Here is a 57,671-nt window from a genome sequence, read left to right on the forward strand (position 1 = left end):
CGCGCACGCCTTCGCCCAGCTTGGCCGAAGGATCAATGGCTGCGGTCGGGTGGATCAGAGGGGCGCTATCGCTCATCAGTGCTGCTCCGGCCAGATTATTCGCGGGTGCCGGCGCACAGCACTTCGGCGTGTGCGACTACTTCACCATCCACCTTAGCTTCGCCGTAGTAGACGGCCATGTTGCGGATCACACGCTTGACCTGCACATGCAGTTCCAGCACATCACCCGGCACGACCTGCTTCATGAAGCGCACGTTGTCCACTTTGACCAGGTAGAACAGCTTGGACTGCGCATCGCGGCCCAGGCTCAGTTGGGTCAGCACGCCGCCTGCCTGTGCCAGCGCTTCGATGATCAGCACGCCCGGCATGATCGGCTGGCCCGGGAAGTGGCCCTGGAAGAACGGCTCGTTGATGGTGACGTTCTTGTGCGCAATGATGCGCTTGCCTTCCACATCAAGCTCGACGACCTTGTCGACCAGCAGGAATGGATAGCGGTGCGGGATCAACGTCTGGATGGTGTTGACGTCGATGGGCATCTGCAGTGGTGCGTTCATTCCTTCTCCTTGCTCACAGCCAGGATGCGCCTTGCCAGCGAATCGAGCTGCTTGAAACGCGCGGCGTTTTTGCGCCACGTGCGGTTGTCTGTCAGTGGGGTGCCCGACGAATATTCGCCAGGCTCGGTAATCGAATTGCGCACCACCGATTTGCCGGTGATGACGACGTGGTCGCAGATTTCCAGGTGGCCAACCACGCCAACCGCACCGCCCAGAAGGCAGTAACGGCCAATCTTGGCGCTGCCGGCAATGCCGGTGGAGCCAGCGATGGCGCTGTGCGCGCCAATCTGCACGTTGTGGGCGATCTGCACCAGGTTGTCCACCCGCACGTCTTCGTCGAGCACGGTGTCTTCCAGTGCGCCGCGATCCACGCAGCTGTTGCAGCCGATCTCGCAATCGTCGCCGACGCGTACGCCGCCGAGCTGCGGCACCTTGACCCAGCGTCCGCCATCCATTGCCAGGCCGAAGCCTTCGCCGCCGAGTACGGCGCCGGGGTGGATGCGCACACGCTTGCCCAGCTTCACGCGGGCAACCAGGGTGACGCGCGCGAGGAGTTCGCAGGCCGAATCCAACGTGCAGTCATCACCGATGACGCTACCAGGGCCGACGATGCAGCTTTCGCCGATCACGCTGCGTGCGCCGATGCTGACGAAGGCGCCGATATGTGCCGTCGGTGCCACCTCCGCGCTGGGGTCGATGACCGCGCTGGGATGGATGCCGGGCTCGCGTACCGGAATGGTTTCGAACAGTGCGCCGATCCGGGCGAAGGCGGTGTACGGATCCTTGGCAACCAGTGCCGTGCCCGGTGCGGATTCGGCATCATCGGCACGCAGCACCACGATGGATGCCTGGCTGTCGGCCAGCTGCGCGCGATAACGCGGATTGGCCAGAAACGTCAGCTGGCCGGGGCCGGCATGGGCGAGCGTGGCCACGCCATGGATGACAGCAGCCGGGTCGCCGTGTACCTGCAGACCGAAGCGGTCGGCAAGTTCCTGTGCGGTATGGGTAGGAGTATTCACGCGGCGAGTTTAGCGTGTGAGCAGGTCACGGTCATGCGGATGGGCCTCATCAGGTTTCATCTGGGGCAGCAGCCAAGGGCTGCGACCAAAGGCCGTAATGGCGGAATTATGACGAGCTTCGTTGCAGGTCGCGGCCACCTGCTCTCACTTCAGCCCCCGCTTCCATGAGTGGCAGGGCTGTGAATGCTTGCTTCGGAGTGACGTCCGGAGCGCTCCGTGGGGCGCTCCCTCCGACGGACAAAGGGCGCATCGGCAAGCGCGGGAAAGCAGAAAGCCAGGCCACGACCCGATGTTCCCTCACGCCGGAACATCGGGCCGCCGGGGCCTGGGCCCCGGCTAAATGGATCAACGGGTCAGAACTGGCCGCCGAAGGTGAACTGCAGGCGCTCGATTTCGTCGCCGTCTTCCTTTTTCAGCGGAATCGCGTAGCTGATCGAGATCGGGCCCACCGGGGCGCGCCACAGCAGGGCAACACCGGCGGAAGCGCGCAGCTCGTTGGCCTTGAAGTCGTCAATGCCGCTGTAAACGTTGCCGAAGTCGATGAACGCCGAGACGCGTGCCGACGGGCTGTCGAACAGCCTCGGGAAGTAGGCTTCGATCGAGCCGACCGTCTTCAGCGAACCACCCAGCGGTTGGCCGTTGTAATAGCCACCCATGATTTCCGAGCGCGGGCCCAGGGTGTTGTCCTCGAAGCCACGCACCGAGTTGGTGCCGCCGGCGTAGAAGTTCTCGAAGAACGGCAGCCCGGTCGCCTTCAACTGACGGTGGTTGGCGGTGGGGTTTGTGGCGCAATCCACGACCTCGGTGTAGCCAGGCGTACCCGGGACAGCAGGTGTGGTTCCATTGGCCGGTGTGCCAGGTTTACCGGCGATCTCGTTCCAGCAGATATCGCGGATCTTGTCGCTGCCGTACGAATCGCCATAGCCCAGTTCCAGTCGGGTGTTGATGACCAGCGACGGGATGATTGGCCAGTACTTGGAGAACTGGTAGCTGAGCTTGTAGTACTCGACAGTTGAACCCGGCAACGTGGCTTCCAGGCCCAGACGCTGGTAAGTACCGCGCGTTGGCATGAAGTAGTCGTTACGGGTATCGCGCGCCCAGCCCAGCTCGGTGCGCCAGGAGTGGAAGGTGTTCTGGCCGACCGCATCGATGTAATCGATGATCGCCTTCGGCGTGTAACCGGGGTAGGCCTTGATCTGGTTGCTGTCGATGCCGACCATGAACGAGAACGCATCGTTCTCGGTGATCGGGATGCCGAATACCATCTGCGCCGCAGCGTTGGTGCTGTTGTACTGCGCAGTGTTGAAGTCGGAGTAATCCAGCTCACGCAGGGACAGGTTGTAACCCAGCGAGACGCCGTCATCGGTGAAGTAGGGGTTGGTGTACGAGAAGGCATAACGCTGCAGGTAGCTGCTGCGCGATGCTTCCACCGACACGCGGTTGCCGCCGCCCAGGAAGTTGTTCTGCGACAACTGCACCGAGGTGGTCATGCCGTAGGACTGCGAGTAGCCCAGGCCGAACACGAAGCTGCCGGAGGTGGTTTCCTTGACGTTGTAAACCACGTCCACCTGGTCGTTGCTGCCGGTGACCGGAGTGGTCTCCACATCAACCGACTCGAAATAGCCCAGGCGCTGCAGACGGATCTTGGAGCGGTCGATGGCAGCCTGTGAGTACCAGCTGTTCTCGAACTGGCGCATTTCACGACGCAACACCTCATCGGCGGTACGCGAGTTGCCCTGGAACACGATGCGGCGCACCGATACGCGCGGGCCCGGCACGACCTGCATGTTCACCGCGACCGTACGTTCGGCACGGTTGCTGGTCGGGATCGGGTTCACCTTGGCGAACGCGTAGCCGATGTTGGACAGGCTGTTGGTGATGCCGTCGGCGCTGAACTCCAGCAGGGCGCGCGAGAACGTATCACCCGATTTCTGGATGACCATCTTCTCGACATCTTCCTGCGGCAGGATCGTGTCGCCAGTGACCTTGATTTCGGAAATCTTGAACTGTTCACCCTCGGTCACACCGGCGGTGATGAACATGTCGCGCTTGTCGGGGCTGATCGAAACCTGGGTGGAATCGATGCTGAAATCGACGTAGCCGCGATCCAGGTACCAGGAGTTGAGTTTTTCCAGGTCGCCCGACAGCTTTTCCTTGGAGTACTGGTCATCGCGGCGGTACCACGAGGCCCAGTTGTGCTCCTTGGATTCCCACAGCTCCAGGATGTCTTCGGCCGGGAACTTCTCGGTACCCACCAGATTGACGTGGCGGATCTTGGCGGCCTTGCCTTCCTTCACGGCAATGGCCACATCCACGCGGTTGCGGTCCAGCGGGCTCACCGTCGGGGTGATTTCCACGTTGTACTTGCCGCGATCGTTGTACTGGCGACGCAGTTCCTGGGTCACGCGGTCCAGGCTCAGGCGATCGAACGTGCCACCTTCACTCAGGCCGATGTCGCTCAGGCCCTTGAGCAGTTGCTCGCTCTTGATGTCCTTGTTGCCGGTGACGGTCAGTTTGTTGATCGCCGGGCGTTCCTTGACCGTGACCACGAGGATGTCGCCCTGGCGGTCCAGCTGCACGTCTTCAAAGAAGCCAGTCTTGTACAGCGCACGAATGGTGTCGCCGACCTTGGCATCGTCGACCGTATCGCCGCGTTCCACCGGCAGGTAGGTGAACACGGTGCCGGAGGAGATGCGCTGCAGGCCGTCCACGCGGATATCGCTGGCGGTGAAGGGCTCGGCCGCCTGCGCGAACGCAGGCAGGGCCAGACCGGCAGCAAGGGCGAGGGCTAGCAGGCGGCGATTGGGAAGTCGCGTCATGTCACGTCCGGTTGGAGTCGATTTCATTGTTGCGTGGGTGCCGGCGTAAGACGACGACAGCAGAAAAAAGTTCATCACAGGACCAAGCCAAGGATGTCGTTGTAGAACGCCAATCCCATCAGCCCGGCCAACAGCGCCAGGCCGATAAATTGACCCGTCGCCATGGCGCGCTCGCTGAGCGGGCTGCCCTTGACCAACTCAATAAGGTAATACAGCAGGTGCCCGCCGTCCAAGACAGGAATGGGCAGCAGGTTGATGATGCACAGGCTCAGCGACAGCAAAGCCAGGAAATACAGGAACCAATCCACCCCGCGTTCAGCTGAGGCATTGGCCACGCGGGCGATGGTGATCGGCCCGGAAACGTTCTTCAGCGAGGCGTGGCCGGTCAGCATCCGGCGCATCATGCCCAGCGAATCGGAGGCCAATTTGCCGGTTTCGCGCACCGCAGCGGGCAGCGCAGCGAAGAAGCCGTACTGCTGGCGGGCGTCATAGGCAGCGGCCTGGCCGGTGGGGAATTCCACGCCGATCAACCAGCGCGGCTTGCCATCGGCGCCCTTGGCCGGCTGCGGGGTGATTTCCAGTGCAAGGCGTTCACCTGCGCGCTCAACCTCGATCATGCCCGGGCCGCCGCGCTGGCCCAGCGTCTGAATCAGTGGGTAAACCCGGTCTGCGCTGTCTACGCGCTGGCCGTCGATGGCAAGGATCAGATCGCCCTGCTGTAGCAGGTGACCGGCCGGGGAATCCTTGGACACCTTCTCGATCACGGCAGGCTGGAGCCAGAACTGCCACATGAAGCCGGCCTGCACGGGTACCTGGCGTTCATCGAAGCCCGCTGGCAGCTGCGACAGCGGCAGCACCCGGGTGCGCTCGTTGTCCAGTGCGTCGCGGACCAGAACACGGGCATCCTGACGGTCCATGGCGGCGGTGGTCAGGGCCATGCTGGCTTCGGCCCAGGTGCCTACGGTGCGGCCGTCAACGGCCAGCAGCCGGTCTCCTGCAGCAAAGCCGGCGCTGGCGGCCATACCGCTGGCCCGGCCGACGCTGGGGGAATAGTCCTGCCGGCCGATGACAAACATTGCCCACAGCAGCGCAATGCACAGCACCAGATTGGCGATAGGCCCTGCCGCGACGATGGCAATGCGCTGCCATACGGTCTTGTTATTGAAAGCACGCCCGCGCTCGCCGACCGGCACTTCGGCCTCGCGTTCGTCGAGCATCTTCACGTAGCCGCCAAGCGGGATGGCGGCGATGGCGAATTCGGTGCCGTGGCGGTCGCGACGGCTCCACAGTGGCTTGCCGAAGCCTACGGAGAAGCGCAGTACCTTCACCCCACAACGGCGAGCGACCCAGTAATGGCCGAACTCATGGAACGTCACCAGCACGCCAAGGCTGACGATCATCCACCACACGGAGCCCAGGAAATCACCCATGGGCAGGATTCGATTGAAAGGCAGCTTCAGGCATGTGGCAGGCGGGCGATGGCAGTCTGGGTGATGTGGCGGGCCTGGTCATCGGCCGCCAGCAAGGCGTCCAGTGTATCGGCCGCTACGTTGGGTAGGGTGGACAGGGTGTGCTCCACCAGTGCCGGGATCGACAGGAAGCCTATGCGGCCCTGAAGAAACGCTGAAACGGCCACTTCATTGGCGGCGTTTAGGATGGCCGGGGCGCTGCCGCCGGCCTCCATTGCCTGCCAGGCCAGGCGCAGGCAGGGGAAGGCTTCAAGGTCTGGGGCTTCAAAATCGAGCCGGCCGTGATTGAGTAGATCCAGCCCGGAAACCCCCGATTCGATGCGCTGCGGCCAGCCCAGGCCAACGGCCAGGGTGGTGCGCATGTCCGGCAAACCCATCTGTGCAAGCGTTGAGCCGTCGATGAACTCGACCAGCGAATGCACCAGACTTTGCGGGTGAACCAACACGTCAATGCGCGAACCCTGCACGTTGAACAGATGATGGGCCTCGATGACCTCCAGGCCTTTGTTCATCAACGTCGCCGAATCCACCGAGATCTTCGGCCCCATCGACCACTTCGGGTGGGCAACGGCCTGTGCCGGTGTTACGGCTTCCAGGTCGCTGCGGCAGCGCCCTCGGAACGGACCGCCGGAGGCTGTGAGGATGATCCGGCGGACACCGGCTTCCAGGCTGGCATCGCGCGAACGCAGGCACTGGAAGATGGCGTTGTGTTCGCTGTCGATCGGGATGATCTCGGCCCCGGCTGCAGCGGCTTCGCGGGTGAGCAGCTCACCGGCCAGTACCAGCGCCTCTTTGTTGGCCAGCAGCAAGCGCTTGCCGGCGCGGGCGGCGGCAAGCGTGGAAGACAGCCCGGCGGCGCCGACGATGGCAGCCACCACGGTGTCGCAGTGTTCGCTGGCCGCCAGCGCGTCGATGGCAGCGTGGCCGGCGTGAGGCTGGGTACTTAGTCCGGCGTCGGCCAAGCCATCGCGCAGGCGCGCGAACAGGCTGGGGTCGGCAATGACGGCGTGATCGGGGCGGTGCGTATGGCATAGCGCGATCAGCGCATCCACATTGCTGCCGGCTGCCAGCACGCTGGCGCGCATCAACCCGGGGTGACGGGCAATGACATCCAGCGTGGAGGTGCCGATGGAGCCGGTGGCCCCCAGGATGGCGACCTGGCGTAAGCGAGAAAAGGTGGCCATGTCAGAAACCGAAGATTTCCTTGCCCAATGCGAACACCGGGAGCGCAGCCAGCACGCCGTCGATGCGGTCCAGCACGCCGCCATGGCCCGGGATCACATTGCCCGAATCCTTGGCGCCGGCGTGGCGCTTGAGCAGGCTTTCAAAGAGATCGCCCAGTACCGAAGCCAGCACCGCGACCGCTGCGACCAGCATCAGCGAGCCGAAATCGGAGGCTTGCACGCCGGCCAACCAGCCGAGTCCACCAGCAACGATCAAGCCGGCAACCAGCCCGCCAAGCACGCCTTCAATGGTCTTGTTGGGGCTGATGCGCGGCGCCAGTTTGTGTTTGCCAAAGGCGCGGCCAGCAAAGTACGCGCCGGAATCGGCGGCCCAGACCAGCATCAAAGCGGTCAGCAGCCACAGGTGGCCATTGGGCTCGGCGGCATGCAATAGCACCAATGCCGCCCAAGCGGGAACGATCGCCAAGGTGCCGGCGGCAAGTTTAAGCATGCGCGCGCTGCTTTCATCGTGGGCGCCGAAGTTGAAATAGCGTAGCCACAGCAATGCCAGCAACCAGAACGCGACGCCGACCAGGGCGGCCAACTGGAACAACACCAGGCTGCCCATCGACGTCCACACCATCAGCACCATCAGCAGCAGGTTCAGCGCGAGCAATACGGTGCGCGGCAGGCCGTCCACCCCGGTGAGCTTGAGCCACTCCCACAGGCCGGTCAGGAACACCAGCGCGGCGGCGGCGGCCAGCCATTGGGTGGGCAGGAACAGGATCGCGCAGATGGCCACCGGGGCCATGATGAGTGCTGCAATCACGCGAGTTTTGGTCATGGATGTGCGCTCTGGGTCGCGTTGGCAGCGATCTGGGCACTGGTCAGGCCGAAGCGGCGTTCGCGCCCGGCGTAGTCATCCAATGCCTGTTGAAGGATGGCCGCATCGAGGTCCGGCCACAGCACCTCGGTGAACCACAGTTCGGTGTACGCCAGTTGCCACAGCAGGAAGTTGCTGATGCGGGTGTCGCCGCCAGTGCGGATGAACAGATCCGGCGGCGGTATATCCGCCAGTGCGACATGACTGCCAAGCAGTTCTTCGTCGATCTGCTCTGGCTTGAGAGTGCCGGCGGCGACCCTCTCGGCCAGCGTCCGTGCCGCCAGGGCAATGTCCTGACGACCACCATAACTGGCGGCAATGGCCAAGGTCATGGCGCTGTTGTTCTGGGTGCGTTGCTCGGCCTTGTGCATGCGCTGAACGATGCCGGCAGCAAAACGCGAGCGGTCTCCGATGAAGCGCACACGCACACCGCGGCGGTGGAGTTCCTCCACCTCGCGGTCCAGTGCGCCGAGGAACAGCTTCATCAGCGAATCCACTTCTTCCTGTGGCCTTCCCCAGTTTTCACTGGAGAACGCGAACAGGGTCAGTGCGCCGATGCCGTGGTCAAGGCAGAAGTCGATCGTGCGGTTGACCGCGCGCGCACCGGCCCGGTGGCCGATCATGCGCGGCCTCCGGCGTTGCTGCGCCCAACGGCCATTGCCATCCATGATGATGGCAATGTGCTCCGGCAGGCGCGGTGCGGGTGTGTCGGTGGACATGACAGGCAGCACCCGTCAGACCGCCATCAGTTCCTGTTCTTTCAGCTTGACCACATCGTCGACGTCCTTGATCGCCTTATCGGTCAGCTTCTGGATGTCGTCCTGCGTGCGGCGGTCGTCGTCCTCGGTGATGGCCTTGTCCTTGAGCAGCTTGGCTACTTCCTGATTGGCATCACGACGGATGTTGCGAATGCTGACCTTGGTCTCTTCGCCTTCCTTGCCCACTGACTTGGCCAGCTCTTTACGACGCTCTTCAGTGAGCGGCGGCAGGTTCAGGCGGATCACGGTGCCCACAGTGGTAGGGGTGATGCCGATGTCGGAAGCATAGATGGCCTTCTCAACTTCCTTGATCATGCCCTTGTCGAACAGCGTGATGACCAGCGAGCGGCCCTCAGAGACGCTGATGCTGGCAACCTGGTTCAGGGGCGTGTCAGTGCCGTAGGCCTTGACCTTGATGCCGTCCAGCAGCGCCGGAGAGGCGCGGCCGGTACGGATGGTGGTGAGGGTGTGACGCAGAGCGTCGAGGCTTTTTGTCATGCGCGTTTGCGCATTGGTTTTGATGTCGTTGATCATCGCCGGAATCCTTGATGGTGCTGGAACCGGCCGATTATAGGCGAAGAGCCCTCTCCACCGGGCCGGAACCTGAGAAGGTCAGTGGTTGTCGCGGCCGTGGACCAGGGTGCCGATGTTTTCGCCGTGCAGGATTTTCAGCAATTCGCCCGGCTGGCCCATGTCGAACACGCGCATCGGCAGGTCGCTGTCACGGGCCAGCGCAAAGGCAGCTGTGTCCATCACTTCCAGGCCCTGCTTGATGACCTGGTCGTAAGTGAGGCTGTCATAGCGGACTGCGTCGTCGTACTTGTTCGGGTCCTTGTCGTAGACGCCGTCAACCTTGGTGGCCTTCAACAGCAGGTCGGCGCCGATTTCAATGGCGCGCAGTGCTGCGCCGGAATCGGTGGTGAAGAAGGGGCTGCCGACGCCGGCAGCGAAAATCACCAGGCGGCCTTTTTCCAGATGGCGGATGGCGCGGCGGCGGATGTAGTCCTCGCACACGTCGTTGATCTTGATGGCGCTCATCACGCGGGCCTTGGCACCGAGTTTTTCCAGTGCATCCTGCATGGCCAGTGCATTGATCACGGTGGCCAACATGCCCATCTGGTCGCCGGTGACGCGGTCCATGCCGCCTGCGGCCAAGCCAGCGCCGCGGAAGATATTGCCGCCGCCGATCACCAGCGCCACTTCGGCGCCTGCCTGCTGGGCCTCGATGACTTCACGGGCCAGGCGGTTGATGATCTTGGGGTCGATGCCGTAGTCCTCATCTCCCATCAGCGCCTCCCCGGAAACTTTCAGAAGGATGCGTTGGTAGGCGAGTTTGGACATGACGATCTCTATGGCTGGAAAACGCGGGAAGTCTAACGGAAGCAGCGGTTCCCGGTCAGAGCTTTTGTTGCAATGCCGCAACAAAAGACCATGTTTCCGGCACTTGGTTCAGCAATTGGTGGGTTGCGACTCGGGCGCGCGGGCAATAACGCGGTTGCGGCCCAGGCTTTTGGAGCGGTAGAGCACGTCATCGGCGGCCTTGAGCAGATCGCGCATGTCGGCGAACCGTTCGTAGATGCCATGGGTGGCAACGCCTGCGGAGAACGTAATGTGCAGTGGTGCATTGGCGACGGTGACCATCGGGGTGTGGGCGATGGCGCCCAGTACCCGGCGGATGACGTCCACGGCCGTCTGCTGATTGGTGCTGGGGAACAGCACCACAAACTCTTCGCCCCCAAAGCGGGCAACAGTGTCCGAGCCGCGCAGGTGGGACTGTAGGCGGCTGGCGAAGGCCTGCAGTACCTGATCGCCCACCAGATGGCCGTGCTGGTCGTTGATCTTTTTGAAGTCGTCCAGGTCGATGAACGCGACCGATAAAGGGCGGTCAGGGTGGCTGGCGTGGGTGAATTCCTGCTCCAGCACGACTTCTAGCTGCCGACGGTTGAGTACGCCGGTCAGTGCGTCCAAATGCGCTTGTTCGGCCAGCCGGCGGGCTTGCTGTTCATAGTGGTCGGCGCGGCGCTCCCACGCCGAGGCGTCCTGCAACTGGCGCAGGTTGCGCAGCGCGATCAGTTCGCTGGCGTGATCCAGTAGATAAGTGACGCGCGCGGGCGAGGGCACCGGGACATCAAACAATGCACTGATTTCAGGCAGCATCTGGCTCATTTGCTGCAGGACCTGGTCAAAGCGCGCGCTGTCCATGCCCAGGTCTTCGTACACCATGCGCAGCGCATCTTCACGCGCAGCATCGGCGTCTTCGGCCAGCCAGATGTTGGCCACATAGCCGGAAAGGACGACACAGCGTTCAAAAAGATCGGCCGCTTCGGCCGGTGCCTCGCTGTGGCTGATGGCATCGACAAGGAAGCGGGGCAGGCCCCATTGCTCGCACAGATTTGCACCCACGTCGGCGTGGCTGCAGCCCAGTGTGCTGCGTTCGCGCGCCAGAAGTTCGTCATTGCTGGCGCTGCCGGCAAGCAGTTCCGGATAGTCGTTGGGGTGGATCTGCAGCAGGGTAAGGATGCCGATGTCCTGCAGTAGGCCGGCCAACATCAGCTCCTCAACGCGGCGCACACCGCAGGACAAGCCCAGGTAGCGTGCCGCCAGCGCGCTGAGGATGCTGCGGCGCCAAACCGCATTGTGCAGCTGTGCATGGCGCTCGTCGTCGTGCAGGGCACGGGCCAGGCTGAAGCCCAGCGACAGTTGCAGCGTTGCGTTGAGGCCCAGCATCGTCAGTGCCTGGCCGAGGTTTTCGATGCGGCGGCGGCTGGCATAAAGCGGCGAGTTGGCGATGCGCATCATGCGTGCGCTCAGGCTCATGTCCAGGGCGATGACGTCGGCGGCACTGGCGATGTCTGTTTCCGGATCCTGTGCCAGCTCAATCAGGCGCACCGCAACGGCGGGCGGTGAGGGCAGGTTTCGACAGAGGGACAGTGCTGCGGTGAGCTCGGGGGACATGTCTGTAATGCGGGCGGCAGTGGCCCAAGAATACATGCACGACCCGAATATAAAAGGGGCGTCACAGTTTGCTTTCAATTGATGCGGTGTACGGTGCTGCTCCGGGCGTGAGCTGCAAAAAAGAAGCCGCGGATATCCGCGGCTTCTTTTGGGTGTTGCTGGACGCTGGCAGGATTAGACCTGCATCGCCTTGGCAACTTCGGCGGCGTAGTCTTCCACCACCTTTTCGATGCCTTCGCCAACAGCCAGGCGCTGGAAGCTGGCGACGTCGCCGCCGGCGGCCTTGAGGGCCTGCTCAACGGTCTTGTCGCTGTCCAGCACGTAGTTCTGGCCGTACAGGGTCACTTCGCTGACGATCTTGTTGATCTTGCCGCTGATGATCTTTTCCAGGATTTCAGCCGGCTTGGCCTTGTCCTTTTCGCTCATCTTGGCCAGCTCGATTTCCTTTTCCTTTGCAACAAACTCGGCCGGCACATCGGCAGCCTTGTTGTGCGGCGGGTTCATTGCAGCCACGTGCATGGCCAGGCCGTTGGCCAGTTCAGCGTTGCCGCCGACCAGGTCAACCAGTACGCCGATCTTGCCGTTGGAATGCACGTAGGCGCCGACGGTGTTGTTGCCGTCGATCTGCACCAGGCGACGAATCTGGATGTTTTCACCCAGTTTCTGGATCGCGGTGGCACGGGTTTCTTCGATGGTCGCGCCGTTTTCCAGCTTGGCCGACTTCAGAGCTTCGGCATCGGCAGCGCCCGAGGCCAGGGCGGCAGCGGCGACGCTGTCCACGAATGCCTTGAAGTTGACGTCGTTGGCAACGAAGTCGGTTTCCGAGTTCACTTCGACCAGCACGGCCTTGCCGCCGTTTACGGCGACGCCGATACGGCCTTCAGCGGTGACGCGGTCGGACTTCTTGTCGGCCTTGGCAGCGCCAGACTTGCGCAGGGCTTCTGCCGCTGCGTCGATGTCGCCGTTGGTTTCCGACAGAGCCTTCTTGCACTCCATCATGCCGGCGCCGGTGCGCTCACGCAGTTCTTTGACCAGGGAAGCAGTGATTTCCATGGAATTTCCTCACGAATAGAAAGGGGTAGGCCGGCAATGATTGCCGGCCCTTGTTACGTGGCCCTGTCAGTAGCCGGCGCCAGATGGGGCCGGGGCAGGGGTGGCGGGCGCAGAGGCTGCGCCCGCCCGGTGCATCAGGCCGAAGCCTCGTCGCCAGTCTTGGCAGCAGCAGCTTCGTCGCCGGTCTTGGCGGCAGCCTCGTCACCGGTCTTGGCGGCGGCGGTCTTCTTGATCGGTGCGCGGCGAGCCGGCTTGGCTTCGTCGGCAGCAACAGCGCCAGCGAACTCGTCTTCGCGCACGGTGGCAGCGTTCGGAGCGGCAGCCTTACCTTCCAGCACGGCGTCAGCAGCAGCGCGGGCGTACAGCTGCACAGCGCGGATGGCGTCGTCGTTGCCCGGGATGGCGTAATCGACCAGTTCCGGGTTGTAGTTGGTGTCAACCACGGCAATCACCGGGATGCCAAGCTTCTTGGCTTCCTTGATGGCGATGTCTTCGTGGCCGATGTCGACGACGAAGATGGCGTCGGGCAGGCGGTTCATTTCCTTGATGCCGCCCAGCGAGGCTTCCAGCTTGTCGCGCTCGCGACGCAGGCCCAGCACTTCGTGCTTGACCAGCTTCTCGAAGGAGCCGTCGGTTTCACCGGCTTCCAGTTCCTTCAGGCGGGCCACCGACTTCTTCACCGTGGCGAAGTTGGTCAGCGTGCCGCCCAGCCAACGCTGGTTCATGAACGGCATGTTGCAACGCTCGGCTTCTTCTTTGATGGATTCGCGTGCGCTGCGCTTGGTGCCCAGGAACAGGATGGTGCCGCGCTTCTGGGCAACGGACGAGATGAAGTTCATCGCATCGTTGAACAGCGGGACGGTCTTTTCCAGGTTGATGATGTGGATCTTGCCGCGGGCGCCGAAGATGTACGGAGCCATCTTGGGGTTCCAATAACGGGTCTGGTGACCGAAATGGACGCCGGCTTCCAACATCTGACGCATGGTGATCTGGGGCATTGCAAAACTCCTGACAGGGAACCGGTCGCCATGAAATAGGGGCGAACCCGCACTGAAGCGGTAGGTTCCGGGGTTGGGCTTCCCCTGCGCCTCCGTGGCCGAACCCTGGTGAACAGGGCACCCCGGCACGGATGGGGGCGAAGGGTGTGAATTCACCGGTGGCGCCCGGTGTGGGCGGAATTGGCAGGCCATTGGCCCAGCAAAGCCGGCGAAGTATAGCGGGGAGAGGGCGTTGGCTGCAAACTGCGGGCGACGGAGCAGCGAGGCGGGGTGGTCCGGCGGATTTATTGGCCGTTCTGGGGCGATCTGACGACGGCCGGTTTGGCGCGGACCCCGTAAGCCTTCTCCTGGCGCCCGGCTGGCTGTTGGGATGCAGGGGCGCTTCAATGGGTTCAATAAAGTGAAAGGTTCAGCGATTCACCCAAATGGGCGATAATCGGCAGATGGCAATCCAACTGAAAACCCCCGAAGAAATCGAAAAGATGCGCATCGCTGGCCGCCTGGCGGCTGAGGTGCTCGACATCGTCGCCCCTCACGTCAAGCCCGGTGTCACCACCGAAGAGCTGGATCGCATCTGCCATGACCACATTATCAATGTGCAAGGTGCGATTCCGGCCAACGTGGGCTACCGCGGGTTCCCCAAGACCGTATGTGCCTCGGTCAACAACGTCATCTGCCACGGCATTCCCAGCGAAGCCAAGGTGTTGAAGGATGGGGACATCGTCAATATCGATGTAACCGTCATCAAGGACGGTTGGCATGGTGATACCAGTCGCATGTATTACGTCGGCACGCCCTCGGTGATGGCAAAGCGCTTGGTGGAAACCACCAAGGAAGCCATGTGGCGCGGCATCCGTGCGGTCAAGCCGGGTGCAACGCTGGGTGACGTGGGCCACGCAATCCAGGAATACGCCGAGTCCGAGCGCTTCAGCGTGGTGCGCGAGTACTGCGGCCATGGCATCGGCAAGGTCTACCACGACGAACCACAGGTGCTGCATTACGGCCGTCCGGGCCAGGGCCTGGTGCTCAAGGCTGGCATGACCTTCACCATCGAGCCGATGATCAATGAAGGCACCCGATACACCAAGGTGCTACCCGATGGTTGGACCGTGGTGACCAAGGACCGCAAGCTCTCGGCGCAGTGGGAACACATGATCGCGGTGACCGAAGACGGCGTGGAAGTGCTGACGCTGTCGCCTGCCGAATCCGCGCAGGCATGAGTCAACTGCCGGCGGGCCTGGTCGATAACGTACCGGACACGCCGGCAGGTTCTGCCGGTGATGCACAGTGGGCCGCGCAGGCGCGGCAATCGCTGGCGCACACCGATGCACGTTTGTGCAAACGCTTCGAGCAGGGTGACAACGTCGAGCGCCTGCTCGGCGTGCGCGCACGTGCCGCTGACCAGCTGATCCGCGAAGCATGGCAGCGCTGCGTTCCCGCTGATGTTGGCTTGGCGCTGTTTGCGGTGGGTGGTTATGGGCGCGGTGAGTTGTTCCCGCGTTCGGACATCGACCTGCTGGTGCTTGGTGAAACTGAAATCCAACATGCACATGAAGCGGCGTTGGCACGATTGTTTGCGTCGCTGTGGGATGCCGGCCTGCCGGCGAGCCATGCCGTGCGCTCTGCGGCGCAATGCGCGCAGGCTGCCGCTGATCAGACCGTATTGACTGCGCTGATTGAAGCGCGCCCGCTGTGCGCCGACGCTACCGCACAACATGGGTTGGCGCGCGCTGTTTCGCCCAGCCTGATCTGGCCGCCACGCGAATTCTTTCTGGCCAAGCGTGATGAGCTGTTGCAGCGGCACCAACGCTTTGGCGACACCGCCGACAACCTGGAGCCGGACATCAAGGATGGCCCGGGCGGGTTGCGTGATCTCAACACCCTGGGCTGGATGGCGCTGCGCGCCTTTGGCGTGAGCAATATCGACGCGCTGGTGGGCCTGGGGCACCTCGGGTTGGACGAAGCCGCTGCGCTCAAACGCGAGCGGTTGGTGTTGGCGCGGCTGCGCTTTGGCCTGCACCTGGTGGCACAGCGGGCCGAAGAACGGCTGCGCTTCGACTACCAGAAGACGCTGGCCGCGCGCATGGGTTTCGGCGACGACGTCGAAAGCCTGGGCGTGGAAAAAATGATGCAGGGCTTCTATCGCAGCGCGGCGGTGATCCGCCGTATCAGTGACCGCCTGTTGCAGCGTTTTGAAGAACAGTTCGATGGTGAAGCAACACCCGAACCGGTAGGGGATGGTTTCTCGCTGCGGCGTGGTTATCTGTCTGCCAATGATCCGTTGTGGCCGCATGGTGATGTGCGCAGCATCTTTGCCTTGTTTGCCTGCTGGGCACGCACTTCGGACGTGCGCGGACTGCACTCGATGACTGCGCGTGGTCTGGCCGAAATGCTGGATGAGATTCCAGCCTACACGCAGGTGGACGAGGCAGTGCGCGACCAGTTCATGGCGCTGCTGCGTGGTCCGCGCGCGGTAGATACCTTGGCGCGCATGGCCCGTCTCGGTGTGCTTGGGCAGTGGATTCCGGCGTTCGCGCAGGTGTCTGGGCGCATGCAGTTCGATCTGTTCCATGTTTACACCGTCGACCAGCACACGTTGATGGTGCTGCGGAATATCGGCCTGTTCGCTTCCGGGCGCGCGGACGAGCGTTTCTCCATCGCCCATGAAGTGTGGCCACGGCTGCGCAAGCCGGAGCTGTTGTTGCTGGCGGGCCTGTTTCACGACATCGCAAAGGGGCGCGGTGGCGATCATTCGGAGCTGGGTGCGGTGGATGCGCGCGAGTTCTGTGGCGCCAATGGCCTGAGCAGCTCGGATACCGAACTGGTGGCCTGGTTGGTGGAGCAGCACCTGCGCATGTCGGTAACGGCCCAGAAGCAGGACATCACCGATCCGGACGTTATCCATCGTTTTGCCGCGCTGGTGGGCGACCGTGATCGCCTGGACTACCTGTATCTGTTGACCTGTGCCGACATCGCTGGCACCAGCCCAAAACTTTGGAATGCATGGAAGGACCGGCTACTGGCCGACCTGTATTTCGCCACCCGCCGCGCGCTGCGCGAAGGTGTCGAATTCGCGTTGCCCGAGGCCGAGCGTGTACTTGAAGCGCGCGACAACGTGCGTGAGCAGATGAATCTACTCGGCTATACCGATCCGGTCATCGACCGCCAGTTCACAGCGATGCCCGATGAAAGCTTCGTGCGTTTCCGCCCCGAACAGTTGGTATGGCAGGCGGCCTCATTGGTGGAAGTACGCAAGGGCGGCACGCTGGTGAAGGTGCGCCGTATCACCCCCGAGAGCGATGCGCTGGAAGTGTTTGTGCATTCACCGGACCGTGATGGCCTGTTCGCTGCCATCGTGATGACACTGGACCGTGCCGGATACGGCATCCACCGCGCCCGTGTGCTGGATGGCCCGGACGACACCATTTTCGATACGTTTGAAGTCACCCCGGTTGGCAGTTTCGCTGACGGCGACGCTGTGCGGCTGGAAGCGGCCTTGCGCAAGGCGCTGGCCGGTAATATCCAGATCCTGCGGCCAGCGCGGCGGGTGATGCCGCGGCAGTTGAAACACTTCCGTTTCGCGCCGCGCATCGAGTTCCTGGAATCCAGTCAGCGCGATCGCACCGTGCTGAACCTGGTCGCGCCAGACCGCCCTGGCCTGTTGGCCGATGTGGCGCATGTGCTGCGCGACCAACAGCTGCGCGTGCAGGACGCGCGCATCGCTACGTTTGGCGAGCGTGCTGAAGATCAGTTCCAGCTGACGGACCGTCACGACCACCCCCTTACTGAAACCTCCCGGCAGGCACTGCGTGATGCGCTGATGACTTGCCTGGAACCCGATAGAACGCCAGGAGACCCCCACTGATGGCCACCAAGAAGCCCGTTGCCAAGAAGGCTGCCCCGAAGAAGACCGCGACCGCAAAGCCTGTTGCTACCCAACCTGCTGCGAAAAAAGTGGTCGCCAAGAAGGCGCCGGCACCGGTGAAATCCGCCGCCAAGCCTGCGGCCAAGCCGGTCAAGGCACCGCTGAAGAAGGTGGCTGTAGCCAAGCCGAAGGCCATCAAACCGGCCAGCAGCGAGGCGTTGGGTGCGCGCAGCCTGCGCAAGCCGCCAGCGCCGGGCGTGGCGGAAATGAAGTTCAGCATCGAGAGCGCGTTTGAGCGCCGCGCGATGCTGACGGGCGACGAGATTGAAGGTTCCACCCGTCCGCTGGTGAACCGCGTGATCGATGGTTTGGAGTCCGGCGAATTCCGCGTTGCCGAGCCCGACGGCAACGGTGGCTGGAAGGTCAACGAATGGTTGAAGAAAGCGGTGTTGCTGTACTTCCGCGTCAACGACATGGCCGTGATGGACGGTAGCCCGGCGCCATTCTGGGACAAGGTTGAGTCGCGCTTTGAAGGCTACGATGAAACCCGCTTCCGCCAGGCTGGCGTGCGCGTGGTACCCGGCGCCATCGCGCGTCGCGGCACGCACTTCGGCAAGGATGTAGTGCTCATGCCGAGCTTCACCAATATTGGTGCGCATGTGGGCGAAGGCACCATGGTTGATACCTGGGCTACCGTGGGTTCGTGCGCGCAGATCGGCAAACACTGCCACCTGTCCGGCGGTGCCGGCATCGGTGGCGTGCTCGAGCCGCTGCAGGCCAGCCCGACCATCATCGAAGACCATTGCTTCATTGGTGCGCGTTCGGAAGTGGTGGAGGGCGTGGTCGTCGGCCATCACAGCGTCATTGGCATGGGCGTGTTCCTGAGCCAGAGCACACGTATCTATAACCGCGCTACCGGTGAAGTGACCTACGGCTACATTCCGCCATACAGCGTGGTGGTCAGTGGCTCGCTGCCGTCCAAGGACGGCACGCACTCACTGTATTGCGCCGTTATCGTCAAGCAGGTGGATGCACGGACCCGCAGCAAGACCAGCGTGAATGATCTGCTGCGTGGGTTGGCTGACTGATCAAAGGCAGACTGCTGGAGTTTCTCTTCTCCTGCCTGCGGGAGAAGGTGCTCCGAAGGAGCGGATGAGGGGGCTTTTTGCTCTGCGGGCTTTAAAGCGCCCTCACGCCAGCCCCTCTCCCGTTAGCGGGAGAAGGGAGCACATCATTACGAGCTTTAAGCCATGACCACGATCTACGGACTAAAAAACTGCGACACCTGCAAGAAGGCCACCAAGTGGTTGGATCGCTTCGATGTTGCCTACACCTTTATCGATTACCGCGATAACAAGCCCAGCCCGGAAACCTTGACCGAATGGGCCGGCAAGGCGGGTGGCTTCGAGGCGATGATCAATAAATCATCCACCACCTGGCGCCAGCTGGCGGACAACCGCAAGGCAGCTGCGTCCGATGCCGAGTGGAAGTTGTTGTTGCGTGAATATCCGCAGCTGATCAAGCGCCCCGTCGTCATCACAGACGATGGACAGTTCAGCCAGGGCTTCAGCGACAACGGTTTCAAGAAGCGCTTCAGCATCGACTGACGCAGGCTGTTTGCAGTAGCGGCAAAGGCCGCCTGATCACTCCCGATGGAAGCACCCGGGCGGCGTAAGCCGCCTTGCAAACGAGGCCCCCATGAGCGACGTATTCGAGTTGACCTGCGATCTGATCGCACGTCCATCAGTCACCCCGGAAGATGCCGGTTGCCAGCAGTTGATCGGCAATCGCCTGGCGGCCGCCGGCTTCAACTGCGAACATCTGCGCTTTGGCGAAGTCGACAATCTATGGGCCACGCATGGCAGCGGTTCGCCCGTGCTGGTGTTGCTGGGGCATACCGATGTGGTGCCAACCGGCCCGGTCGAAACCTGGACCAGCGATCCCTTCCAGCCGCAGGTGCGTGATGGTGTGCTGTATGGGCGTGGCGCCGCTGACATGAAAGGTAGCGTGGCCGCATTCGTGGTGGCTGCAGAACAGTTCGTCGCTGCGCATCCGGAACACCCGGGCACGCTGGCGGTGCTGTTGACCAGTGACGAGGAAGGCGATGCCATCGACGGTGTTCGCCACGTTGCCAACGTGTTCCGCGAGAGGGGGCAAAGCATCGACTGGTGCATCACCGGTGAGCCGTCTTCCACGGCGACGCTGGGTGATCTGCTGCGTGTGGGCCGTCGCGGCAGTCTGTCGGCAAAGCTGCGCGTCAAGGGCGTGCAGGGCCACGTGGCGTATCCGGACAAGGCACGCAACCCAATCCATCTGGCCGCGCCTGCGCTGGCGGAATTGACTGCGCGCCATTGGGATGATGGCTACGAAAGTTTCCCGTCCACCAGCCTGCAGATATCCAACATCAACGCCGGTACCGGCGCCAACAATGTGATCCCGGGCGAGCTGCAGGTGATGTTCAATCTGCGCTACAACCCGCACTGGAGCGCGGAGCGGCTGGAGGCGGAAATCACCACGCTGCTGGACCGCCACGGCCTGGACTACGAGCTGAACTGGCACCGCAGCGGTGAACCGTTCTACACACCGGAAGGGCGGCTGCGCAGTGTGGCGCGTGACGTGCTGGCTGAATTCGCGGGAGGCGCGCCGGAAGAAAGCACCGGCGGCGGCACATCGGATGCTCGTTTTATTGCTCCGCTCGGCGCACAGTGCATCGAAGTGGGGCCGGTGAACGCCAGCATCCATCAAGTAGACGAGAACGTACGGGTGGCTGATCTTGAGCGCTTGCCGGATCTTTATCGGAAGTTGATAGCAAAACTGCTGGACTGAACCGTAGAGGTGCAGGCAGCGAAATCTTGCCGGGGGGGCGAGATGGACAGATTTAGAGCGCGTTGCCTGCGGGTGGTTTGGGTTTGCGCACTGGCGTGTCTGCTGCCAGTGGCGTACGCCGCCACGGCAATGCATGGGGTGCCGCTGCTGCGCCACTTCGGGGCCAACCAACTGCCAGCGGCACCGACGTACCCGGATGTCGTGATTGATCGCGGCGGCAACCTTTATGCGGCCAGCGGCGAAGGGGTGATGATTTTCCGCAGTGGCGTGTGGGAGCTGTTGGACGCCCCTGGCAGGGCTCCCGTTTATTCGTTGTTGCTAGCGCGCGATGGCAGCATTTATGTCGCCGGTGAGGGCATATTCGGCCAGTTGCGACAACGTCAGGACGGCACCCATGGCTTCGTGGATCTGTTGCCACGGTTGGCCAGTGCGGGTTCGCTGCAGGTGCCGGCCCAGATCTATTCGTTGGGTGAAACCTCACGCGGTGTCCATGCGGTGAGTTCTGGCGCGTTGTTCGTGCTGAACAAAGATGGCAGTACCTCACGGCGGGCGTTGACGATGGCCGGCAGCCAGCGCCTGCTGGTCGTGGGCGACGAGATCTACTTCCGCATTGCCGGGGAAGGGCTGTATCGCATGGGCGACGCGGCACCGGAACGGGTGGCCGGGACGCAGGCACTGGCGAATGTAGCTGTTACGGATATCTGGAAGTATCAGGGGGGGCTGTTGGTCGTCGCTGCCGATGGCTTCCATTTCAGCGACGGCAAGCAGCTGCGCAAGTTGAAAACCGATGCCGATGCCGCCTTCCGGCAGCACGGGCCTTATACCGGCGTGGCTCTGGCTGACGGCGGTTTCGTGATTGGCAGCTACGACGGCACCGTGATGCGGTTTTCGCCGGACTTGCGCCTGCTCGACAGCTTCATGGCAAACCCCAACGGCATGCACGGGCTGGTGGAGGATCGCGAGGGTGGGCTCTGGGTTGTCGGTGAAAACGGGCTTACCCGCATACGTTTGTCCTCGCCCTGGACGCGCTATGACCAGTCGCAAGGGCTGGCGGGCCGGCTCTACGACAGTGCCTGGTATGACGGCCGGTTGTGGGTGGCGAGTCTGGGTGTGTGGCGTGCGGATCCCTTGGCCAGCAGCGCCCTGAGATTTTCGCGACAACCGTGGCCGTACCGGGATTTGGAAGTGTTTGCGCTGCAGGGCACCGCCGCCGGCTTGGTGATTGGTGATCGCCATGGGCTGATGGTGCTTGAACCGGGGGCGAGGCAGCCACGGCGGCTGCTCGATACACAGTTGAATACCAGCGTCGACAAGCTGTTGCCGTCGGCCTTCGATGCAGAACGGATGCTGGCGTCAGGTGCAGGGCGGGTGATCCTGCTGGGGCAACGCAACGGGCGCTGGCAGGTGATGACGCAATGGCCAACCGGAATCAGCACCGTACTTGGCATGTACGAAGTGGCCCCGGGTGAGGTCTGGGCCGGCGACGCGAAGGGAGATGTGCATCGGTGGCGCTTTGACCCCGACAGCGGACAGTTGCACGAACATCGTCGTTTCGGGGCTGCGCAGGGCTTGGAGGTTGAACCGGCACGCGGCACACGGCTGTTCCGTAGCGAGGGCGTGATGTATGCAATTTCTGGCGCGCAGGTACGCAAGCTGGACGGCGAACGTTTTGTCAGCGCCGAACTACCCGCGCTTCCCGGCCTGGCGTCGCCCGGTGATCTGGAAGGCCAGTCCAACGAGAAGGGCAGTTTCGTCTGGACGTCGCGCCAGCTCTGGTGGCGCAAACCGGGCACTGCCACGTTCCAGCTGCAGCAGGTCAGTGATAGCCGCGTGCCGGGGTTTTCGGCAGTGGCCTTGCACGGTGATGGGCAGGTCCGCGTGGTAACCCGCGACAGCGTATTGCAGCTGGATGCCGAGTTTCCCGAGCCTGCTACAGCGCCGCCCCTGGCACGGCTGGACCGGATCGAGCTGCAGCAACCGGGTCAGCCGGGAGTGCTGCTCCCGCTGTCACCGGAGACGCGGCTGGCGTTACCGGCAGGCGCGGGCTTGGCGCTGCGATTCGGCATCCAGAGCATGGAGCCGGATGTGGCGTTTCGTTATCGCATGCCCGGTTACCACGACGAATGGTCGGCATGGAGTGCGGGGCGCGAGCTGACCTATCAGCGCTTACCGGCCGGTGATTTCACCTTTCAGCTACAGGCGCGTATTCAGGGCGGTGTTCCAACCGCATCTGCGCGTTATCCGCTGCAGGTAGCCCCGTTCTGGTACCAGCGTGGATGGGCATGGGGCCTGTTTGGCATTGTCGGCGTGTTGTTCATTACAGGCGTGGTGCACCTGCGTAACCGTAGCGCCAACGCTCGACTGCGCGAGCTGGAGCGCAAGATCGCCGAGCGCACGACTGCGTTGCAGGCCGCAAATTCCCGCCTTTCCGCGTTGGTTGTCACAGATGGCCTCACCGGTATCGCCAATCGACACGCCATGGAAAAGGCATTGCAACGCGCATGGCAGCGTTGTGCCAAACGGGGCGAGCCGCTGGCGGTAATGATGATCGATGTGGATCACTTCAAACGGTTCAACGACACCAACGGTCATCACATGGGTGACCAGCAGCTGCGTCGAGTAGCCGGGATTCTTGCTGCTGAGACAGACGACGCAGATGAACTGGTGGCGCGCTATGGCGGCGAGGAGTTTGTGGTCATCCTTCCGGGCAGTGAGCGCGAGGTGGCCGCGACGCGCGCCGAACGGCTGCGCAGCAGGGTGGAGCAGGCCAGTGCTGAAGCTGGCCTGCCGGTAACTATCAGTGTCGGAGTGGCGGTAGTGGCCCCTCTTCTGGAGGATGACCCGATGGCACTGGTGCGCTGTGCCGATCAGGCGCTGTACCGGGTCAAGCGCAATGGGCGCAACCGGGTGGAGGTTGCTGAGCTGGATGACTGGGCGGCGGCCCGGGCATGACGATGAGTCATTTCCATTGAAACAGTTGCGCGGCTCCTGAAACCCGAGCTATCGTCGGCCCCATGAACCGCACCGCCCGCACCAACGTGAATAATTCGAACAATCGCAATAACGCGATTGCGAATAATCGCGCGCGGCCGATGCGGAACTGTAACCAGAGCTAGAAACAGCAACACGCTCCGGACTCCAGAAAACCCGCATCGACCGATGCGGGTTTTTTTGTGGCCGGGCGGGAACACCAAGCGGCTGCGTTTTCGGTACGCCGTTGCTTCGACTGTTTGCCCCCACAAAACCCCAGGAGCTTTCCCATGTGTTCCATCTTCGGCATTTTCGGCCTGCAACCCGGCGACGACCTGCAAGCACTGCGCCGCCAGGCGCTTGATCAATCCCAGCGCCAGCGCCATCGCGGACCGGATTGGAGTGGTGTGTACGTAGACGATGGCGCCATCCTGGTGCACGAGCGCCTGGCCATCGTCGATCCGGCCGGCGGTTCGCAGCCCTTGTTGTCGGAAGACGGCGGACTGGCATTGGCCGTCAACGGTGAGATCTACAACCACCAGGAATTGAAGAAAGAGCTCAAGCAGCCTTATGCATTCCAGACCGCTTCGGATTGCGAAGTGATCAATGCGCTGTACCGGGAAGATGCGCCCGCCTCGTACCTCAACCGGCTCAACGGCATCTTTGCCTTTGCGCTGTGGGACAAGGCCAAGCGCCGCGTGATCATCGCGCGTGATCCCATCGGTGTGGTGCCGCTGTATTGGGGGCACGACAAGCAGGGCCGTCTGTGCGTGGCTTCGGAGATGAAATCGCTGTCTGACACCTGTGCCGACGTGGCGCAGTTCCCGCCGGGCCATTGGTACGACAGCAGTACCGATACGTTGACCAAATACTACGAGCGTCCTTGGCGTGAGTACGCAGCCGTGGAAGGTGTGGATGTCTCGCTTGCCGAGTTGCGCGAAGCATTCGAGCGCGCGGTGCATCGCCAGTTGATGACCGATGTTCCTTACGGCGTACTGCTGTCGGGTGGTCTGGATTCGTCGCTGGTGGCTGCCGTGGCTGCACGCTATGCACGTCACCGCATCGAAGACGGCGGCCAGAGTGAAGCGTGGTGGCCGCGCCTGCACAGCTTTGCCATTGGCTTGAAGGGCTCGCCGGATCTGGCTGCGGCCGAGATCGCTGCTGAAGCATTGGGCACGGTGCACCACGGCTTCGAGTACACGTTCGAGGAGGGGCTGGACGCGCTGCCAGAAGTCATCCGTCACATCGAAAGCTATGACGTCACCAGCATCCGTGCCTCCACGCCGATGTTCCTGCTGGCGCGCCGTATCAAGGCGATGGGCGTAAAAATGGTGCTTTCGGGCGAAGGCAGCGATGAAATCTTTGGCGGCTATCTGTACTTCCATAAAGCACCGAACGCACTTGAATTTCACGATGAACTGGTGCGCAAGCTGGATGCGCTGAATTATTACGACTGCCTGCGTGCCAACAAATCGATGATGGCTTGGGGCGTTGAGCCGCGCGTGCCATTCCTGGACCGCGAGTTCCTGGAGGTGGCCATGAAGATGGACGCGCGCCACAAGATGGTCGACAAGGCCAGCGGTCGTATCGAGAAGGCAATTCTGCGTGAAGCCTTTGAAGGCTACCTGCCGAAGGAAATCCTGTGGCGGCAGAAGGAGCAGTTCAGCGACGGTGTCGGCTACGGCTGGATCGATGGCCTGAAGGCGCATGCCGAAGAACAAGTGAGCGACCGAGTATTGGCAGCCGCCGACAAGCGCTTCCCGTACAACCCGCCGCAGACCAAGGAGGCGTACTACTACCGGCACCTGTTCGAGCAGTACTTCCCGAGCCGTGCCGCATCGGAGACGGTGCCCGGCGGCAAGTCCATTGCGTGTTCTTCACCAGCAGCGATTGCCTGGGATGCCAGCTTCGCCAGCATGGCCGATCCGTCAGGCCGTGCTGTGGCCGGTGTGCACGATCAAGCACTGGCTGGCTGAGTGTTGGGGCATGGCCCGCAGCAAAGCGGTCCATGCCCTCGGCGTGTTGCCAAACTCCTGGCACCTTGTGATCACGTGCCTATGTAAGAGGCGTTCAATGGATACGGAAATCGAAGGCGGCTCGTCGCCAGGGAGTTGGGGGCGTGTCTGCCGTGCGAGGTGGCAACGTCAGGCTGATTGGGGCGCTTGTTCGCGGCCTTGGTCATCGTGGCATTTGGCAACCACCTCCATGACCGGGGGTCGTTGCTCACCCTGATTGAATGCCGTCGAGCGTGAATCGCATAACTCGCAGCGCTCGACGCTGTGGCGATTGTGTCGGTTCGTCCTTCATTACTAAAAAATTTCATACAGGAGTAGAGATGCGTACGTTGTCGATGGCTTTGTTGGGCCTGCTGTGCACGCCACTTGTCCATGCTGCTGATGTGCCGTTGGAGCGGCATTCGCTGGGTAGCTGGGAGGCCGATATTGGCTTCAGTGGCGTGGTGCGTGACGGAGATACGCTGCATGTTTCCGGCATCGCCTGCGCAGGCGCGGATATGCAGGTGGCAGTGCTGGCATGTTATCGCCAGTTGAACGACATCCTGCAACGTTTCGATGTGGACAGCAGCCACGTGGTGAAGGAGACCGTCTACACCACTGACATGGATGCGTTGATCAAGGTCATTCCAGTGCGCAAGACTTTCTTCGCAGATGCAAAGTACCCGGCAGCTACCTGGGTGCAGGTTAGCCGGTTGTTTGATCGCGCTCATCTTCTGGAAGTGGAGTGGACTGTGCGGCTCAAGTAAACGCACGCCGTGCGTTCTTGCTGCATGGGGATAAAAAGGTGGTAACGGTTGAATGAACTTTCGTGGGCTTGCGAGTGATCAGCGATTTTGTCTACTTCTGTGGAAATATTCAGTAAGTAGCGAGGTATGAGCAGGCTGGCTTTGCTCGAGTTTTTGCCGACCGCGAACGGGTTTAGTCGGGTAGGTACGCGCTCCGGAGGATAATCCATGTCACGTAAAAGGTGATGGCACGCGTCTGCGGAAGTCGGCCGTCGCTTCCCCCGCTGGGACGATGTTTCCGCGGTTACCGTTAGCGACAGTTCGAGCGATGTGTTCTGGTCGTGGACGGTCTGCTGACGTCCTGACTGGGAAGTCCACGCAAGCCCTCAGGCATTGGCAGTGTGAGGCGATTATCCCTACCACTCGTCCACGAAGGCCTAGCGAGTGTCTGTGGACGGATGCGGCTTCTAGCGCCTCACAAAACAAAATGCGGGTAGCAGGGCGCAGTGTAAGACGGGGTGCTCGTCCGCAACGTCGAGGGGTGTCGGAGGAAACGATTGCAAGCAGATAGGAGCAAGGTTTAATGCGGTTGTGCTGTGCGCTGTCATCGCGGCGCGCTACGCTATTGCGATGTCTGAATTGATTGGTCCGCCCGAAAATGTTGTCTCCAGTCCCTGCATTGGCTTGTGTGCCCTGGACAGCGCGGGTTATTGCCGGGGGTGTTGGCGCACGGGCGACGAGATCGGAAGCTGGATGCGCATGAGCGACAGCGAGCGCCGCCGTTTGATGGAACAGGTGCTTCCCGTGCGTGCCAGTGATGCGACGCCCTTTGCTGCGCAATTGGCTGGCCGTGAGCGGTTGCAGCAGGCCTTGCTACCGCTGGCCAATGCACCGGCTGGAACTGGCTGGAACCGTGAAGAGCTGGAGGACCTGTTGCCGCCGGGACCCCCGGTCGAGGCCGCTGTGCTGGCTGGCCTGGTGCCGCGAGCGAGTGGCACGCATGTGCTGTTGACCCGGCGTACCGAGGCGCTGCGCAACCACGGTGGACAAGTTGGTTTCCCGGGGGGGCGGGTGGAGCGCAGCGACCGCAATCCACTGGCAGCGGCCTTGCGTGAGAGTGATGAAGAGATCGCGCTGCCCTCCAGTCAGGTGTTGGCGCTGGGATATCTGGACCCGTTCATCACCATTACCGGCTTCCGGGTGACGCCGATAGTGGCAGTGGTGGACCCGGCGTTCGTTGCGCGCCCGGAGCCGGGCGAAGTGGCTGAAGTGTTCGAGGTGCCACTGGACTACCTGATGAACCCTGACAATCTGCGCCTGGTGGAAATGGAACACCGTGGCCGCATCCGTCACGTCATGGAATATGCGTGGCCGGGTCACAGAATCTGGGGTGCCACCGCCGCCATTCTCTACAACCTGCGCCGTCGCCTGGAGTTGCTCGGATGAAAACAATGGATCGAGGCTGGAATACGCTCGTCGATGTGGCGAGTCTTGCCAGAGCATTGAATGAAGAAAGCGTGCGTCTGGTTGATGCGCGCGCCACTGCGAGCACGGCGTTGCGCGTGGTGGATACGCGGTTTTCATTGGCCGATGTGCAGTCGGGCGCAGCGCAGTATGCCGTCGGGCATATTCCCGGCGCGGTATATGCGGATCTGAATCATGATCTGTCCAATCTCGATCGGCAGGGCCATGGTCGTCACCCGTTGCCAGACAGCGAGGCCTTTGCCGCGACGCTGGGCCGTTGGGGCATTACGCCAGACACGCAGGTGGTGGCCTACGATGCGGCCGATGGCAGCATGGCGGCCTCGCGCCTGTGGTGGCTGTTGCGGTTGATCGGGCACCGCAATGTCGCGGTGCTTGATGGTGGATTGGCCGCTTGGCAGGCAGCCGGTCATGCGCTGCAGGCCGGTGCGGTGAACGCACCGGAAGCGGCGCCGTATCCAGGGCAGTTCGATCTCACCCAGGTAGTCAGTGCCGATGAGGTGCAATCGCGCTTGGCGCAGGCACCGGGTTGGCTGGTGGATGCGCGTGCCGCCGAGCGGTATCGCGGAGACGTGGAGCCGCTTGATCGTATCGCTGGGCATGTGCCGGGCGCAGTCAATCGGCCGTTTGGCATGAACCTGCGCGATGGTCACTTTCGTTCTGCGCAAGAACTGCGTGCGGAGCTGCAGCCGTTGCTGGGCACCTATAGGCCGGATCAGGGGGTCGTGATGTGCGGCTCAGGCGTGACCGCGTGTCATCTGCTGTTGGGTTTTGAACATGCCGGTCTGCACGGGGTGAAAGTGTTCGCTGACTCGTGGAGCGGCTGGTCGAGTGACACGCAGCGGCCGGTGGCTACCGGCTGACGCAAGCGCGATGCAATGGGGCGCTGCGTAGTGGTTTATCTGGGGGAAACATGAATTTCAGGAAATGGGGGTGCGGCGTGTTGCTGTTGCTGTTGCTTGCGCTGGCAGCGTGCAAGCAACAGGGGAGCCCGTTCCTGCTGGACTCGCGCCAGTATCACCGTGACGTGGAGCAGTGGCGCTCGCAGCGGATTGCGCGGTTGCGCGCGCCCGATGGCTGGTTGAGCTACATCGGCTCGGGAAGGCTTAAAGAAGGCAGTTACCACGTGGGCAGTGCGCCCACCAATGACGTCGTGCTGCCGGCGGGGCCGGAGCAGCTGGGGACGTTGGATATTGGTGCCGATGGTGTGGCTGTGATCAACGGCCGGGCCGGTACCGGTGCGACGTTGAACGGCACGCCGTTGCGCCAGGCAACGTTGCAGCCGGTGACGGAGGGCGTCCGCGAAGCCAGCCGTCTTCAACTGGGCAGTGGTGAGTTCTACCTGGTGCGTAACGGCACGATGCTGGGTTGGCGCTACCGCGATGCCAGCTCGGCACGCCGTCGTGATTTTCGGGGCATTGACTACTTCCCGGTGGAAACCCACTGGCGAGTGGAAGCGCAGTGGCACCCATTTCCCCAAGCGCGGCAGGCGGTGTTGTTGACATCGATCGGGACACCACTGCCGGCAACAATGCCTGGTGAGGCAGTATTCGAGATTGAGGGGCGTAGCTATCGGCTACAACCCGTTCTGGATGAAGACGCTCCGGCGTCGCGGCGGTTCTTCTTTGTGTTCTCCGACCGCACCAGTGGCCGCGAAACCTATGGCGGCGCGCGTTACTTGTACGCGGCAGCGCCACAGGACGGCAAGTTGGTGCTGGATTTCAATCGGGCTCAGAATCCGCCGTGCGCATTGACGCCCCACGTGGTCTGCCCGATTGCACCGGCCATCAATCGTTTGGAACTGGCGGTGACCGCTGGCGAGAAATATCAGGCGCTGGTGCAGTAGGCCCGGTGCAAGCTGCCATCAGAGCGGCAGCGGTTGCTGCGGAATGGCTTTGAGTACGTCCTGCCAGGGGAACAACGGGCCCGGGTCGAGTTTGCGTGGCACTTCGACCGAAGCGTCGTCGCTGGCCGGCATGCGCGCGGTGTCGAGCTGCTCGTGACCAGCGATCCACTGCAGCGACGGCAGCTTCTCCGGTAGCCATTGCAGCAGCCGTACCAGCGCGGCGATCTGTGCGTCGGTGTAAGGCTCGGGCATGTGCTGGTTGCGTGAATCGAACCAGTCTGGCCAGCGGCCACGGTTGACCAGTTCGATACCGACCGAGCGCGGGTTGATGCCACGCACATGGTGAGCCACCCGATCCAGCGCGACGTACTGCAGGATGCTGCCGTCGCGGTCGATGTAGTAGTGGCCGCTGTTGCCGGTACCGGCCTCATAGAGCACGCGCTCGCCGTATTCGCGGGCAGTGGCAAGGTCCGGCAGCTCGGTGCAGTGGATCACTACCAAGTCCACATCCGACAGCGCTCGGCTGACCAGAAACGGCTCGTAGGGCAAGGGACTGGAGGTGATGGGGGGCGGTAGCGGCATGAGGGGGATGCTAGCATTCGCGCATGAGTCCTGATCACTGCGTGCGGTCGCCATGAGCCGCGGACATTGCATTCTTTCCCATGGTTTTGAGAGCGGCCCGGAGGCCACCAAGGTCACCGCGTTGGCCGATGTGGCGCAACGCCTTGGCTGGAGCCATGAGCGTCCGGATTACACCGATCTGGATGCCCGCCATGAAATCAGTTCCGTCGGTGATGTGCCAGCACGCCTGCAGCGGCTGATCGAGCGTGCCACCGAGATGGCCGCGCGTGGCCCGCTGGTACTGGCCGGTTCCAGCCTGGGTGCCTATATCTCGGCGATCACCTCGCTGCAGGTGCCGGTCAAGGGGCTGTTTCTGATGGTACCGCCCACCACTATGGGCCCGATGCCGGCGCTGGACGCCGCGCCGGTGCCCACCAGCGTGGTACACGCCTGGGGCGATGAACTGATCCCGGCAGCCGAGGTGATCCGTTGGGCCGGCGAGCGCTCAGCCCGTCTGCTGCTGGTCGATGATGGCCACCGCTTGAGCCAGCACGTGGAGGCCTCAGCGCAGGCCTTTGAGGCCCTGCTGCGCTCGCTCTAGGGTGTTTGTGAAGGCCGCTCTGGCCAGCCGATCCGGCGCCGGGGCCTGCAACTGCCTACAATGGCGACCTTGGATGCCCTCTGGGGCCGGTTACCGTGCCCGCCCGCATCCCTTCCTTTCTGACAGCTGATCCGATCCCGTGAAATTCTTTGTTTCCTGCGCCAAGGGCCTTGAGTACCTGCTCGCCGACGAACTGCTGGCGATGGGCCTGACCAAGGCCACCGCTACCATTGCCGGCGTCAACGCCGAAGGTGAACTGCGCGACGCGCAGCGGGTGGTGCTGTGGTCACGCCTGGCCAGCCGCGTGCTGTGGCCCCTGGCCGAGTTTGAATGTCCGGATGAGGGCTCGCTGTATCAGGGTGTGGTCGCGATGCCGTGGGACCAGCACATCACCTCCGAGCTGACCTTGTCGGTGGACGCGCATGTGTCCGGTACCGCCATCACCCACGCCCGCTTTGCCGCGCAACGGGTCAAGGACGGTGTGGTCGACAGCCTGCGTTCGCAGGGTATGGAGCGGCCGTCGGTGAATGTCGAGTTCCCGGACGTGCGCATCAACCTGTCGCTGCGCAAAGGCCGCGCCACGATCTCCATCGACCTGGGCGGTGGCCCGATGCACCGGCGCGGGTGGCGTATGGCGCAGAACGATGCACCGCTGAAGGAGAACCTCGCTGCCGCCGTGCTGCTGCGTGCCGATTGGCCGAAGATCCACGCGCAGGGGGGCGGTCTGCTGGACCCGATGTGCGGCAGCGGTACGTTGCTGATCGAAGGCGCCTTGATGGCCGCCGACGTGGCACCGGGCCTGCAGCGTCACGGCAGCCTGCCGCCGAGCCGCTGGCGCGGTTTCGACCAGGCGCAGTGGAAGGAACTGATGGCCGAGGCGCGTGAGCGCGAAACCGTCGGTCGTGCTGCATTGAAGCAGGTCATCCACGGCAGCGATATCGACCCGCAGGCGATTCGTGCGGCCAAGGAAAATGCCGAGGTTGCCGGCGTCAGCGAGGCCATCTGGTTCGGCGTGCGCGACGTGGCGGATATGCAGGTGCCGCCGCAGGAGATTGGTTGCGTGGTCTGCAATCCGCCCTACGACGAACGCTTGGCGGCCGACGCCATGCTCTACCGCCGCATCGGCGACGCGCTCAAGCGCGCGGTGCCGCAGTGGCGCGCCAGCCTGCTGTGCGGCAATGCCGATCTGGCGTTCGCCACCGGCCTGCGCGCACGCAAGACCTACCAGTTGTTCAACGGCGCCATCGAGTGCGCGTTGATCATCTGTGACCCCATCGCCGTGCCGGCACGCGAAAACGACGGCCAGCCGCGCGAACTCAGCGAAGGCGCGCAGATGGTGGCCAACCGCCTGCGCAAGAATCTGAAAAAGTTCAAGAACTGGCTGTCGCGCGAAGGTATCAGCTGCTTCCGTGCGTATGACGCCGACCTGCCCGAGTATTCGGCAGCCATCGACGTCTACCGCGAAGATGGTGGCAAGGGCCGCACCTTCCTGCATGTGCAGGAATACGCTGCGCCGGCCACCATTCCTGATGTCGATGTACGCCGCCGCCGCAACGAGCTGCTGTCGGCAGCGCGTGAGGTGTTCCAGGTGCCGGCCGAGCAGGTCGCGCTGAAGTCGCGTGAGCGTGGCAAGGGTGGAAGCAAGTACGGCCGCTTCGAACAGCGTGGCGATTTCATCCTGGTACGCGAGAACGACGCGTTGTTGCGGGTGAATCTGTTTGATTACCTGGACACCGGTCTGTTCCTCGACCACCGCCCGTTGCGCCGACACATGGCCGATGAAGCACGCGGCAAGCGCTTCCTCAATCTGTTCTGCTACACCGGCGTGGCCAGCGTGCAGGCGGCGGTGGCCGGTGCCAGTTCGACCACCAGCGTCGACCTGTCCGGTACTTATCTGCAGTGGTGCGCCGACAACCTCGCGCTCAACGGCAAGGGCGGCAGCCAGCACACGCTGGTGCAGGCCGATGCGGTGACATGGCTGGAATCGGAGAAGAACCGTTACGACGTGATCTTCTGCGACCCGCCGACGTTCTCCAACTCGGCACGTGCGGAAGATTTCGACATCCAGCGCGAGCATGTGCGCCTGTTGAATGCCGCAGTGGATCGTCTGACCTCTGACGGCGTGCTGTACTTCTCCAATAACTTCCGTCGTTTCAAGTTGGATGAAGCCGCAATTGCGGCGTTCGCTGACTGCCGGGAGATTTCCGCGCAGACCATCGGCCCGGATTTCGAGCGCAATGCACGCATCCACCGTGCGTGGGAGCTGCGACGTTTGGGATGAAAGCGGTGATCGCAACGGGAGGTGACATGGAGTCGTCCGCCATCGTGTTCGAGGGCCTGCTGTTGCGGCCGTTCGAGGATAGTGATGCTCCCGTCTTTGCTGAAGCGGTGCGTGAGTCAGTTGAAAGCGTGAGCCGATGGATGCCTTGGGCGTCGCATGACTACAGCGCGGCGCAGGCACTGGAATGGTTCGCTGCCTGCGGTGCCCAGCGCGTCGCGGCCACCGCACTGGAGTTCGGAATCTTCTGCCAGAACACCGGTGTGTTTTTGGGCGGTGCGGGGCTGAACGAAATTCGTCGTGAACCTCGTTTCTGCAATCTTGGCTACTGGGTGCGTCAATCGCGGCAAGGGCAGGGCATTGCATCCCGCTGCGTGCGCGCGCTCGCCGCACATGGCTTTGCCAACGAAGGGTTGCAACGCATCGAAATCGTGGTGGCGACCGGCAATGCCGCCAGCGAGAAAGCGGCACTGAAATCAGGCGCGCTACGCGAGGGGATTGCGCGTAATCGATTGGTGATCAATGACCAGCCGGTGCCTGCCTACATGTTCTCGCTGGTTCCCGAATAGCGCGGTTGGCCCCTTTCCCTTTGCGGTAGAGGGGCCGGCCCGTAATGAGGAAACACCCAGCCTGCGGCTTAGGCCAATGCTATGGCAGCAGAGCTGCAGCCACACCAAAGATCGGCAATACCCACGCCAACGGTACGATCCAGCGCGGCCGATACGGATAAAGGCCGAAGGCAATCATCAACCCGGCGGCGGTCAATGCCCCCAGCCACAGCACCGGGCCGAGTGCCCAGCCGTGATTCCACACACACAGTCCGAACGCGGCGGACAGCGCGATCCAGCCCAGCCAACCCCACACGCGCATGCGCGCTGGGCCCGCCTGGGCTTTGCCGTGCAATTCCTGCTGATGCTTGGCCATGGCCAGCGACAACGCGGTAAAGCCCGAGTACGACAACGCGATTGAAAGCAGCATCATGCTGATGCCTCCGCGGCTACTGCCGCCTGTTGGCGACGTTTCTTCTCGGCCGCACTGAGTGCAGGCTGCCAGCGCTGCATGCGTAGACCGCAATAAGCCAGCACCGCGCCGAAGGCGAGCATCACGAGATCGAAGCCAGCAAGCACCCAGTCGCCCTGCAGCAAGGTCACGCCGAGATGCGCGTGGGTGGTCAAGGCATTGATTGCCGGTATCAACGCGAACATGGCCGCACCTACATACAACTGCCATGCCCACATCAGCCGCTTGGGCCAGATAAAGGCGGCCAACAGTGATGCTGCCCAGGCGTAGAAGAACACGTTGATCTCGGCGTCGCTGCGATCAGCCAGCTGCACCGGTAGCAGACGGTTGCCCCAGAAGTAGGCGGCAAACGCAATCGGCAGGCCAGCGACAGCGCCGATGTTCAGCGCATCCACCAGACGCAGGCCGAAGCCGGTTTTGCCGGATTTTGCGTGTTTGGGACGCTCCTTCACCGCCCATAGCACCACGCCGCTGGCCACCATCAGGCAGCCGATCAAACCCGACAGGAAGAACAAGGCGCGCAGCCCCCAATCAGCGAAGCGTGCAAGGTGCAGGCCGTACATCACGCCACGGGTGACGGTGGCACCGCCAGCGGTCGGGCTGGCTTCAATCAACTCACCGTTGACGGCGTTGAAACGTAGCGATGGTGTGTCCACTGACAGGCGTTTGCCGTCGCGCTGGTGGAGGTCGATGACCGCGTTGGCTGCGCCGGGGCGGTACAGCGTGAAACCGGCGACGTCAGCACCGTTCCAGTGCTTGCGCGCGCTGTCCATCAACTGCTGGATCGGCAGGGCCACTGCCGATCCTTGACCTGGTGATTCGATATCCGCCATGCGCGCGAAGGCTTCACTGAAGAAAGCGTCTTCGTCTTTCGGGTACGCACTGCTCACGCCCCACGGCAGGTACATGAACATCAAGGTGACGATGCCGGTGTAGGTGATCATGGCGTGATATGGCAGTGCCATCACCGCACTGACATTGTGGAAATCCAGCCACGAACGCAGCCCTTTCTGCGGGCGGAAGGTGAAGAAGTCCTTGAAAATTTTCTTGTGGGTGATGACGCCGGTGATGATCGCCACCAGCATGAACATCGCGCAGAAACCCACCAGATAACGCGCCCATACCACGGGGATGTAGTGCAGGTCGAAATGCAGGCGATAGAAGAAGTCACCGCCGCGGGTTTCGCGAGCAGTTACCTCTTTGCCGGTGGTTGGATCGACAGTGGCGTCGCCGAAACGGCCACCGCCACGGCGCCGGCGTTTCTCGCCTTCGGCCGGCGGTTTGACCATCGATTCGGGATTGCGCCAGAACATGCGCATCGCCGGATTGCGTGCATCGGGCAGGGTGACGTTCCAGCTCTCGGCCTGCGGCGCCTTGTGCTGCAGGAAGGCGATGGCGCGGGCGGCGGCATCGTCGGCGCTCACCGTGCTGCGCGGTAGCTCCGGCCGCATCCAGCGGCTGATTTCCTCGCGGTAGTAGCTGGCGGTGCCGGCCATGAAGATCAGCAACAGCAACCAGCCAACCAACAGGCCCGTCCAGGTATGCAGCCATGCCATGGATTGTCGGAATCCATTCTTCATGCCAACGCTCCAAGCCACTGTGTGCCCAACCAGAACAGTGCGGTGGGAATCAGGATGCCAACCCAGGCACGCAACGCGGTGCGAGTCGCGAATGCCCACAGCGCCGCGCAGGCGCCCAGCACAATGGCGACCAGCATGCCGGTCAGCACGGCTTGGCTACGCGCAATAGGCAGGGCGACCGCGAAAAACATCGAGCACGTCGCGGCCAATGCGTAGCCGCCGAAGATGGCGGCGAGCGAGCGCGACAACACGCCCAACCAGGGGCGTGCGAAGAAACTGCCAAGACGGGTGTGCCAGGGGCTGGCGAAAGGCGTGCTGTCCACGGGAACCTGCAATGTCGAATCGAAGTGGCATCACCGGCTGCATGCCGGTGATCAAAAAAAAAGCGGCCATCCATGGCCGGCACTGCACGGGGCAGTGCCTTTCCTGGAGACGGTTACAGCTTCCAGCGCAGGCTCAGCCGCACGTTGCGCGGCTCGCCCCAGTTCACGCCGTCATAGAAACCAACGTTGCTGTAGTACTTCTTGTCGAGCAGGTTGTTGATGTTCAACTGCGCGGAGAAGTTGTCGTTGAAGCGGTAGCCTGCGAAGGCGTTGACCAGCACCACGGCGTCCTGGGTGATGCGCGATTTGTAAGTCTTGCCGCTGGTCAGGAAGTCGTCGGCGGGGCGGTTGCTCAAGCGCCAGATTTCGCTCTGCCAGGTCACCCCGCCGCCCAATGACAGGCGGCTCCAGGCACCACTCGGGTGCCAGCCCGTGTTGAGGCGGAACGTGTTGACCGGCGTGGTGGTGTTCTGGCGCACGCCTTGCTGGTTGCGGATGACGGTGTGCGCGTAACCGGCGGACAGATTCCAGTTCTCGGTGATGCTGCCCTGGGCTTCCAGTTCCCAACCCTTGACCTCATTGCCCTTGCCGGTGGAGCGGTAGGCGCTGGTGCCGTCCGGCAGCGAGCCTTCCGGCACGGAGTCGTCGATTTCGGCAACATTGTCCTTCTCGCCCTTGAACACGGCAGCCGATGCATTCATACGGCCATCGAACAACTCGGCTTTGACGCCGGCTTCCCACATGTCGCCGACCACCGGCTCCAGGTAACTGTTGTTCTTGTCGCGATAATTCTGCGGCTGGAAGATGTCGGTGTAGCTGACGTAAGCGCTGAAGAGTTTGTTGAAGTCATAGATCAAACCGGCGTACGGCGTCAGCGAATCATCCGGCTTGTAGCCACCACGCGTGGTGCCCAGCAGCTTGCCGGAGGCATCACGGTCATAGCTCCAGCTGCGGGTTTCCCAGCTGCCGTAGCGTGCGCCAAGTACCGCCATCAACGGATCGGCCAACTGCAGGCGCGCGGCGACATAGGCGGCGCGCTGCTTGAGTTCGTCCTGCGAGGACAGCCAGTTGTAGCGGTTGACCTGCAGCGGCGGCACATCGCCGGTCCAGTTGCGCCAGTCCGGCACCTTTTCGTAGCCATCGGCATAGTCGAAGTCCGAACCGGGTACTTCGCCCTTGCGCACGGATTGGCCAACACCGACGACCAACTCATGCTCGCGACCGAACAGTTTGAACGGGCCACTGGCATTGAGATCGAACACTTGCATGTCGCTGCGCTCACCGAATGCGCCGATGAAGGCATTCACGCCGGTGCCATCTGGGCGCGGATAGCCTGATGCGCCGTACCAGACCTCACCTTCGGTCTCGCGCTTGGAGCGGGTGAAGCTGCCTTTGATTGCCCAGTCGTGGCCCAGGGTCTGCTCGATTCGAGCGAAGGTGGATTTTTCGACGATGGGCCACTGGCTCCAGCGCGCCGATAGATTGGTCGAGCGCGGCAGATTGGCCGGCTTGCCATCGGCACCCCAGTACGGCACCACGCCCCAGGTGACGCCGGAGGTTTCCGGCGATTGGTATTCGTAACCCACTTCAAGCAGGGTGCTGTCGCTCAGGTCGGCCTGGACGATGCCGTAGAACACGTTCTTGTCGAGGCGGTACACATCACGGAAGGAATCGCTCTGCTGCTTGGCGGCGACGAAGCGCGCACGCACGCGGCCGTCCAGTGCGACAGGGCCGCCGATATCGGCTTCCAGGCGCTGGTTGCCCCAGCGGCCGAGCACCAGGTTTGCACTCATGGCGAACTCATCGGTCGGGCGCTTGCGTACGTAGTTGATGGTGCCTGATGGATCACCGGCACCGGTGGTCAGGCCGGTGGCTCCGCGCACGACTTCGATGCGGTCGTAGATGACGCTGTCGTTGTTGGTCTTGATGTAGCCGCCGAAGGTATTGAGCATGCCATCGACCTGGAAGTTGGTGATGCTGTAGCCGCGCGACACAAAATTGATGCGCTCACTGTCGGTGACGGCGACATGCACGCCGGTCACCTGGCCCATCACGTCGGACATCGCATACAGGCCCATGTCATCCAGGCGCTGGCGGGTGAGCACGGTGACCGACTGCGGTGTGTGCCGCAGCGATAGATCCAGCTTGGTCGCGGTGCGTGCCTGTTTGACGGTGTACGAGGTGGGAACGTCGCCGTCGGCAACCACTTTCACCGTATCCAGCGTCGTGGCGCCGGCAGGTGCGGCTTCCGCCTGGGCGGTGGTGGCATGGCTGGCAAGGGCGACAGCCAATGCGGTGGACAGCAGCGAAAGTGTGAGCGGGGAGACGGCAGTGGGGCGATGCATCGGCATTTCCTGAGTGGCGAAAGTGGAGCGGGCCAGCGGAGGAGTGCCCACGGCTTCGCCACACGCCAAGCGTGTGCGTTGCCGGAAGTGGAATTCCCGCGTGCTGCCCGCATGCACAACGCGATCGCCCAAAGGCGGCGCGCGGCACGATCTTTTTTATCGGGGGTACACGGGGCTGTGCGGAGAGATGCGGTGCATCGCTGTCGCGAGAGGCTGGGCGTACGGCCTAGTTCGTAACGATAACCATTCTTATTTGTGAGGGCAAGCTAAATTGGCCTGCATCCGTGTTGAACTTTTGCCGTTCTGAAGCGATAGCGGTCATCGCAGCTACCAAGTCCCTCTCTCGCCTGCGGCGGTGAAGGCAATCGTTTGCGAACCATGGGGCCGCGATCTGATGGGTGCCGTTTTCCCGGTGCAAGGCTCAGCGTGCGGCCTAAGGGCTCGGGGCCAGGGATGTTGAAATCAAACCGGATTAACCGCCGCGCAGGCGAATCCGAAGGAGGCGCCAGACTTCCGCAAGCAGCAGAAATTCCACTTGTCCTCGCCAGTGCAATACCCGCTCCCACAAACGAGTGACGGGACGGATCAGGCATTGTGGGTTCTCCAGCAACCCGGTGGAGATTCGGCGTCGAACAGAAGGCGGGGCGATAGAAGGGAGCTTCATGTTCATGCCACTCCCACAACCGCACGTAGTGTCGCTGCTTTCAGAAGTGCAGCCAGCCGGTGATTGCATGTAGCAAGAGGCCAATCAGGCCGCCCACCAGGGTGCCATTGAAGCGAATGTATTGCAGATCGCGGCCGACGCTCAGTTCCAACTGTTCGACCAGCTTTTGCTCATCCCATGCCTTCACTGTCTGCGCGATATGCGCGGTAACGCCACTGCGCAGGCGGTTGGTGAGTTTCTCCGCGCCGGCCAGCATGTGCTGGTTGAGTGCATCGCGCAGTGCCGGGTCATTACCGATGGCCGCACCCAGCTTGCCGAGGCTGCGTTCAAGGTGGCCTGCGAGTGCCGATTCTTCGTTGGAAAGATCGTCGCGCAGATAATCGTGCACGCGCTGCCACAGGCCCTGCACATAGTCCTGTACGGCGGGGTGGTCGATGACCTGCTGTTTGAGCGTGTCGACTTTCGCCGCCAGCGCGGGATCGTGGCGCAGGCGCTGCATGTAGTCGCCCAGCCAGCGTGCGTAATCCTGGCGCAAGGGGTGTTCGGGCTCGGATAGCACTGCCTGCAGCTCTTCCAGCCCGGCGCGTGCCAAACGATCCGCCAGCGTGTCGCCGATTTCATCAATCGGCTTGACCCAATCCACGGTGCTGGCCAGCTTGGGCCATTCCTTGCGGATGTAGCGCACGATCAGCGCCGAGGCATGTTGACGCACGCTGTCTTTGTCCAGCCAACCGGCAACGCGCTTGAGGCCTTCATCGAGTACCCGTTGATGGCGGTTGTCGGCGGTCAGCAGGCCCAGCAATTCGCCGGCGGTTGCTGCGGCATTCCACTGCCGCAACTGCTCGACCACAAAGCCCTGGATAGCGCGGCGCACGGCGGCTTCGTCCAATAGATCCAATGCCTGCACCGCCCAGCCGCGCGCCAGTCCAGCGAGCATATGCGCCTGCTCGGGTTGGGCCAGCCATTGCCCCAGACGCGCGGCCGGATCAAACACTTTGAGCTTTGCCAGCAGTGCTTCCGGCTCAAGGAAATGGTCGCGCACGAATACGGCCAGGCTGTCGGCGATACGCTCCTTGTTGCGCGGGATGATGGCGGTGTGGGGGATGGGCAGGTTCAGCGGACGCCGAAACAATGCCACCACCGCAAACCAATCGGCCAAAGCGCCCACGGTGGCGGCTTCGCAAAACGCGCCCACCCATGCCCAGATGCCACGCTCGCCGTTGATGTGGCTGACGATGAAGCCCGCCAGCATGGCCAGCAGCATCGCCAGTGCGTACATCTTCAGGCGGCGCAGCTGTGCGCGGCGGGGATCGTCCTGCATGTTCACGTGCTACTCGTTGTCCTTGTCGTTCACAACGCGGCGGAAGCAGTGATTGCCGGCGGGGTGAGACCATTCATTGACATGACCGCGCGTCCGCCCGTCTGCGCTGTCAGTGTCAAACTGCGCACAGAGTTCATAGTGCGTGGCATCCAACGGCCGGTAGCGATAATCCGGGCCGCCGGCCGGGTCTTTCCACACCAGTTCCATCCCTGGCTGTGATATCAGCGTGCCGATATTCGGTGGCAGCGCGTCGTTCTCACGCCAATAGTTGCGGGCGGCGATTTCCAGCGTGCGCAGGTCCGACACGCGCGCTTCATCCAGGCGTTTGAGCCGTTGCTGTGAGGGTGAATCAATCACCCAGACGCCAGCGGCCACCGCCAATGCGGTGACGATGCCGGTGGCCCACAGCACGCGGGTACCCCAAGCGGTGCGGCTCATGCTTCCACCTCTTCTTGGCGCAGATCCCATAGGTAATAACCGAACACGGTGCCGGCAATCGCGCCGACCACCAGCACCTTGAGGACGAAGCGCAGGCTGAGGTCACCGCCGAGCAGGTTGAACACCAGTGCGGTGAGGTCGCCAATCAGCACGGCGGCGGCCACGAACAGGGTCAGGTAGGTGAGCCAGCGGCGTACCGGTGACAGTCGCTTGATCGGATTGCGCTCCACGTCGCGGCTGACACTGCGGGCAACAAAGACAAATACGGGGAAGGCGATCACCAGCGCGGAGATTGCCCAGCGGATGCCGCCCCCTAAACGCAGCAGTTGCCAATCCGCATCCGCCGGATCAGGCAGGGCGTATTGGATCAGCTGGAACAACAGGCTGCCCAGGTTCCAGGTGAAGAAGTACAGCGTGCTGAACAGCACCAGATAGAGAAACGCTTCGCGTGCAGAAAGCGAGGCGCGCGGACGCGGCACCGGCAGGTCGAAATCCACCTGCGCCCAGCCATCAAGCACACCGCGTATCTGCTGCTCACTCCAGCCTGCCGCCAACAAGGCCTGGTTGACCTGTTGGCGGTTGTGGCCGCGCATCAATGCTTCGCGGACGAAGAGTTCCAATTCCGGGGATGCTGAGGCCATCGCTCATTCCTTGCAGGGCGTGGCCGCAGGGTAGGGCGTGGGCGTGAGGTGATCAAGCGTCGGCGGTTTCGTCGAACTCGACCGATTGCGCAGGTACCAATCGTGCGCGCAGGGCGTCCAGCTCCATGCGCAGGGCCTGGTTCTCTGCGGTGAGGGAGGCCACGCGCTGACGCAGGGCTTCCACTTCCGGATGCGGGGCGGAGGTACCGCCTGCAGCAGCTGCGGAATCTTCGTCCTCGAACTCGAACTCCTTCGCCGGCTTGGGCTTGCGGCGCGACTCCCGCACGCGCTTGGCGGCATCCTTCAGCTCGCTCTTGCCACCCTGCGCAGCGGCGCGCTGCTCTGCCTCGGGAAGGCTGGAGACCTCGGCTGCGGCGCTGAGCGAGATTGCACCGGCCTTCACCGCCTCGATCACTTCCTGCGCCGCATGCGCGCTGATCTTCTCGATCAGATTCACCTGGCTGGCGCTGAGCTTGGCTTCGCGTGCCAAATCCGCCCTGGACAGCTTGGGTGCCGGTTCCCACGGCGGTGAATCGCCCTCGGCTTCGCCATTGGCCAGCGCAGTCTCACCTTCGCTCTCGCGGCGCAGCTGCTCCTGCTCGGCACGGTGGCGCGCCTCGACGATTGCCCGCTTGCGCAGTGCCAGCACGCCGCGCTGGAAGTCGGACACGCTACGGCGGCCCAGGTGTTGCTCGATCATCCACAGGTGCACGTCGTCCATCGACTGGAAACGGGTGTTCTGCACGGTGTTGAACGGAATGTTGTGCTTGGTGCAGATGCCGTAACGGTTGTGGCCGTCAATCAGCACGTCGCCCCAGAGCACCAGCGCATCGCGGCAGCCCTCGGCCAGCAAGCTGCGCTCCAGCGCGTCATGTTCGTCCTGCGTGAGCGGGTCGATGTAGGCTTTGAGTTCTTGGTTGACGATGATGTCCATGCGGCTGCCGGTTGAAACGTGGGTCGGCATTGTAGTGATCCGGGGCCATGCGCGGCCAATGCCATCGGGTCAGGAAGCGGCCCGGATTCATACCGGTTGTGTACACGCGGCGGCGTAACATGCAGGCCTGCGGCCCGGCCGCCTTGCTACGCAACAGGATTCGGCAATGACCACTCCCCACCTCCGCGAACAATGGCAGACGTTGGCCGCTGGCCTGACGCTGCGTACCCGCGCATTCATTGATGGGCGCCAGGTGGATGCCGCCTCCGGCGCGACTTTTGACTGCATCAGCCCGATTGACGGCCGTGTGCTGGCGCAGGTCGCCGACTGCGGTCAGTTGGACATCGATCACGCCGTGGCGGCCGCGCGGCGCAGCTTCCAGGCCGGTCATTGGTCGAATTTGAAGCCGTCCCGTCGCAAGCAGGTGCTGCTGCGGCTGGCAGGGCTGGTGGAACGCCATGCCGATGAACTGGCACTGCTGGAAACACTGGACATGGGCAAGCCCGTGGGCGAGGCGCGCAATGTCGATATCGCCGGGGTGATCCGCTGCATCCAATGGACCGCCGAGGCGGTGGACAAGCTTTATGGCGAGGTGGCACCCACCGGCAGCAACGAATTGGGCCTGATCACGCGCGAGCCGCTGGGTGTGGTCGGCGCCATCGTGCCGTGGAACTTCCCGTTGCTGATGGCGGCATGGAAGATCGCACCGGCGCTGGCAGCGGGCAACTCGGTGGTGCTCAAGCCTTCGGAAAAATCGCCCTTGAGCGCGCTGCGCTTTGCCGAGCTGGTGGCCGAGGCTGGCCTGCCCGAAGGCGTGTTCAACGTGGTGCCGGGCAACGGCAAGGGCGCGGGCGAGCCCCTGGCGCTGCATATGGATGTGGACGGACTGGTGTTTACCGGCTCCACCGCCGTGGGCAAGCGGCTGCTGCAATGTGCCGGCCTGTCCAACATGAAACGCGCCTACATGGAATGCGGTGGCAAGAGTCCGAATATAGTGTTCGCCGACGCGCCCAATCTGGACAAAGCGGCAGAGGCCGCCGCCAGCGGCATTTTCTACAACCAGGGTGAAGTCTGCACGGCTGCATCGCGGCTGTTGGTGGAGCGTTCGATCAAGGATGAGTTCGTCGCGAAGGTCATTGAGCACGGTCGGAATATGCAGCCCAAGCATCCGTTTGAGCCGGATGCGCCGATGGGCGCACTGGTTGACGAAGCACAGGCCGATCGGGTGCTGGGTTATATCGAACAAGGCACTGCCGAGGGCGCGCGACTGCTGCTGGGTGGCAAGCGCGTCGAGGTAGTACCCGGTGGTTGTTACATCGAGCCGACCGTGTTCGATGAAGTGTCGCCGCAGTACCGCATCGCACGCGAAGAAATTTTCGGGCCGGTATTGTCGGTCATTGCCTTCGATGGCGAACAGCAGGCCCTGCAGCTGGCCAACGACACGGAGTACGGATTGGCTGCAGGTGTGTGGACACGGGATATCTCACGCGCTCATCGCGTGGCGCGCGGCCTGCGCGCCGGCAGCGTCTGGGTGAACTATTGGGATGGCGGCGACATGAGCGCGCCGTTCGGCGGTTACAAGCAGTCCGGCAACGGCCGCGATAAATCGCTGCATGCATTCGACAAGTACACCGAGATGAAAGCCACCTGGATCAATCTGGCGGATTGAAGCGGTGAGTGCTGAGCACGTAAACGCTAACTAGCATGCGAGCCTGGGAATCGAGTGCAACCGAGGCGCTTCGCTCGCACCGGTCCCTCCAGGCAAGCCTGCTCAGGTGGGTGCTGGATCTCTGCGGGGGCGGCGAAAGAATCAGAAGTGCAAGGTCAGCCCCTCTCCCGAAGTGCAGGAGAGGGGCGTTGCATCACTTGCGTCGTTTACCGCTACATCGCGGCGCTTCGATCAATCCCGCTTCTCGGCGATCACTTCGCCGCTCATCGGGTCCAGCCGCACTTCTACGTTGCGACCGTTGGATGCCTTGGCATCCGCCTTCCACATGCCATCGTCGAACTTCACATCGTGCACGTTGCTGTAGCCGGCGGTGGACAGCTTTGCGCGGATGTCGGCCTCGCTTAATTGCGACACGGCGGTATCCGGGTAGACCGTACCGGTACGCGGATCCAGACGCAGCTCGGTGCGTTTGCCGTCGGCGCTGGTGGCGTCGGCCTCCCACATGCCGCCGTCGAACTTGACGTCATGCACGTTGGTGAAGCCCTGGGCTTCCAACTGTGCGCGAACCTGCGGTGCGGTCAACGTGTCCTGAGCCTGCGCGATGCCAGCGGCAGCGAAGGTAATGGCCATGGCCAGCAGGCCGTTGCGTACATGTCGATGCGTCATTAGATTTTTCTCCTTTGCGGGCAGGTAACCGCTGCCTCCGGTGCACACCCTAACCGTCGCCACCGCATCCCCGTCGTGAAAATCGTCGACATCGCAGCGTAGTGTCCTGACAGGGTTAATCGACGTGCACGCGTACTGAACGTAGCGTTGAAAAAACGTTCAACCCGCGTGCGTTGTATTCACGCCTTGTCGTTTTTGCGTAGCTGGCTGGCGAAGCGATCAAGCCATTGCGCGAAGCCCTGCAATGCCAGCCCACCCTTGTCGCGCAGGCTTGCCAGTTCAGATTCCAAACGCGCGCTGGTGCGTGGATTCGCCCTCGTTCTTGGGTAAGGGCGGCAGGATGTGGGCGAAGTAGGTGTCGCCCAGTAGTTTGTGCGCCGTTACCTAGGCGTGAAGCGTGGGCGAGCAGAGGTTTCAGGGCGGGTAGATGGCGTTGCGGGAACGGTCTCGGCTGCAACCAGGCGTTGTTGGGTGGGGGCTGCGTGGCAGACTTGGCGCCAGCGCTTCCTTGAATCCGAATCATGTCGACCCCCGCCATCACCGCCCCTTTGAACTCCCCCCGCCGTGTGCTGGCCGCCAGCCTGGTCGGTACCACCATTGAGTTCTTTGATTTCTACATCTACGCCACCGCGGCGGTATTGGTGTTCCCGCAGTTGTTCTTCCCCGAGAGCAGCAACGAAGCGGCGCTGCTGCAATCGCTGGCGACCTTTGCGGTGGCCTTTATCGCCCGCCCCGTGGGCTCGGCGGTGTTCGGGCACTACGGTGACCGCATCGGCCGCAAGGCCACCCTGGTGGCGGCGTTGCTGACCATGGGGCTGTCCACCGTTGCCATCGGCCTGTTGCCGACGCATGCCGATATCGGGTTGCTGGCGCCGATCCTGCTGGCCCTGTGCCGGTTTGGCCAAGGCTTGGGGCTGGGCGGTGAATGGGGTGGGGCGGTGTTGTTGGCCACCGAGAACGCGCCGCCGGGCAAGCGTGCCTGGTACGGCATGTTCCCGCAGTTGGGTGCGCCGCTGGGCTTCCTGTTGTCGGCCGGTACGTTCCTGTTGCTGGGCAAGTTGATGGACGACGCGACGTTCCTCGCATGGGGCTGGCGCGTGCCGTTCGTTGCCAGCGCGTTGCTGGTGATCGTGGGGCTGTGGGTGCGGTTGAACATCCACGAGACACCGGATTTCCAGAAAGCCGTGGACAGCGGCAAGCGGGTGCGGTTGCCAATGCGTGAGGTGCTGGCGAACCACGGTTTTTCGGTAGTGGTGGGCACGCTGGCTGCATTTGCCACGTTCGTGCTGTTCTACCTGATGACGGTATTCACGTTGGGCCATGGCACATCGGTGCTGGGTTATGCGCGTGAGGATTTCTTGCTGCTGCAGATGATCGGCATCCTGTTCTTTGCGGCAGGCATTCCGTTGGCGGCGCTGTATGGCGACCGCCGCGGCACGGTGAAGGCGATGCTGTGGGCGACGATCGGCATCTTCGTGTTCGGGCTGCTGTTCCAGCCGTTGTTCCAGGCCGGAAATCCGTTGCTGGTGCTGCTGTTCCTGTCGCTGGGCCTGTTCCTGATGGGCCTGACCTACGGCCCATGCGGCACGATGTTGGCCAGTCTGTATCCGGTGCAGGTGCGCTATACCGGCTCATCATTGTCCTTCAACCTTGCCGGCATTCTGGGTGCGGCGCCCGCGCCGTATGCGGCGACGTGGTTGGCCGGCAAGTTCGGCATCGCCGCAGTAGGCGGCTACTTGTGCGTCACCGCGCTGGTCACCGCGTGGGCGCTGTGGGCCATCGGCCAGCGTCAGAAACGAGGGGCCGTAGGAGCGCCGTAACGCGTTGCCCTGCATCCCACACAAAGATGAGGGCGGTGCGGATGTACGGCGTTCCTACAGCGAGGGGTGGCAGGAACGGCGAGGTTGCGAATCTTTCTGGAGGAGGGATCGCAGCCACGCCGTTCCCGCACAAGTGGGTCAGCGGAACATGCGTTTCAACGTGCGGCCCAGCCAGCTGCCTTCTTCGTGTTCACGGGCAAACTGGTTGAGGTGATGTTTGACCTGATCGGCATAGGCTTTGTCGTCGCCACGGATATGGTTGAACAGCCAGCGCGAGAGCATGTTGCGCAGTTCGTCGGTGACGTCCTCGCCGGCCTGGAAGCGCAGGCGGTACTCGCTCACGCGCTTGCCGAACACTTCATGCACGCGCTTGTGAGCAGCGCAGAACGGGTAACCGGCTTCTTCCATCAGCTCCTCTTCAAAGGCGAAGTGCGACATGGTGTAGTCGACCAGTTCGTCGATTACCTCGGCCACCGCCATGCGCTCCAGACTTTTTTGGGCGACATGCAGGTGGTTGAGCATCTCCACGATGCGCATGTGCTGATGGTCAATGACCTCAATGCCGGTGTTGAGGTCATCCTGCCAAATCAGTAGTGCCATCGCTTCGATCCCCTGTGAAGTGCGTTGCGAGGCACTTTAGGCGCGGGCTTTTTAGCGCGCGTTGATCTGGATCAATACGCTGTCGCGTTCACACTTTTTCGGCGCTGCACACACGGTTGCGCCCGCCGGCCTTGGCCAGATAGAGCTGGCGGTCGGCCTCGGTGATGAGCTGGTGCAGGTTGCCCAGCCGCGACGGCATGCGGCAGACGCCGATACTCACCGTCATGGTCAACGTCTTGCCGCCGAACTGCAGGCGCAAGGCTTGCACGGCTTGACGCAGATGCTCGAAATGCAGCGTGCTGGCGTCGTCGTCCAGCCCGCTCACCAGCAGGCAGAACTCCTCGCCGCCGAAGCGTGAGCTGATGTCCTGCGGACGCGTATGCGACTGCAGGATGCCGGCCACGGCGCGAATGGCCTGGTCGCCGGCTTCATGACCGAAGCTGTCGTTGATGTGCTTGAAGTGGTCGATATCTACCATCGCCACGGCGACATCATTGTCTTCGCTGGGCAGGGCCAACTGACGTTGGCTGTTTTCAAGAAAGCTGCGACGGTTAGGCAGGCCGGTGAGAAAATCACGCGTCGCCAAGTCCTGCAGCGTGCCGATCAGCTCCAGCTGATCCACGTTCTGCGATACGCGGCAGAAGAATTCTTCGCGCGAAAACGGCTTGCGCAGGAAGTCGTTGGCGCCGTTCTTGAGGAAGCGTGGGATCAACGACGGATCGGAGTTTCCAGAAATGCCGATCACCGCTACTTTGTCGCGCGCCCGCTGGGCACGCAGCCTGCGCGTGAGTTCGACACCTTCCATGCCGGGCATTTCCTGGTCCACGATGACCAGCCGGATGGTCGGGTCTGCCTCCAATGCGAGCAGGGCGGCGGCGCCATCGGCGGCCTGGCTGACGTGATAGCCATACATGTCCAGCAATGCGGCGGCATAAGAACGCGCGGAGGGCGAGTCGTCCACCACCAATGCAGAGATGCGGCGGTTGCGTTCCATCCGCTGCACCAACCACACCAGGTAGTCGATGCTGCCGGGTGTGTTCTTCAACACGTAGTCGATGATCTGCTGCTGCAGCACGCGCTTGCGGAGGTCTTCGTCATAGACGCCGCTGACCACGATGGTGGGCAACCCGCGTTCGACAAAATAGGAAACCACCTGGTCACGGTCCCCGTCGGCCAACACCAGGCCGGTCAACACCAGAAACCAGCCGTCCTCGCTGTCGAGCAGCGCACCGGCTTCGGCCAGGCTGGAAGCCACGCTCACCGGCAGCTCCAAGCGTTGCTCGATGGCTTCGCGCAGCATGCTGGTGAACGTACGCGAGTTCTCCACCAACAGGATCCGCTGCGGGAGCGGCGCGATTGGCGGGCTGTCGAAGCAGGCCTGAGATAGTGCGGCCATAGGGGAAAGACTAATGGTCATCTGCAAGGAATATCGGGCAGATGTGTAGGAACTTTAGCCGCGGCGGTTCAGGAACAGGCAGATGTACGCGGTGTTTCCGCTGCCCGACAAGCCCCGGCCCGATATCAGCCCAGCAGATCGCGCAGCTTGTACCAGGACATGGCCGCCACCAGCAGCGGCATGCGCAGCGCCTTGCCGCCGGGGAACACCCCGTGCGGAATCTTCTCGAATACATCCAGCCGCGCCGACTGGCCGACAATGGCTTCGGCAATCACTTCGCCTGCAAGGCCGGCGCTGGCCACGCCATGGCCGGAGAAACCCTGCGCGAAATAAACACTTGGCGTGAGCCTTCCCCAGTGCGGCGCACGGTTGCGGGTGATGTCGATATAGCCGCCCCACACGTACTCCAACTCCACATCGGCCAGCTGTGGGAATACGCGGCGCATGCGGCGGGTCATGCTGGCGCGCAGGCCGGGTGGCGGCAGTGCGGAATAGTTGGCCTGGCCGCCGAACAATAGGCGGTGGTCGCGGCTGAGACGGAAGTAGTCCAAAGCCCAGTTCACGTCGGCCACGGCCATGTCGTTGCGGATCAGCGCCTTGGCGCGCTCGGCACCCAGCGGCTGGGTGGCACCGATGTAGGTGCCGACCGGCATCATCCGGGTTTCCAGTTCCGGGGCGATGTCCTGCAACCAGGCATTACCAGCCAACACCACGAAGTCTGCATCGACGCGGCCCTGTGCCGTGATCAATGCGGGTTGTGGACCGCGCTGCATCCGGATGACCGGCGAATGCTCATGCAGGGTCACGCCAGCTGCTTGCGCAGCACGCGCCAGCCCTTGGGCGTAGGCGAGTGGATGCAGGTGGCCGCTGGCGGCGTCGTACATCGCGCCGAGGTAGCGGTCGCTGGCGAGTTCCTGCTGCAGACGTGGACGGTCCCACCATTCCAGCGGGTAGTCGTAGCGTTGCGCCATGCGCTCGATGTCCGCACGCAGGGCGCGTTCCTGACGCGGGTGGATCGGTACGCTGGCGTGGCCGTCGCGCCAGTCGCAGTCGATGCCGTGGCGGGCGATGCGCTGTTTGAGTTGATGCATGCCATCGCGTGAGAAATCGAATAGCAGGCGCGCATCGGCATCGCCGACCAGTTTTTCCAACGTGTCCTGCTCGCAGCCATAACCGACGATGGCCTGGCCGCCATTGCGGCCGGAGGCGCCCCAGCCAACGCGCTCGGCTTCCAATACGGTGACCTTGTAGCCCTTCTCGGCCAAGGCCAGCGCAGCGGTCAGGCCGGTGTAACCGGCTCCCAACACCGCAACATCAGCACGCGTCTGGCCGCGTAGTGGCGCGCGCGCGGGTAATTGCGGTTGGCTGCTGGCGTACCAACTGGGCGGATATGCGGGCTGTGGCTGGTCCACGGACATCAGGCGGAATGGCTCGGCAGGGGGCAGGGAGTGTAACGGCCGGCCTGTGTGCGCCAAGCGCAGACGTCGGCCGAACAGCGCCTATTGTGCCGCCCAACGTTTGAATGACGGATGCGGCGCGGTTGCCTAAATGCAGGGCCGGGGGTAGCGTGCGTGCACGTCTTCTGAGCCAGATGCATGACCACCTTGCCGCTGGTCGGCCTGCCAACCGACAGCAAACCGATCGGATCCCACCCTTTCCTCGTGGTTGGTGAAAAGTACGTGCGGGCGGTGGCGGAGGGCGCAGGTGCCATGCCCCTGATACTGCCGCTGCTGCAGCCACCGTTGCCGGCGCAGGCGTGGCTTCGGCAGTTGGATGGGCTGCTATTGACCGGCGCCACCAGCAACATCGAGCCGCATCATTACGACGGTGGGCCCAGTTGGCCGGGCAATCCCCATGACCCGACGCGCGATGCCAATGTGTTTGGGCTGCTGCCGCAGGCGTTGGCGATGGGCCTGCCGGTGCTGGCGATCTGCCGGGGTTTTCAGGAGGTCAACGTTGCTTTCGGCGGCAGCCTGCATCCCAACGTGCATGACATACCGGGGCTGGCCGACCACCGTGAAGACCCGGATTCACCGCTGGACGTGCAATATGGCCCGGCCCACGCACTGGAACTGGTGCCGGGTGGGGTGCTGGCCGGTATTGCCGGTCATACCCAGGTAAGCGTCAACACCGTGCATGGGCAGGGCGTGGCGCGACTGGGCGAGGGCCTGCAGGTTGAAGCCCGCGCACCTGACGGGCTGGTTGAAGCTTTCCGTGGCCCGGGCCCGGGTTTCCTGCTCGGCGTGCAGTTCCATCCGGAGTGGCGGGTGCGTGAAAACCCGTTCTACCTGGGCATTTTCCAAGCCTTCGGCGAGGCCTGTCGTCGTTACCAGATGCAAAAACCAAAAAGCTGATCCGCCATGACTTCGCGCCCCCGTACCCGCAAGACCGTCAAGACTGTTGCCAATGTGCAGGAAGAAAGCTCGCTGCTGCGTTGGCTCAAGGAGCGGCACATCACCGAGGTGGAATGCCTGGTGCCGGACATCACCGGCAATGCCCGCGGCAAGATCATCCCGGCTGACAAGTTTCGCCACGATTACGGCACGCGTCTGCCCGAGGGTATCTTCGCCACCACCGTTACCGGTGAGTTTCCGGACGACTACTACGAGCTGACTTCGCCGGCAGACGCGGACATGATCCTGCGCCCGGATCCGGACACCGTGCGGATGGTGCCGTGGGCCACCGACCCCACCGCGCAGATCATCCATGACTGTTACACCAAGGGTGGGCAGCCGCATGAGCTGGCACCGCGCAACGTGCTTCGGCGGGTGCTGGCCGGTTATGAAGAGCTGGGCCTCAAGCCGGTAGTCGCGCCGGAAGTCGAGTTCTTCCTGGTGCAGAAAAACACCGATCCGGATTTCCCGCTGCTGCCGCCGGCCGGCCGCTCCGGGCGGCCAGAGACCGCGCGTCAGTCGTATTCGATTGACGCGGTCAATGAATTCGATCCCATCCTCGACCTGATGTACGACTACTGCGAGGCGCTGAAGCTGGACGTGGACACGCTGATCCATGAATCCGGTGCGGCGCAGCTGGAAGTGAACTTCACCCACAACGACGCGATGTCGCTGGCCGACCAGGTCTTCCTGTTCAAGCGCACCATGCGTGAAGCGGCAATGCGGCATGGCGTATTTGCCACGTTCCTGGCCAAGCCCATGGAAACCGAACCGGGCAGTGCCATGCACATTCACCAGAGCCTGGTACGCAAGTCCGATGGCATCAATGTGTTTGCCGGTGCCAGCGAAGGCGAGTACAGCGAAACGTTTGACCATTACCTTGCAGGCCTGCAGAAGTACGTGCCGCTGGCGATGGCTTTCTTCGCGCCCAACGTGAATTCCTATCGCCGTCTGGTTTTCGGCGAAGTGTCACCGAGCAACGTGGAGTGGGGCTTCGACAACCGCACCTGCGGCCTGCGCGTTCCCATCGACACACTGGAAAACAGTCGTGTGGAAAGCCGCTTTGCCGGCTCCGACGCCAATCCCTATCTCGCCATGGCCGCGACCTTGGCCTGTGGCCTGCTGGGGTTGCGCGAGAAGCTGCAGCCCACGCAGCCGATCACCGGCAATGCCAAGGAGCTGGGTTATGAACTGCCACGCTCACTGGGCGAAGCCCTGGACGGGCTGGAAGAATGCGAACCACTGCAGGAGCTGCTGGGCAAGCGTTTCTGCCGCGCCTACATCTCGGTCAAGCGAAAGGAGTACGAGACATTCTTCCGCGTGATCAGCTCGTGGGAGCGTGAATTCCTGCTGCTCAATGTCTGAGAACGCCGTTAGTCGCTGCTCCAAGAGTGAAGCCAATGGTGCTGCCGCGTGGGCAGCACTGGCAGGCCAATAGCGACTGCTTTTACGCCTGAAAGCCCCCTGTGGGGCGCGGATTGGCGCGATGCCGTCCGCAGATGGGACAATACGCCCCGCACCGGCCTGGCCGGTTTCCCCACATCGCTCCCGGATCAACACTGGAGAACCCATGAATCTACGCATCCTGACCGCTGGCATCGCCATCTCCCTTCTCGCTGCCTGTGGTGGCAAGGAAGACGGCGGTAAAACGCCCGAAGGCGGCGAGGCCAAGGTCCTCAACGTCTACAACTACTCCGATTACATCGCCGATGACACCATCCCGAACTTCGAGAAGGCAACCAGCGTCAAGGTCACCTATGACGTGTTCGACAGCGATGAGATGGTTGAAACCAAGCTGCTGACCGGCAACAGCGGTTACGACATCGTGGTGCCGACGCTGAATTTCTTCGGCCGTCAGATCCAGGCTGGCGTGTTCCTGCCGTTGGACAAGAGCAAGATCCCGAATCTGGCCAATCTGGACCCGGCGGTGATGGCGCGTATTTCCGGGCAGGATCCGGAGAACAAGTACGGCGTGCCGTACATGATCGGCACGACCGGCATCGGCTACAACGTGGCCAAGCTGAAGGAGCGTTTTGGCGGCAGCGCCGACATCGCCAACAGCTGGGACCTGGTGTTCAAGCCGGAGAACATTGCCAAGATGAAGGACTGTGGCGTGACCATTCTGGACACCCCGGCCGACATGATTCCGATTGCACTGCATTACCTGGGCGAAGATCCGCACAGCGGCGACCCGGCTGTGCTGCAGAAGGCCGCCGAGCTGCTCAAGTCGATCCGTCCGTACGTGCAGAACTTCCACTCCTCGCAATACGTGGGTTCGTTGGCCAATGGCAGCACCTGCCTGGTAGTGGGTTGGTCCGGTGACATCATCCAGGCCCGCGACCGTGCCGAGGAAGCCAAGAACGGCGTTGAAGTGGCGTATTCGATCCCGAAGGAAGGCGCCCCGCAGTGGTTCGACATGCTGGCCATCCCGAAGGATGCCAAGCACCCGCAGAACGCTTATGCGTTCATCAATTACCTGCTTGAGCCGCAGGTGGCTGCCAACAACACCAACGTGACCCACTACGCCAATCCGGTGAAGACGGCCACCCCGTTGGTGGACGCGGCGATTCGCGATGATGTGACCATCTACCCGCCGGAAGATGTGGCGGCCAAGATGTTTACCTACGCGATCAACACCCCGGAGACGGACAAGCTGTACACCCGTTTGTGGACCGAGATTAAGACGGGGCGTTGAGAGCACTCGCGATAACTGAAGGACTCCCTTCTCCCGCGCGCGAGAGAAGGTGCCCGAAGGGCGGATGAGGGGGCTTTGGCTTCGCTTGCTTTAACGGCGCCCTCACCCCAACCCCTCTCCCGCAGGCGGGAGAGGGGCTATCAGTCTTCAAGCGCTAGGACGAGCGGCGCTCCTGCTCAACGTCCCACATCAACAAAGCCTCCTTACCCACAAGGAGGCTTTGTCATTTCAGTCTCAATCCCCCAAAACTCCCCGCTTTCACCCAGCCTCACCCGCGCGCCACGTACTGTCCCTGCAAGGCCAACCGCCATACCCGGCGGTGTCGCCGGTAAAACGCGGGGGCTACACTACGCTCGCTTTCCCCTACTGCCTGCTCCCGGAGCCCTGCATGCCCGTTGAAGCCAAGCCGGATGCCATCGCGTTGAACAGCGAGCCCGGTTATTTGTCCATCCGCGATCTGCGCAAGGAATTCGATGGCTTTGTCGCTGTCGATGACGTCAACCTGGATGTGCGCAAGGGCGAAATCTTCGCGTTACTGGGCGGATCGGGTAGCGGCAAATCCACGCTGCTGCGTTGCCTGGCCGGCTTCGAGACGCCTACCAAGGGCAAGATCCTGCTCGATGGTCAACCGATCACCGCGCTGCCGCCCTACGAGCGGCCGATCAACATGATGTTCCAGTCCTACGCGCTGTTCCCGCACATGACCGTGGAGCAGAACATCGCTTTCGGGCTGAAGCAGGACGGCATGGCCAAAGAGGCGGTCACCCGGCGTGTCGGCGAGATGCTGGAACTGGTGCAGTTGGACAAGCTGGGCAAGCGCAAACCGCATCAGCTGTCCGGTGGGCAGCAGCAGCGCGTGGCGCTGGCCCGTTCGTTGGCCAAGAGCCCCAAGCTGCTATTGCTGGACGAGCCGATGGGCGCGCTCGACAAGAAGCTGCGCTCGAAAATGCAGCTGGAGCTGGTCAACATCATCGAGCAGCTCGGTGTGACCTGTGTGATGGTCACCCACGATCAGGAAGAGGCCATGACCATGGCCACCCGCATCGCGGTGATGGACCAGGGGTGGATCCAGCAGATCGGCAAGCCAGACGATATCTACGAACAGCCGGCCAATCGCTTTGTCGCTGGCTTCATTGGCTCAGTGAATCTGATTGAAGGCGTGATCGACGAAGACCTGCCGGAGTACGTCACCGTGCGTACCGCCGATTTCCCGGCGCCGATCTACGTCGGCCATGGCATCACCGGCTATGAAGGACAACCGGTGGCCTTCGCGCTGCGGCCGGAGAAGATTCACATCGGCAAGGATGAGCCGGAGGGTGAGACCAACAAGGCATTCGGCGTGGTCGAGGACATCGCCTATTTCGGTAGCCACTCGGTTTACCACGTGCGCCTCCCCAGTGGCGCCAAGATCCTCTCCAACTTCGCCAACATGAAGCGCTGGGACAGCGACGGCATTACCTGGAACGATGAAGTCTGGGTGTCCTGGGACGACAACGATGGCGTGGTGCTGACCTCATGAGCGCATCCGGCGCACTCCCAAGCGGTTGGCGGCGCTGGCTGCCGGGTACCCGCGCTGGCGTGATCGGCGTGCCCTACCTGTGGTTGCTGTTGTTCTTCGCCATTCCGTTCCTGATAGTTCTCAAGATCTCGTTCTCGAAGATGGCCGTGGCGATTCCGCCGTATACGTCCATCGTCGCGTACGTGGACAACGCGTTTACGGTGAACCTCAACCTGGGCAACTACGCGGCGTTGTTCACCGACAGCCAGTACGTGGTCGCTTACCTGAGCTCGATCAAGATCGCGGTCGTCTCGACGTTGCTGACGTTGCTGATCGGCTACCCGATGGCGTATGTGATTTCACGCATGTCCCCGTCGGCGCGCAACATCGCGATGATGCTGGTGGTGCTGCCGTCGTGGACGTCATTTTTGATTCGCGTCTATGCCTGGATCGGCATCCTCGACAGCAATGGCCTGATCAATCGCGCATTGATGAACATCGGCCTGATCGACGAGCCGCTGCGCATTCTCTACACACCGGCCGCGGCCTACATCGGCATCGTCTACTGCTATTTGCCATTCATGGTGCTGCCGCTGTACGCCAACCTGGTCAAGCTCGATAACCGTTTGCTGGAAGCGGCCTACGACCTGGGCGCGCGCCCGTGGCAGGCTTTCCTCAGAATCACTCTTCCGCTCTCGCGCAGCGGCATCATTGCCGGCTGCATGTTGGTGATGATCCCGGCGGTGGGCGAGTTCGTGATCCCGGAAATGCTCGGTGGCCCTGACACCTTGATGATCGGCCGCGTGCTGTGGGGTGAGTTCTTCAACAACCGTGACTGGCCACTGGCCTCGGCGGTGGCGATCGTGATGCTGTTGTTGTTGCTGGTGCCGATCATCATTTTCAACCGGGCCCAGCAGCGTGCGCTGGAAGGGACGCTGGCATGAGCATGAGCCGGCGTACCTCCTGGTTGGGCTGGAGCATCCTGCTGCTGGGGTTCGCTTTCCTGTACCTGCCGATCCTGTTGTTGATGGTGTACTCGTTCAACGCATCTCGTCTGGCAACGGTGTGGGCGGGCTTCTCCACGCAGTGGTATGGCGAACTGTTCCGTGACCGTCAGTTGCTGCAAGCGGCGTGGATCAGCATCAAGATCGCGTTCTGGACCGCCACCGCGGCAATGGTGATCGGCACCATGGCGGCGATGGCGATGACACGTTTCAAACGCTTCCCCAGTAAAACCCTGTTTGGCGCGTTGGTGACGGCGCCGCTGGTGATGCCGGAAGTGATCATTGGTTTGTCGATTCTGCTGATGCTGGTGTCGATGGGTGGCCTGTTCGGGTTGCCGTCCAAGGGCGTCGTGGCGATCTGGATCGCGCACGTCACCTTCACCATTTCCTTCGTGACGGTGGTGGTGTCTTCGCGGCTGCAGGAGCTGGACCGCTCGCTGGAAGAAGCCGCGATGGACCTGGGCGCGAACCGGCTCAAGGTGTTCTTCCTGATCACCTTGCCGATCATTGCTCCCGCATTGGTATCGGGCTGGCTACTGGCCTTCACCCTCTCGCTGGATGACGTGGTGATCGCCAGTTTCGTTGCCGGCCCGAGTTCAACCACGTTGCCGATGAAGATATTCGCCTCGGTGCGCATGGGCGTGAGCCCCAAGATCAACGCACTGGCTACCTTGATGGTGCTGGCGGTGTCGCTGGTGGCGGTAACCGGCTGGTGGATATCCGCACGCTCGGAGAAGCGTCGCCAACGGGATATGCAATTGGCGTTGCAGGAAAACGGCTGAGAGCAGCCTCTGTGGTGCTGAGTCATGCTCGGTTCTACACGGTCAGCGCGCGGGGTTTACCTGCGCGCAACATTCCCGGCGCTACCATTCCTGCATTCGTTGAATGCAGGTGATCCCATGGCGTCGTACCAGACAATCAATCCCTTCAATGGCGAGGCCGTGCGTACGGTCGAGTTGATGGCTGCGGCAGCCGTCGAGCAGCGCCTGGCGGCGGCAGAGTCTGCCTTTCCGGCGTGGGCAGCGTTGAGCCTGGAAGCACGCGGCGATTACCTGCGAAAGATCGCCACGGGTCTGCGTGATCGACGCGATGACATTCAGCGCACCATGACCACCGAGATGGGCAAGCTGCGCCACGAGGCTTTGGTCGAGATTGAAAAGAGTGCCGCGGCTTGCGAGTACTACGCTGATCACGCGGCCGACTACCTCGCACCGCAAATGGTTCCCACCCAGGCGCAGCGCAGCTATGTCACCTACCAACCCATCGGTTGCGTGCTGGCGGTGATGCCATGGAATTTTCCGTTCTGGCAGGTGATCCGTTTTCTCGCACCGGGCCTGATGGCCGGCAATGTGGCCTTGCTCAAGCACGCCAGCAACGTGCCCGGTTGCGCGGACTTGCTACGCGATGTGGTGAATGGGGCGGGCGTGCCGAAGGGCGTGTTCGATGTGCTGCACATCGACAACGAACAGGCCGCCGAGGTGTTGCGTGATCGCCGGGTCAAGGCCGTGACGCTGACCGGCAGCGAACGGGCAGGGCGTTCCATCGCTGCCAACGCCGGCGATCAGTTGAAAAAGTGCGTGATGGAACTGGGTGGCAGCGACGCTTTTGTAGTGCTCGATGATGCCGACCTGGATCTGACCGTTGCCGCAGCGGTGAAGTCGCGTTTCGACAATGCCGGGCAGACCTGCATCGCCGCCAAGCGGTTTGTGCTGGTCGACGCAATCGCCGATGCCTTTGTGCAGCGTTTCGTTGAAGCCACCAAGGCGCGCAGGTATGGCGATCCGCAGGACGAAACCAGCACGCTGGCGCCGATGGCGCGCGCTG

At 62.6% G+C, this 57,671-nt stretch carries 49 protein-coding genes (2 of these 49 running past the window's edge); 23 read left to right on the forward strand and 26 right to left on the reverse strand.

Translation table 11 applies throughout. From position 1 onward, the window contains the following. The 13 genes from lpxA to rpsB form a co-directional block, all read right to left on the reverse strand. Nucleotides 1–76, reverse strand: the beginning of a protein-coding gene (gene lpxA / locus PAN08_RS10265; RefSeq protein WP_269791422.1) for an acyl-ACP--UDP-N-acetylglucosamine O-acyltransferase. 716 nt of this gene lie to the left of the window's left edge; the window shows 76 of its 792 coding nt (coding positions 1–76); the start codon lies at nt 74–76; its stop codon lies off the left edge, out of view. A gap of 19 nt (nt 77–95) precedes the next feature. Further along, nucleotides 96–554, reverse strand: coding sequence for a 3-hydroxyacyl-ACP dehydratase FabZ (gene fabZ, locus PAN08_RS10270; protein ID WP_057635013.1), 459 nt, complete (start codon nt 552–554; stop codon nt 96–98). Then, nucleotides 551–1,573: a UDP-3-O-(3-hydroxymyristoyl)glucosamine N-acyltransferase gene (gene lpxD / locus PAN08_RS10275; RefSeq protein WP_269791423.1), complete on the reverse strand. Its 1,023-nt coding sequence runs from the start codon at nt 1,571–1,573 to the stop codon at nt 551–553. The genes fabZ and lpxD overlap by 4 nt, the downstream gene beginning before the upstream one ends. Before the next feature lie 353 nt (nt 1,574–1,926). Continuing rightward, entirely contained in the window at nt 1,927–4,392 is a 2,466-nt protein-coding gene (gene bamA, locus PAN08_RS10280; protein WP_269791424.1) for an outer membrane protein assembly factor BamA, read from the reverse strand. Between the two features lie 74 nt (nt 4,393–4,466). Next, nucleotides 4,467–5,822: an RIP metalloprotease RseP gene (rseP, locus tag PAN08_RS10285; RefSeq protein WP_269791425.1), complete on the reverse strand. Its 1,356-nt coding sequence runs from the start codon at nt 5,820–5,822 to the stop codon at nt 4,467–4,469. Nucleotides 5,823–5,848: 26 nt separating this feature from the next. Beyond that, nucleotides 5,849–7,045 (reverse strand): 1-deoxy-D-xylulose-5-phosphate reductoisomerase, encoded by a 1,197-nt coding sequence (locus tag PAN08_RS10290; protein WP_269791426.1) that lies wholly within the window; start codon nt 7,043–7,045, stop codon nt 5,849–5,851. Between the two features lies 1 nt (nt 7,046). After that, entirely contained in the window at nt 7,047–7,868 is an 822-nt protein-coding gene (locus PAN08_RS10295) for a phosphatidate cytidylyltransferase (protein WP_269791427.1), read from the reverse strand. After that, the gene (uppS, locus tag PAN08_RS10300) at nt 7,865–8,626 is read right to left on the reverse strand and encodes a polyprenyl diphosphate synthase (protein ID WP_269791428.1); all 762 of its coding nucleotides are present in this window, start codon (nt 8,624–8,626) and stop codon (nt 7,865–7,867) included. Before uppS ends, PAN08_RS10295 begins: the two co-directional genes overlap by 4 nt. A 15-nt stretch (nt 8,627–8,641) precedes the next feature. Then, nucleotides 8,642–9,199: a ribosome recycling factor gene (gene frr / locus PAN08_RS10305; protein WP_269791429.1), complete on the reverse strand. Its 558-nt coding sequence runs from the start codon at nt 9,197–9,199 to the stop codon at nt 8,642–8,644. A 78-nt stretch (nt 9,200–9,277) separates the two neighbouring features. Then, the gene (gene pyrH, locus PAN08_RS10310) at nt 9,278–10,006 is read right to left on the reverse strand and encodes a UMP kinase (protein WP_269791430.1); all 729 of its coding nucleotides are present in this window, start codon (nt 10,004–10,006) and stop codon (nt 9,278–9,280) included. 108 nt (nt 10,007–10,114) lie between these two features. After that, entirely contained in the window at nt 10,115–11,620 is a 1,506-nt protein-coding gene (locus tag PAN08_RS10315; RefSeq protein ID WP_269791431.1) for a GGDEF domain-containing protein, read from the reverse strand. 174 nt (nt 11,621–11,794) lie between these two features. Continuing rightward, the gene (tsf, locus tag PAN08_RS10320; RefSeq protein WP_269791432.1) at nt 11,795–12,673 is read right to left on the reverse strand and encodes a translation elongation factor Ts; all 879 of its coding nucleotides are present in this window, start codon (nt 12,671–12,673) and stop codon (nt 11,795–11,797) included. Between the two features lie 134 nt (nt 12,674–12,807). Further along, entirely contained in the window at nt 12,808–13,671 is an 864-nt protein-coding gene (gene rpsB, locus PAN08_RS10325; protein WP_269791433.1) for a 30S ribosomal protein S2, read from the reverse strand. A gap of 443 nt (nt 13,672–14,114) precedes the next feature. Here rpsB and map point away from each other — a divergent pair, with 443 nt between their 5' ends. The 11 genes from map to PAN08_RS10380 all read left to right on the forward strand — a co-directional run bounded on the left by map (nt 14,115) and on the right by PAN08_RS10380 (nt 29,400). Then, complete coding sequence (gene map / locus PAN08_RS10330; protein ID WP_152982680.1) at nt 14,115–14,891, forward strand: type I methionyl aminopeptidase; 777 nt, start codon at nt 14,115–14,117, stop codon at nt 14,889–14,891. Continuing rightward, on the forward strand, nt 14,888–17,536 hold the full coding sequence (locus tag PAN08_RS10335) for a [protein-PII] uridylyltransferase (protein WP_269791434.1): 2,649 nt from the start codon (nt 14,888–14,890) through the stop codon (nt 17,534–17,536). The genes map and PAN08_RS10335 overlap by 4 nt, the downstream gene beginning before the upstream one ends. Continuing rightward, the gene (gene dapD / locus PAN08_RS10340) at nt 17,536–18,624 is read left to right on the forward strand and encodes a 2,3,4,5-tetrahydropyridine-2,6-dicarboxylate N-succinyltransferase (protein WP_269791435.1); all 1,089 of its coding nucleotides are present in this window, start codon (nt 17,536–17,538) and stop codon (nt 18,622–18,624) included. Before PAN08_RS10335 ends, dapD begins: the two co-directional genes overlap by 1 nt. A gap of 162 nt (nt 18,625–18,786) precedes the next feature. Further along, nucleotides 18,787–19,143 (forward strand): arsenate reductase, encoded by a 357-nt coding sequence (locus PAN08_RS10345; protein ID WP_269791436.1) that lies wholly within the window; start codon nt 18,787–18,789, stop codon nt 19,141–19,143. 91 nt (nt 19,144–19,234) lie between these two features. Then, on the forward strand, nt 19,235–20,362 hold the full coding sequence (gene dapE, locus PAN08_RS10350; RefSeq protein WP_269791437.1) for a succinyl-diaminopimelate desuccinylase: 1,128 nt from the start codon (nt 19,235–19,237) through the stop codon (nt 20,360–20,362). A 42-nt stretch (nt 20,363–20,404) separates the two neighbouring features. Then, nucleotides 20,405–23,314: a ligand-binding sensor domain-containing diguanylate cyclase gene (locus PAN08_RS10355; RefSeq protein ID WP_269791438.1), complete on the forward strand. Its 2,910-nt coding sequence runs from the start codon at nt 20,405–20,407 to the stop codon at nt 23,312–23,314. A gap of 308 nt (nt 23,315–23,622) precedes the next feature. After that, on the forward strand, nt 23,623–25,308 hold the full coding sequence (asnB, locus tag PAN08_RS10360; protein WP_269791439.1) for an asparagine synthase B: 1,686 nt from the start codon (nt 23,623–23,625) through the stop codon (nt 25,306–25,308). A gap of 359 nt (nt 25,309–25,667) precedes the next feature. Beyond that, nucleotides 25,668–26,093 carry a RidA family protein gene (locus PAN08_RS10365; protein WP_269791440.1) on the forward strand — a complete coding sequence of 142 codons (426 nt, stop codon included), beginning with the start codon at nt 25,668–25,670 and terminating at the stop codon, nt 26,091–26,093. Nucleotides 26,094–26,702: 609 nt separating this feature from the next. Beyond that, complete coding sequence (locus PAN08_RS10370; RefSeq protein WP_269791441.1) at nt 26,703–27,518, forward strand: CoA pyrophosphatase; 816 nt, start codon at nt 26,703–26,705, stop codon at nt 27,516–27,518. Next, nucleotides 27,515–28,417 (forward strand): sulfurtransferase, encoded by a 903-nt coding sequence (locus PAN08_RS10375; RefSeq protein ID WP_269791442.1) that lies wholly within the window; start codon nt 27,515–27,517, stop codon nt 28,415–28,417. The genes PAN08_RS10370 and PAN08_RS10375 overlap by 4 nt, the downstream gene beginning before the upstream one ends. 50 nt (nt 28,418–28,467) lie before the next feature. After that, nucleotides 28,468–29,400 carry a DUF1684 domain-containing protein gene (locus PAN08_RS10380; protein ID WP_269791443.1) on the forward strand — a complete coding sequence of 311 codons (933 nt, stop codon included), beginning with the start codon at nt 28,468–28,470 and terminating at the stop codon, nt 29,398–29,400. Nucleotides 29,401–29,418: 18 nt separating this feature from the next. Here the strand turns inward: PAN08_RS10380 and PAN08_RS10385 are convergent, their stop codons facing one another. Next, on the reverse strand, nt 29,419–29,982 hold the full coding sequence (locus PAN08_RS10385; protein ID WP_269791444.1) for an N-acetylmuramoyl-L-alanine amidase: 564 nt from the start codon (nt 29,980–29,982) through the stop codon (nt 29,419–29,421). Nucleotides 29,983–30,034: 52 nt separating this feature from the next. Here PAN08_RS10385 and PAN08_RS10390 point away from each other — a divergent pair, with 52 nt between their 5' ends. The 3 genes from PAN08_RS10390 to PAN08_RS10400 all read left to right on the forward strand — a co-directional run bounded on the left by PAN08_RS10390 (nt 30,035) and on the right by PAN08_RS10400 (nt 33,409). Next, complete coding sequence (locus tag PAN08_RS10390; protein ID WP_269791445.1) at nt 30,035–30,562, forward strand: YqiA/YcfP family alpha/beta fold hydrolase; 528 nt, start codon at nt 30,035–30,037, stop codon at nt 30,560–30,562. Nucleotides 30,563–30,701: 139 nt separating this feature from the next. Then, entirely contained in the window at nt 30,702–32,843 is a 2,142-nt protein-coding gene (rlmKL, locus tag PAN08_RS10395; protein WP_269791446.1) for a bifunctional 23S rRNA (guanine(2069)-N(7))-methyltransferase RlmK/23S rRNA (guanine(2445)-N(2))-methyltransferase RlmL, read from the forward strand. A gap of 26 nt (nt 32,844–32,869) precedes the next feature. Then, entirely contained in the window at nt 32,870–33,409 is a 540-nt protein-coding gene (locus tag PAN08_RS10400; protein ID WP_269791447.1) for a GNAT family N-acetyltransferase, read from the forward strand. A 79-nt stretch (nt 33,410–33,488) separates the two neighbouring features. Here PAN08_RS10400 and PAN08_RS10405 read toward each other — a convergent pair whose 3' ends face one another. The 8 genes from PAN08_RS10405 to PAN08_RS10440 all read right to left on the reverse strand — a co-directional run bounded on the left by PAN08_RS10405 (nt 33,489) and on the right by PAN08_RS10440 (nt 42,106). Then, complete coding sequence (locus PAN08_RS10405) at nt 33,489–33,821, reverse strand: DUF3325 domain-containing protein (protein WP_269791448.1); 333 nt, start codon at nt 33,819–33,821, stop codon at nt 33,489–33,491. Further along, nucleotides 33,818–35,440 (reverse strand): PepSY-associated TM helix domain-containing protein, encoded by a 1,623-nt coding sequence (locus PAN08_RS10410; RefSeq protein ID WP_269791449.1) that lies wholly within the window; start codon nt 35,438–35,440, stop codon nt 33,818–33,820. Before PAN08_RS10410 ends, PAN08_RS10405 begins: the two co-directional genes overlap by 4 nt. Then, the gene (locus PAN08_RS10415) at nt 35,437–35,763 is read right to left on the reverse strand and encodes a DUF3649 domain-containing protein (RefSeq protein ID WP_269791450.1); all 327 of its coding nucleotides are present in this window, start codon (nt 35,761–35,763) and stop codon (nt 35,437–35,439) included. Before PAN08_RS10415 ends, PAN08_RS10410 begins: the two co-directional genes overlap by 4 nt. A 113-nt stretch (nt 35,764–35,876) precedes the next feature. Beyond that, the gene (locus tag PAN08_RS10420) at nt 35,877–38,108 is read right to left on the reverse strand and encodes a TonB-dependent siderophore receptor (RefSeq protein WP_269791451.1); all 2,232 of its coding nucleotides are present in this window, start codon (nt 38,106–38,108) and stop codon (nt 35,877–35,879) included. A 704-nt stretch (nt 38,109–38,812) separates the two neighbouring features. Continuing rightward, a complete protein-coding gene (locus tag PAN08_RS10425; protein ID WP_269791452.1) occupies nt 38,813–40,093 on the reverse strand; it encodes a DUF445 family protein in 1,281 nt (426 codons plus the stop codon). Between the two features lie 9 nt (nt 40,094–40,102). Further along, nucleotides 40,103–40,531, reverse strand: a complete 429-nt coding sequence (locus PAN08_RS10430) for a hypothetical protein (protein ID WP_269791453.1) — start codon at nt 40,529–40,531, stop codon at nt 40,103–40,105. After that, nucleotides 40,528–41,172, reverse strand: coding sequence for a DUF5671 domain-containing protein (locus PAN08_RS10435; protein WP_269791454.1), 645 nt, complete (start codon nt 41,170–41,172; stop codon nt 40,528–40,530). Before PAN08_RS10435 ends, PAN08_RS10430 begins: the two co-directional genes overlap by 4 nt. A gap of 52 nt (nt 41,173–41,224) precedes the next feature. Beyond that, nucleotides 41,225–42,106, reverse strand: a complete 882-nt coding sequence (locus PAN08_RS10440; protein ID WP_269791896.1) for a plasmid replication/partition related protein — start codon at nt 42,104–42,106, stop codon at nt 41,225–41,227. A 166-nt stretch (nt 42,107–42,272) separates the two neighbouring features. Here PAN08_RS10440 and PAN08_RS10445 point away from each other — a divergent pair, with 166 nt between their 5' ends. Beyond that, nucleotides 42,273–43,775, forward strand: coding sequence for an aldehyde dehydrogenase (locus tag PAN08_RS10445; protein WP_269791455.1), 1,503 nt, complete (start codon nt 42,273–42,275; stop codon nt 43,773–43,775). A 231-nt stretch (nt 43,776–44,006) separates the two neighbouring features. Here PAN08_RS10445 and PAN08_RS10450 read toward each other — a convergent pair whose 3' ends face one another. Then, nucleotides 44,007–44,441 (reverse strand): PepSY domain-containing protein, encoded by a 435-nt coding sequence (locus PAN08_RS10450; RefSeq protein ID WP_269791456.1) that lies wholly within the window; start codon nt 44,439–44,441, stop codon nt 44,007–44,009. Between the two features lie 521 nt (nt 44,442–44,962). Between PAN08_RS10450 and PAN08_RS10455 the strand changes: the two genes are divergently transcribed. After that, nucleotides 44,963–46,261, forward strand: a complete 1,299-nt coding sequence (locus PAN08_RS10455; protein ID WP_269791457.1) for an MFS transporter — start codon at nt 44,963–44,965, stop codon at nt 46,259–46,261. 138 nt (nt 46,262–46,399) lie between these two features. Here the strand turns inward: PAN08_RS10455 and PAN08_RS10460 are convergent, their stop codons facing one another. From PAN08_RS10460 to PAN08_RS10470, 3 genes are all read right to left on the reverse strand, one after another. After that, nucleotides 46,400–46,861, reverse strand: a complete 462-nt coding sequence (locus PAN08_RS10460; RefSeq protein WP_269791458.1) for a bacteriohemerythrin — start codon at nt 46,859–46,861, stop codon at nt 46,400–46,402. Nucleotides 46,862–46,949: 88 nt separating this feature from the next. Continuing rightward, nucleotides 46,950–48,257, reverse strand: coding sequence for a diguanylate cyclase (locus PAN08_RS10465; protein WP_269791459.1), 1,308 nt, complete (start codon nt 48,255–48,257; stop codon nt 46,950–46,952). 125 nt (nt 48,258–48,382) lie between these two features. Continuing rightward, nucleotides 48,383–49,675, reverse strand: a complete 1,293-nt coding sequence (locus PAN08_RS10470; protein ID WP_269791460.1) for an FAD-binding oxidoreductase — start codon at nt 49,673–49,675, stop codon at nt 48,383–48,385. A gap of 177 nt (nt 49,676–49,852) precedes the next feature. Between PAN08_RS10470 and PAN08_RS10475 the strand changes: the two genes are divergently transcribed. From PAN08_RS10475 to PAN08_RS10505, 7 genes are all read left to right on the forward strand, one after another. Continuing rightward, nucleotides 49,853–50,611 (forward strand): gamma-glutamyl-gamma-aminobutyrate hydrolase family protein, encoded by a 759-nt coding sequence (locus PAN08_RS10475; protein WP_269791461.1) that lies wholly within the window; start codon nt 49,853–49,855, stop codon nt 50,609–50,611. Nucleotides 50,612–50,617: 6 nt separating this feature from the next. Next, a complete protein-coding gene (locus PAN08_RS10480) occupies nt 50,618–52,015 on the forward strand; it encodes a glutamine synthetase family protein (protein WP_269791462.1) in 1,398 nt (465 codons plus the stop codon). Between the two features lie 205 nt (nt 52,016–52,220). Then, nucleotides 52,221–53,345, forward strand: coding sequence for a polyamine ABC transporter substrate-binding protein (locus PAN08_RS10485; RefSeq protein WP_269791463.1), 1,125 nt, complete (start codon nt 52,221–52,223; stop codon nt 53,343–53,345). Nucleotides 53,346–53,733: 388 nt separating this feature from the next. Beyond that, entirely contained in the window at nt 53,734–54,864 is a 1,131-nt protein-coding gene (gene potA / locus PAN08_RS10490) for a polyamine ABC transporter ATP-binding protein (RefSeq protein WP_269791464.1), read from the forward strand. Continuing rightward, nucleotides 54,861–55,787 (forward strand): ABC transporter permease subunit, encoded by a 927-nt coding sequence (locus PAN08_RS10495; protein ID WP_269791465.1) that lies wholly within the window; start codon nt 54,861–54,863, stop codon nt 55,785–55,787. The genes potA and PAN08_RS10495 overlap by 4 nt, the downstream gene beginning before the upstream one ends. Further along, nucleotides 55,784–56,629, forward strand: a complete 846-nt coding sequence (locus tag PAN08_RS10500) for an ABC transporter permease subunit (protein ID WP_269791466.1) — start codon at nt 55,784–55,786, stop codon at nt 56,627–56,629. Before PAN08_RS10495 ends, PAN08_RS10500 begins: the two co-directional genes overlap by 4 nt. A gap of 117 nt (nt 56,630–56,746) precedes the next feature. Further along, on the forward strand, nt 56,747–57,671 hold the 5' portion of the coding sequence (locus PAN08_RS10505; RefSeq protein ID WP_269791467.1) for an NAD-dependent succinate-semialdehyde dehydrogenase. Its footprint extends 443 nt past the window's final position; 925 of the gene's 1,368 nt are visible here — the first part of the coding sequence; its start codon is at nt 56,747–56,749; the stop codon falls past the right edge of the window.

The sequence above is a fragment of the Stenotrophomonas sp. Iso1 genome (assembly GCF_027497995.1).
In the GTDB taxonomy this organism is placed as follows: domain Bacteria; phylum Pseudomonadota; class Gammaproteobacteria; order Xanthomonadales; family Xanthomonadaceae; genus Stenotrophomonas.

Excerpts from the sequence above, each read along its gene's own strand:
- fabZ (WP_057635013.1), bottom strand. The coding sequence starts at position 554 with ATGAACGCACCACTGCAGATGCCCATCGACGTCAACACCATCCAGACG.
- bamA (WP_269791424.1), bottom strand. The coding sequence starts at position 4,392 with ATGACGCGACTTCCCAATCGCCGCCTGCTAGCCCTCGCCCTTGCTGCC.
- rseP (WP_269791425.1), bottom strand. The coding sequence starts at position 5,822 with ATGGGTGATTTCCTGGGCTCCGTGTGGTGGATGATCGTCAGCCTTGGC.
- PAN08_RS10290 (WP_269791426.1), bottom strand. The coding sequence starts at position 7,045 with ATGGCCACCTTTTCTCGCTTACGCCAGGTCGCCATCCTGGGGGCCACC.
- PAN08_RS10295 (WP_269791427.1), bottom strand. The coding sequence starts at position 7,868 with ATGACCAAAACTCGCGTGATTGCAGCACTCATCATGGCCCCGGTGGCC.
- uppS (WP_269791428.1), bottom strand. The coding sequence starts at position 8,626 with ATGTCCACCGACACACCCGCACCGCGCCTGCCGGAGCACATTGCCATC.
- frr (WP_269791429.1), bottom strand. The coding sequence starts at position 9,199 with ATGATCAACGACATCAAAACCAATGCGCAAACGCGCATGACAAAAAGC.
- pyrH (WP_269791430.1), bottom strand. The coding sequence starts at position 10,006 with ATGTCCAAACTCGCCTACCAACGCATCCTTCTGAAAGTTTCCGGGGAG.
- PAN08_RS10315 (WP_269791431.1), bottom strand. The coding sequence starts at position 11,620 with ATGTCCCCCGAGCTCACCGCAGCACTGTCCCTCTGTCGAAACCTGCCC.
- tsf (WP_269791432.1), bottom strand. The coding sequence starts at position 12,673 with ATGGAAATCACTGCTTCCCTGGTCAAAGAACTGCGTGAGCGCACCGGC.
- rpsB (WP_269791433.1), bottom strand. The coding sequence starts at position 13,671 with ATGCCCCAGATCACCATGCGTCAGATGTTGGAAGCCGGCGTCCATTTC.
- map (WP_152982680.1), top strand. The coding sequence starts at position 14,115 with ATGGCAATCCAACTGAAAACCCCCGAAGAAATCGAAAAGATGCGCATC.
- PAN08_RS10335 (WP_269791434.1), top strand. The coding sequence starts at position 14,888 with ATGAGTCAACTGCCGGCGGGCCTGGTCGATAACGTACCGGACACGCCG.
- dapD (WP_269791435.1), top strand. The coding sequence starts at position 17,536 with ATGGCCACCAAGAAGCCCGTTGCCAAGAAGGCTGCCCCGAAGAAGACC.
- PAN08_RS10345 (WP_269791436.1), top strand. The coding sequence starts at position 18,787 with ATGACCACGATCTACGGACTAAAAAACTGCGACACCTGCAAGAAGGCC.
- dapE (WP_269791437.1), top strand. The coding sequence starts at position 19,235 with ATGAGCGACGTATTCGAGTTGACCTGCGATCTGATCGCACGTCCATCA.
- PAN08_RS10355 (WP_269791438.1), top strand. The coding sequence starts at position 20,405 with ATGGACAGATTTAGAGCGCGTTGCCTGCGGGTGGTTTGGGTTTGCGCA.
- asnB (WP_269791439.1), top strand. The coding sequence starts at position 23,623 with ATGTGTTCCATCTTCGGCATTTTCGGCCTGCAACCCGGCGACGACCTG.
- PAN08_RS10365 (WP_269791440.1), top strand. The coding sequence starts at position 25,668 with ATGCGTACGTTGTCGATGGCTTTGTTGGGCCTGCTGTGCACGCCACTT.
- PAN08_RS10370 (WP_269791441.1), top strand. The coding sequence starts at position 26,703 with ATGTCTGAATTGATTGGTCCGCCCGAAAATGTTGTCTCCAGTCCCTGC.
- PAN08_RS10375 (WP_269791442.1), top strand. The coding sequence starts at position 27,515 with ATGAAAACAATGGATCGAGGCTGGAATACGCTCGTCGATGTGGCGAGT.
- PAN08_RS10380 (WP_269791443.1), top strand. The coding sequence starts at position 28,468 with ATGAATTTCAGGAAATGGGGGTGCGGCGTGTTGCTGTTGCTGTTGCTT.
- PAN08_RS10385 (WP_269791444.1), bottom strand. The coding sequence starts at position 29,982 with ATGCCGCTACCGCCCCCCATCACCTCCAGTCCCTTGCCCTACGAGCCG.
- PAN08_RS10390 (WP_269791445.1), top strand. The coding sequence starts at position 30,035 with ATGAGCCGCGGACATTGCATTCTTTCCCATGGTTTTGAGAGCGGCCCG.
- PAN08_RS10400 (WP_269791447.1), top strand. The coding sequence starts at position 32,870 with ATGGAGTCGTCCGCCATCGTGTTCGAGGGCCTGCTGTTGCGGCCGTTC.
- PAN08_RS10405 (WP_269791448.1), bottom strand. The coding sequence starts at position 33,821 with ATGATGCTGCTTTCAATCGCGTTGTCGTACTCGGGCTTTACCGCGTTG.
- PAN08_RS10410 (WP_269791449.1), bottom strand. The coding sequence starts at position 35,440 with ATGAAGAATGGATTCCGACAATCCATGGCATGGCTGCATACCTGGACG.
- PAN08_RS10420 (WP_269791451.1), bottom strand. The coding sequence starts at position 38,108 with ATGCATCGCCCCACTGCCGTCTCCCCGCTCACACTTTCGCTGCTGTCC.
- PAN08_RS10425 (WP_269791452.1), bottom strand. The coding sequence starts at position 40,093 with ATGCAGGACGATCCCCGCCGCGCACAGCTGCGCCGCCTGAAGATGTAC.
- PAN08_RS10430 (WP_269791453.1), bottom strand. The coding sequence starts at position 40,531 with ATGAGCCGCACCGCTTGGGGTACCCGCGTGCTGTGGGCCACCGGCATC.
- PAN08_RS10435 (WP_269791454.1), bottom strand. The coding sequence starts at position 41,172 with ATGGCCTCAGCATCCCCGGAATTGGAACTCTTCGTCCGCGAAGCATTG.
- PAN08_RS10440 (WP_269791896.1), bottom strand. The coding sequence starts at position 42,106 with ATGGACATCATCGTCAACCAAGAACTCAAAGCCTACATCGACCCGCTC.
- PAN08_RS10445 (WP_269791455.1), top strand. The coding sequence starts at position 42,273 with ATGACCACTCCCCACCTCCGCGAACAATGGCAGACGTTGGCCGCTGGC.
- PAN08_RS10450 (WP_269791456.1), bottom strand. The coding sequence starts at position 44,441 with ATGACGCATCGACATGTACGCAACGGCCTGCTGGCCATGGCCATTACC.
- PAN08_RS10455 (WP_269791457.1), top strand. The coding sequence starts at position 44,963 with ATGTCGACCCCCGCCATCACCGCCCCTTTGAACTCCCCCCGCCGTGTG.
- PAN08_RS10460 (WP_269791458.1), bottom strand. The coding sequence starts at position 46,861 with ATGGCACTACTGATTTGGCAGGATGACCTCAACACCGGCATTGAGGTC.
- PAN08_RS10465 (WP_269791459.1), bottom strand. The coding sequence starts at position 48,257 with ATGGCCGCACTATCTCAGGCCTGCTTCGACAGCCCGCCAATCGCGCCG.
- PAN08_RS10470 (WP_269791460.1), bottom strand. The coding sequence starts at position 49,675 with ATGTCCGTGGACCAGCCACAGCCCGCATATCCGCCCAGTTGGTACGCC.
- PAN08_RS10475 (WP_269791461.1), top strand. The coding sequence starts at position 49,853 with ATGACCACCTTGCCGCTGGTCGGCCTGCCAACCGACAGCAAACCGATC.
- PAN08_RS10480 (WP_269791462.1), top strand. The coding sequence starts at position 50,618 with ATGACTTCGCGCCCCCGTACCCGCAAGACCGTCAAGACTGTTGCCAAT.
- PAN08_RS10485 (WP_269791463.1), top strand. The coding sequence starts at position 52,221 with ATGAATCTACGCATCCTGACCGCTGGCATCGCCATCTCCCTTCTCGCT.
- potA (WP_269791464.1), top strand. The coding sequence starts at position 53,734 with ATGCCCGTTGAAGCCAAGCCGGATGCCATCGCGTTGAACAGCGAGCCC.
- PAN08_RS10495 (WP_269791465.1), top strand. The coding sequence starts at position 54,861 with ATGAGCGCATCCGGCGCACTCCCAAGCGGTTGGCGGCGCTGGCTGCCG.
- PAN08_RS10500 (WP_269791466.1), top strand. The coding sequence starts at position 55,784 with ATGAGCATGAGCCGGCGTACCTCCTGGTTGGGCTGGAGCATCCTGCTG.